General features: G+C 63.3%; 56 protein-coding genes and 1 tRNA gene (2 of these 57 cut by a window edge). 24 read left to right on the top strand and 33 right to left on the bottom strand.

The window, feature by feature from the left end; genetic code table 11:
* Positions 1 to 3,765 carry the 5' portion of a glutamate synthase large subunit gene (gene gltB / locus ACQ5ID_RS07250; RefSeq protein ID WP_429911785.1) on the bottom strand. It extends 750 nt beyond the left edge of the window, so the window shows 3,765 of its 4,515 coding nt (coding positions 1-3,765); it begins with the start codon at positions 3,763 to 3,765; the stop codon falls past the left edge of the window.
* Complete coding sequence (locus ACQ5ID_RS07245; protein ID WP_429911784.1) at positions 3,762 to 5,198, bottom strand: NAD(P)-dependent oxidoreductase; 1,437 nt, start codon at positions 5,196 to 5,198, stop codon at positions 3,762 to 3,764. Before ACQ5ID_RS07245 ends, gltB begins: the two co-directional genes overlap by 4 nt.
* 234 nt (positions 5,199 to 5,432) lie before the next feature.
* On the opposite strand from ACQ5ID_RS07245, the gene ACQ5ID_RS07240 reads away from it, so the two are divergent.
* From ACQ5ID_RS07240 to ACQ5ID_RS07215, 6 genes are all read left to right on the top strand, one after another.
* Positions 5,433 to 5,633 (top strand): (2Fe-2S)-binding protein, encoded by a 201-nt coding sequence (locus ACQ5ID_RS07240; RefSeq protein ID WP_429911783.1) that lies wholly within the window; start codon positions 5,433 to 5,435, stop codon positions 5,631 to 5,633.
* 121 nt (positions 5,634 to 5,754) lie between these two features.
* Positions 5,755 to 6,231, top strand: a complete 477-nt coding sequence (gene bfr, locus ACQ5ID_RS07235) for a bacterioferritin (RefSeq protein WP_429911782.1) — start codon at positions 5,755 to 5,757, stop codon at positions 6,229 to 6,231.
* A 146-nt stretch (positions 6,232 to 6,377) separates the two neighbouring features.
* The gene (locus ACQ5ID_RS07230) at positions 6,378 to 7,256 is read left to right on the top strand and encodes a hypothetical protein (RefSeq protein ID WP_429911781.1); all 879 of its coding nucleotides are present in this window, start codon (positions 6,378 to 6,380) and stop codon (positions 7,254 to 7,256) included.
* On the top strand, positions 7,253 to 8,002 hold the full coding sequence (locus ACQ5ID_RS07225; protein ID WP_429911780.1) for a ZrgA family zinc uptake protein: 750 nt from the start codon (positions 7,253 to 7,255) through the stop codon (positions 8,000 to 8,002). Before ACQ5ID_RS07230 ends, ACQ5ID_RS07225 begins: the two co-directional genes overlap by 4 nt.
* Before the next feature lie 66 nt (positions 8,003 to 8,068).
* Complete coding sequence (locus ACQ5ID_RS07220; RefSeq protein ID WP_429911779.1) at positions 8,069 to 8,593, top strand: DUF3299 domain-containing protein; 525 nt, start codon at positions 8,069 to 8,071, stop codon at positions 8,591 to 8,593.
* Between the two features lie 317 nt (positions 8,594 to 8,910).
* Positions 8,911 to 9,474: an acyloxyacyl hydrolase gene (locus ACQ5ID_RS07215; RefSeq protein ID WP_429911778.1), complete on the top strand. Its 564-nt coding sequence runs from the start codon at positions 8,911 to 8,913 to the stop codon at positions 9,472 to 9,474.
* Positions 9,475 to 9,494: 20 nt separating this feature from the next.
* Here the strand turns inward: ACQ5ID_RS07215 and ACQ5ID_RS07210 are convergent, their stop codons facing one another.
* Entirely contained in the window at positions 9,495 to 10,070 is a 576-nt protein-coding gene (locus tag ACQ5ID_RS07210; protein ID WP_429911777.1) for a hypothetical protein, read from the bottom strand.
* A 124-nt stretch (positions 10,071 to 10,194) separates the two neighbouring features.
* Between ACQ5ID_RS07210 and ACQ5ID_RS07205 the strand changes: the two genes are divergently transcribed.
* Entirely contained in the window at positions 10,195 to 11,484 is a 1,290-nt protein-coding gene (locus ACQ5ID_RS07205) for an adenylosuccinate synthase (RefSeq protein WP_429911776.1), read from the top strand.
* Between the two features lie 151 nt (positions 11,485 to 11,635).
* On the opposite strand, the gene ACQ5ID_RS07200 is transcribed toward ACQ5ID_RS07205, so the two are convergent.
* From ACQ5ID_RS07200 to ACQ5ID_RS07140, 13 genes are all read right to left on the bottom strand, one after another.
* The gene (locus ACQ5ID_RS07200; protein WP_429911775.1) at positions 11,636 to 12,790 is read right to left on the bottom strand and encodes an FAD-dependent oxidoreductase; all 1,155 of its coding nucleotides are present in this window, start codon (positions 12,788 to 12,790) and stop codon (positions 11,636 to 11,638) included.
* 58 nt (positions 12,791 to 12,848) lie between these two features.
* On the bottom strand, positions 12,849 to 13,931 hold the full coding sequence (locus ACQ5ID_RS07195) for a glycerophosphodiester phosphodiesterase family protein (protein WP_429911774.1): 1,083 nt from the start codon (positions 13,929 to 13,931) through the stop codon (positions 12,849 to 12,851).
* A gap of 156 nt (positions 13,932 to 14,087) precedes the next feature.
* Positions 14,088 to 14,471, bottom strand: coding sequence for a 50S ribosomal protein L19 (rplS, locus tag ACQ5ID_RS07190; protein ID WP_188450651.1), 384 nt, complete (start codon positions 14,469 to 14,471; stop codon positions 14,088 to 14,090).
* Complete coding sequence (gene trmD / locus ACQ5ID_RS07185) at positions 14,468 to 15,172, bottom strand: tRNA (guanosine(37)-N1)-methyltransferase TrmD (RefSeq protein ID WP_429911773.1); 705 nt, start codon at positions 15,170 to 15,172, stop codon at positions 14,468 to 14,470. The genes rplS and trmD overlap by 4 nt, the downstream gene beginning before the upstream one ends.
* Before the next feature lie 43 nt (positions 15,173 to 15,215).
* The gene (locus ACQ5ID_RS07180) at positions 15,216 to 15,968 is read right to left on the bottom strand and encodes a hypothetical protein (RefSeq protein WP_429911772.1); all 753 of its coding nucleotides are present in this window, start codon (positions 15,966 to 15,968) and stop codon (positions 15,216 to 15,218) included.
* A gap of 7 nt (positions 15,969 to 15,975) precedes the next feature.
* Positions 15,976 to 16,617, bottom strand: a complete 642-nt coding sequence (locus ACQ5ID_RS07175; RefSeq protein WP_429911771.1) for a hypothetical protein — start codon at positions 16,615 to 16,617, stop codon at positions 15,976 to 15,978.
* A gap of 9 nt (positions 16,618 to 16,626) precedes the next feature.
* Entirely contained in the window at positions 16,627 to 17,268 is a 642-nt protein-coding gene (locus tag ACQ5ID_RS07170) for a hypothetical protein (RefSeq protein ID WP_429911770.1), read from the bottom strand.
* A 78-nt stretch (positions 17,269 to 17,346) separates the two neighbouring features.
* Entirely contained in the window at positions 17,347 to 17,871 is a 525-nt protein-coding gene (rimM, locus tag ACQ5ID_RS07165) for a ribosome maturation factor RimM (protein ID WP_429911769.1), read from the bottom strand.
* A 138-nt stretch (positions 17,872 to 18,009) separates the two neighbouring features.
* Entirely contained in the window at positions 18,010 to 18,495 is a 486-nt protein-coding gene (gene rpsP, locus ACQ5ID_RS07160) for a 30S ribosomal protein S16 (protein ID WP_429911768.1), read from the bottom strand.
* 28 nt (positions 18,496 to 18,523) lie between these two features.
* Positions 18,524 to 20,041 (bottom strand): signal recognition particle protein, encoded by a 1,518-nt coding sequence (gene ffh / locus ACQ5ID_RS07155; protein ID WP_429911767.1) that lies wholly within the window; start codon positions 20,039 to 20,041, stop codon positions 18,524 to 18,526.
* A gap of 217 nt (positions 20,042 to 20,258) precedes the next feature.
* Entirely contained in the window at positions 20,259 to 21,671 is a 1,413-nt protein-coding gene (locus tag ACQ5ID_RS07150) for a M20/M25/M40 family metallo-hydrolase (protein WP_429911766.1), read from the bottom strand.
* 90 nt (positions 21,672 to 21,761) lie between these two features.
* Positions 21,762 to 22,553 (bottom strand): endonuclease, encoded by a 792-nt coding sequence (locus ACQ5ID_RS07145; RefSeq protein ID WP_429911765.1) that lies wholly within the window; start codon positions 22,551 to 22,553, stop codon positions 21,762 to 21,764.
* On the bottom strand, positions 22,546 to 23,889 hold the full coding sequence (locus ACQ5ID_RS07140; RefSeq protein ID WP_429911764.1) for a DNA cytosine methyltransferase: 1,344 nt from the start codon (positions 23,887 to 23,889) through the stop codon (positions 22,546 to 22,548). The genes ACQ5ID_RS07145 and ACQ5ID_RS07140 overlap by 8 nt, the downstream gene beginning before the upstream one ends.
* A gap of 310 nt (positions 23,890 to 24,199) precedes the next feature.
* On the opposite strand from ACQ5ID_RS07140, the gene gshB reads away from it, so the two are divergent.
* Together gshB and ACQ5ID_RS07130 are read left to right on the top strand one after the other, a co-directional pair.
* Entirely contained in the window at positions 24,200 to 25,156 is a 957-nt protein-coding gene (gene gshB / locus ACQ5ID_RS07135; protein WP_429911763.1) for a glutathione synthase, read from the top strand.
* Complete coding sequence (locus ACQ5ID_RS07130; protein WP_429911762.1) at positions 25,153 to 25,902, top strand: hypothetical protein; 750 nt, start codon at positions 25,153 to 25,155, stop codon at positions 25,900 to 25,902. Before gshB ends, ACQ5ID_RS07130 begins: the two co-directional genes overlap by 4 nt.
* Before the next feature lie 117 nt (positions 25,903 to 26,019).
* On the opposite strand, the gene ACQ5ID_RS07125 is transcribed toward ACQ5ID_RS07130, so the two are convergent.
* The 7 genes from ACQ5ID_RS07125 to ACQ5ID_RS07095 form a co-directional block, all read right to left on the bottom strand.
* Positions 26,020 to 27,459: a hypothetical protein gene (locus ACQ5ID_RS07125; RefSeq protein WP_429911761.1), complete on the bottom strand. Its 1,440-nt coding sequence runs from the start codon at positions 27,457 to 27,459 to the stop codon at positions 26,020 to 26,022.
* On the bottom strand, positions 27,456 to 27,899 hold the full coding sequence (locus tag ACQ5ID_RS07120) for a TadE/TadG family type IV pilus assembly protein (protein ID WP_429911760.1): 444 nt from the start codon (positions 27,897 to 27,899) through the stop codon (positions 27,456 to 27,458). The genes ACQ5ID_RS07125 and ACQ5ID_RS07120 overlap by 4 nt, the downstream gene beginning before the upstream one ends.
* An 89-nt stretch (positions 27,900 to 27,988) precedes the next feature.
* Entirely contained in the window at positions 27,989 to 28,306 is a 318-nt protein-coding gene (locus tag ACQ5ID_RS07115; protein ID WP_429911759.1) for a hypothetical protein, read from the bottom strand.
* Positions 28,307 to 28,366: 60 nt separating this feature from the next.
* Entirely contained in the window at positions 28,367 to 29,680 is a 1,314-nt protein-coding gene (locus tag ACQ5ID_RS07110; RefSeq protein WP_429911758.1) for a dicarboxylate/amino acid:cation symporter, read from the bottom strand.
* A 98-nt stretch (positions 29,681 to 29,778) separates the two neighbouring features.
* Positions 29,779 to 30,099: a hypothetical protein gene (locus tag ACQ5ID_RS07105; RefSeq protein WP_429911757.1), complete on the bottom strand. Its 321-nt coding sequence runs from the start codon at positions 30,097 to 30,099 to the stop codon at positions 29,779 to 29,781.
* Between the two features lie 211 nt (positions 30,100 to 30,310).
* Positions 30,311 to 30,844: a carboxymuconolactone decarboxylase family protein gene (locus ACQ5ID_RS07100; protein ID WP_429911756.1), complete on the bottom strand. Its 534-nt coding sequence runs from the start codon at positions 30,842 to 30,844 to the stop codon at positions 30,311 to 30,313.
* A 98-nt stretch (positions 30,845 to 30,942) separates the two neighbouring features.
* Positions 30,943 to 31,497: a peroxiredoxin gene (locus ACQ5ID_RS07095; RefSeq protein WP_429911755.1), complete on the bottom strand. Its 555-nt coding sequence runs from the start codon at positions 31,495 to 31,497 to the stop codon at positions 30,943 to 30,945.
* 132 nt (positions 31,498 to 31,629) lie between these two features.
* Between ACQ5ID_RS07095 and ACQ5ID_RS07090 the strand changes: the two genes are divergently transcribed.
* Positions 31,630 to 32,568 (top strand): hydrogen peroxide-inducible genes activator, encoded by a 939-nt coding sequence (locus ACQ5ID_RS07090; RefSeq protein WP_429911754.1) that lies wholly within the window; start codon positions 31,630 to 31,632, stop codon positions 32,566 to 32,568.
* Positions 32,569 to 32,638: 70 nt separating this feature from the next.
* Positions 32,639 to 33,448 (top strand): undecaprenyl-diphosphate phosphatase, encoded by an 810-nt coding sequence (locus ACQ5ID_RS07085; protein ID WP_429911753.1) that lies wholly within the window; start codon positions 32,639 to 32,641, stop codon positions 33,446 to 33,448.
* Positions 33,449 to 33,458: 10 nt separating this feature from the next.
* On the opposite strand, the gene ACQ5ID_RS07080 is transcribed toward ACQ5ID_RS07085, so the two are convergent.
* A complete protein-coding gene (locus ACQ5ID_RS07080; protein ID WP_429911752.1) occupies positions 33,459 to 34,421 on the bottom strand; it encodes a complex I NDUFA9 subunit family protein in 963 nt (320 codons plus the stop codon).
* 174 nt (positions 34,422 to 34,595) lie between these two features.
* Between ACQ5ID_RS07080 and ACQ5ID_RS07075 the strand changes: the two genes are divergently transcribed.
* Positions 34,596 to 34,682: transfer RNA gene (locus ACQ5ID_RS07075), tRNA-Leu, on the top strand.
* 87 nt (positions 34,683 to 34,769) lie between these two features.
* Here ACQ5ID_RS07075 and ACQ5ID_RS07070 read toward each other — a convergent pair.
* On the bottom strand, positions 34,770 to 35,159 hold the full coding sequence (locus ACQ5ID_RS07070) for a hypothetical protein (RefSeq protein ID WP_429911751.1): 390 nt from the start codon (positions 35,157 to 35,159) through the stop codon (positions 34,770 to 34,772).
* Between the two features lie 131 nt (positions 35,160 to 35,290).
* Positions 35,291 to 35,986 carry a hypothetical protein gene (locus tag ACQ5ID_RS07065; RefSeq protein WP_429911750.1) on the bottom strand — a complete coding sequence of 232 codons (696 nt, stop codon included), beginning with the start codon at positions 35,984 to 35,986 and terminating at the stop codon, positions 35,291 to 35,293.
* Positions 35,987 to 36,138: 152 nt separating this feature from the next.
* Between ACQ5ID_RS07065 and ACQ5ID_RS07060 the strand changes: the two genes are divergently transcribed.
* The 7 genes from ACQ5ID_RS07060 (at position 36,139) to ptsN (ending at position 41,888) form a co-directional block, all read left to right on the top strand.
* Positions 36,139 to 36,753: a ribonuclease D gene (locus ACQ5ID_RS07060; protein WP_429911749.1), complete on the top strand. Its 615-nt coding sequence runs from the start codon at positions 36,139 to 36,141 to the stop codon at positions 36,751 to 36,753.
* A 93-nt stretch (positions 36,754 to 36,846) separates the two neighbouring features.
* A complete protein-coding gene (gene lptC, locus ACQ5ID_RS07055; RefSeq protein ID WP_429911748.1) occupies positions 36,847 to 37,518 on the top strand; it encodes an LPS export ABC transporter periplasmic protein LptC in 672 nt (223 codons plus the stop codon).
* A complete protein-coding gene (locus ACQ5ID_RS07050; RefSeq protein WP_429911747.1) occupies positions 37,515 to 38,099 on the top strand; it encodes an LptA/OstA family protein in 585 nt (194 codons plus the stop codon). Before lptC ends, ACQ5ID_RS07050 begins: the two co-directional genes overlap by 4 nt.
* A gap of 179 nt (positions 38,100 to 38,278) precedes the next feature.
* Entirely contained in the window at positions 38,279 to 39,019 is a 741-nt protein-coding gene (lptB, locus tag ACQ5ID_RS07045; RefSeq protein ID WP_429911746.1) for an LPS export ABC transporter ATP-binding protein, read from the top strand.
* An 11-nt stretch (positions 39,020 to 39,030) separates the two neighbouring features.
* On the top strand, positions 39,031 to 40,530 hold the full coding sequence (rpoN, locus tag ACQ5ID_RS07040) for an RNA polymerase factor sigma-54 (RefSeq protein ID WP_429911745.1): 1,500 nt from the start codon (positions 39,031 to 39,033) through the stop codon (positions 40,528 to 40,530).
* 226 nt (positions 40,531 to 40,756) lie between these two features.
* Positions 40,757 to 41,383, top strand: coding sequence for a ribosome hibernation-promoting factor, HPF/YfiA family (gene hpf, locus ACQ5ID_RS07035; RefSeq protein ID WP_429911744.1), 627 nt, complete (start codon positions 40,757 to 40,759; stop codon positions 41,381 to 41,383).
* A 40-nt stretch (positions 41,384 to 41,423) separates the two neighbouring features.
* Positions 41,424 to 41,888, top strand: coding sequence for a PTS IIA-like nitrogen regulatory protein PtsN (ptsN, locus tag ACQ5ID_RS07030; protein ID WP_127568832.1), 465 nt, complete (start codon positions 41,424 to 41,426; stop codon positions 41,886 to 41,888).
* A gap of 5 nt (positions 41,889 to 41,893) precedes the next feature.
* Here ptsN and ACQ5ID_RS07025 read toward each other — a convergent pair whose 3' ends face one another.
* A complete protein-coding gene (locus ACQ5ID_RS07025; RefSeq protein WP_429911743.1) occupies positions 41,894 to 42,760 on the bottom strand; it encodes an isoaspartyl peptidase/L-asparaginase family protein in 867 nt (288 codons plus the stop codon).
* Positions 42,761 to 42,916: 156 nt separating this feature from the next.
* On the opposite strand from ACQ5ID_RS07025, the gene ACQ5ID_RS07020 reads away from it, so the two are divergent.
* Positions 42,917 to 43,690: an SDR family NAD(P)-dependent oxidoreductase gene (locus ACQ5ID_RS07020; protein WP_371393275.1), complete on the top strand. Its 774-nt coding sequence runs from the start codon at positions 42,917 to 42,919 to the stop codon at positions 43,688 to 43,690.
* A 373-nt stretch (positions 43,691 to 44,063) separates the two neighbouring features.
* A complete protein-coding gene (locus ACQ5ID_RS07015; RefSeq protein ID WP_429911742.1) occupies positions 44,064 to 46,295 on the top strand; it encodes a TonB-dependent receptor family protein in 2,232 nt (743 codons plus the stop codon).
* A gap of 72 nt (positions 46,296 to 46,367) precedes the next feature.
* Here ACQ5ID_RS07015 and ACQ5ID_RS07010 read toward each other — a convergent pair whose 3' ends face one another.
* From ACQ5ID_RS07010 to ACQ5ID_RS06995, 4 genes are all read right to left on the bottom strand, one after another.
* Positions 46,368 to 46,898 carry a CC0125/CC1285 family lipoprotein gene (locus ACQ5ID_RS07010; protein WP_429911741.1) on the bottom strand — a complete coding sequence of 177 codons (531 nt, stop codon included), beginning with the start codon at positions 46,896 to 46,898 and terminating at the stop codon, positions 46,368 to 46,370.
* Between the two features lie 97 nt (positions 46,899 to 46,995).
* A complete protein-coding gene (locus ACQ5ID_RS07005; RefSeq protein WP_429911740.1) occupies positions 46,996 to 47,613 on the bottom strand; it encodes an HAD family hydrolase in 618 nt (205 codons plus the stop codon).
* Between the two features lie 18 nt (positions 47,614 to 47,631).
* Positions 47,632 to 47,757 (bottom strand): type B 50S ribosomal protein L36, encoded by a 126-nt coding sequence (ykgO, locus tag ACQ5ID_RS07000; RefSeq protein WP_036511313.1) that lies wholly within the window; start codon positions 47,755 to 47,757, stop codon positions 47,632 to 47,634.
* A gap of 123 nt (positions 47,758 to 47,880) precedes the next feature.
* Positions 47,881 to 48,987, bottom strand: coding sequence for a TadE/TadG family type IV pilus assembly protein (locus ACQ5ID_RS06995; RefSeq protein WP_429911739.1), 1,107 nt, complete (start codon positions 48,985 to 48,987; stop codon positions 47,881 to 47,883).
* Positions 48,988 to 49,246: 259 nt separating this feature from the next.
* Between ACQ5ID_RS06995 and ACQ5ID_RS06990 the strand changes: the two genes are divergently transcribed.
* A complete protein-coding gene (locus tag ACQ5ID_RS06990) occupies positions 49,247 to 50,494 on the top strand; it encodes a lytic murein transglycosylase (protein WP_429911738.1) in 1,248 nt (415 codons plus the stop codon).
* A 120-nt stretch (positions 50,495 to 50,614) separates the two neighbouring features.
* Here the strand turns inward: ACQ5ID_RS06990 and ACQ5ID_RS06985 are convergent, their stop codons facing one another.
* On the bottom strand, positions 50,615 to 51,895 hold the full coding sequence (locus ACQ5ID_RS06985) for an MFS transporter (protein WP_429911737.1): 1,281 nt from the start codon (positions 51,893 to 51,895) through the stop codon (positions 50,615 to 50,617).
* 19 nt (positions 51,896 to 51,914) lie between these two features.
* A complete protein-coding gene (locus ACQ5ID_RS06980; protein WP_429911736.1) occupies positions 51,915 to 53,258 on the bottom strand; it encodes a hypothetical protein in 1,344 nt (447 codons plus the stop codon).
* Positions 53,259 to 53,491: 233 nt separating this feature from the next.
* On the opposite strand from ACQ5ID_RS06980, the gene motA reads away from it, so the two are divergent.
* Positions 53,492 to 54,358, top strand: coding sequence for a flagellar motor stator protein MotA (gene motA, locus ACQ5ID_RS06975; protein ID WP_429911735.1), 867 nt, complete (start codon positions 53,492 to 53,494; stop codon positions 54,356 to 54,358).
* Between the two features lie 122 nt (positions 54,359 to 54,480).
* On the top strand, positions 54,481 to 54,878 hold the 5' portion of the coding sequence (mnmD, locus tag ACQ5ID_RS06970; RefSeq protein WP_429911734.1) for a tRNA (5-methylaminomethyl-2-thiouridine)(34)-methyltransferase MnmD. The gene runs 1,399 nt beyond the window's last position; 398 of the gene's 1,797 nt are visible here — the first part of the coding sequence; the start codon lies at positions 54,481 to 54,483; the stop codon falls past the right edge of the window.

The following is a 54,878-nucleotide window of genomic DNA, read 5'->3' as shown; positions in this document are numbered from 1 at the left end:
CCGCGAGAAGACGGCGCTGGCGTCTTTGAGGATCTGCTCATCGAGGCTCGGCGCGACGGCATTGCGCTGGGTACGCGTGGAGCGCGGCGGGCGGGCATGGGGATCCACGCGCACCAGCAGCGGGTTGAGGTCAAGGTCATCGAGATGCTCCGCGCCGCGGCTGACCTGATCGAGCAGGTCGGCCCGCCCGATCACGTCTTCGATGGAGTTCGCGCCAAGGCGGGCGAGGATTTCACGCGCGTCGCGGGCGATAAACGTCATCAGGTTGACGACATGGTCGGCAAGGCCGGTAAAGCGCTTCCTCAGCTCATCATCCTGGGTACACACGCCGACCGGGCAGGTATTGGAGTGGCACTGGCGCACCATCAGGCAGCCGAGCGCGACGAGGCTGGTCGTACCGATGCCGAACTCTTCCGCGCCCAGCATGGCGGCGATCACCACATCGCGCCCGGTGCGGATGCCGCCATCGGCGCGCAGGGTGACGCGCTCGCGCAGGCCGTTGAGCGAGAGCACCTGATGGGCTTCAGAGAGGCCGAGCTCCAGCGGCGCGCCAGCAAACTTGATCGAGGTCTGCGGGCTTGCACCCGTGCCGCCGACATTGCCGGAGATGAGGATCACATCGGCATGCGCCTTGGCGACGCCTGCGGCCACCGCGCCGACACCGGCCGCGCTGACGAGCTTTACCGCCACGCGGGCATCCGGGTTGATCTGCTTCAAGTCATAGATGAGCTGGGCCAGATCCTCGATGGAGTAGATATCGTGGTGCGGCGGGGGCGAGATCAGCGTCGTGCCGGGAATGGCGTGGCGCATTTTCGCGATAAACTCCGTCACCTTGAAGCCGGGCAACTGGCCGCCCTCGCCGGGCTTTGCCCCTTGCGCGACCTTGATCTCTATCTCGCGGCATTCATTGAGGTATTGCGCGGTGACGCCGAACCGGCCTGACGCGATCTGCTTCACAGCGGAGTTCATATTATCGCCATTCGGCAGAGGCTTGTAGCGGGCCGGGTCTTCCCCGCCCTCGCCGGAGACCGATTTGGCGCCTATGCGGTTCATGGCAACGTTCAGCGCACCATGGGCTTCAGGCGAGAGCGCGCCAAGGCTCATGCCGGGCGTGACAAAGCGCTGGCGTATCTCGTTGACGCTCTCGCAGGCTGAAATGTCTATCGAGGGACCAAGCGCGCGCATATCCAGAAGATCACGCAGCTGGATGGGCGGCTTGGCCGCCTGCAGCTCCACGAACTGGCGGAAGGAGGCGTAATCCTCGTTGCGGACGGCCTTTTGCAGGGCGGTGACGCTTTTCGCTTCGACCGCGTGCACCTCGCCGGAGCTACGCTGGCGGTAGAAGCCGCCGACGGGCAGGCGCACTGCGCCTTCGGCGTCCCACGCCCAGCGGTGCAGCTCGGCGAGCTTCTGTTCAAGGCCGGAAAGGCCGACGCCCGAGATGCGGCTGGTCACCCCGCCCAGATATTCCGAGGCCACGGCGCGCGAGAGGCCCAGAACCTCGAAATTGCACCCGCCGCGATAGGAGGAGATGACCGCAATCCCCATCTTGGAGAGGATTTTCATCAGGCCTGCATCAAGCGCCTTCTTCATCTGGAAGGCGCGCTTTTCCGGTGTCAGCTGGCCGAGGCCGCGCAGCGTGCGTGTCACCACCGTCTCAAAGGCGACATAGGGGTTCACGGTAGTTGCGCCGAGGCCGATCAGCACCGCGCAGGCATGGGCGTCCATCGCATCGGCGGCGCGTACATTCAGCGAGACATGGGTGCGAAGCCCCTCGCGCGTCAGGTGCGTGTGGGCCGCGCCCACCGCCAGCGCCATCGGCACCGCGCAGCGCTCCGGCCCCAGAGCCTCATCGGTGAGGATGAGGTGCTGTGCCTTGCCGTCCCGCACGGCGCTGGCTGCATCGGCACGGATACGGTCCAGCGCATCGCGAAGCCCTGTGCCGTCGCCGGAAGCGTCTTCAAGCGCGAAGGTACAATCGATTTCGGCCACGCCCTCGCCCAGCACGCCGCGCAGGCGCTGATACATGCCATTGGTGAGGATCGGGCTGTCCAGCACGAACACATCGGTCTGGGTCTCGTCGCTGGCGAGGATGTTTCCGAGATTCTTGAATCTCGTTTTCAGGCTCATCACCCGGCCTTCGCGCAGCGGGTCGATGGGCGGATTGGTCACTTGCGAGAAATTCTGCCGGAAATAGTGATAGACAGGCCGGTAGCGCGTGGAGAGCACGGCGAGCGGACTGTCATCGCCCATACTGCCGATGGCTTCCTTGCCGTCCTCGGCCATGGGCGCAAGGATGATCTCGATATCTTCAAGGGTAAGCCCGGCTGCGGCCTGACGGCGCGCGCGCATCGCCTCGTCCCACAGGACCGGTTCCGGGCCGGGGCCGACCTCCGCCTCGATATCGCGGATATTGGACAGCCATTCGTCATAGGGGTGCTTGGCGGCCAGATGGTCGAGTATCTCATTGGCGTCGTAGAAGCGCCCGGCATCGAGATCGACGGCCACCATGCGTCCCGGCTCGATGGAGCCGCGCCGCGCCACGCGTGACTGGGGCAGGGGCGTCATGCCGGTTTCAGACCCGACCACCAGCAGATCGTCATGGGTGCGCAGCCAGCGCAAGGGCCGCAGGCCATTGCGGTCCAGCCCCGCCACCGCCCAGCGCCCGTCACAGGCGGCGAGCGCTGCCGGGCCGTCCCACGGCTCCATCACCGAATTGCAGTGCTCGTAGAGACCGCGCCAGCGGGCCGGCATGATATCGGCCTTTTTCGACCAGGCCTCGGGGATGAGGAGGGCCTTGGCCATGGGCGCGGTGCGCCCGGCGCGCACCAGCACCTCGAACACCTGATCGAGGGCGGCGGAGTCTGACGAGCCTGCCTGGATAACGGGTTTGACCACATCTTCGGCGTCGGCAAAGGCTTTGGACGCCATGAGAATCTCATGGCTTTTCATCCAGTTCACATTGCCTTTGAGCGTATTGATCTCGCCATTATGGGCGAGCATGCGGAAAGGCTGGGCGAGACGCCATTCGGGGAAGGTGTTGGTCGAATAGCGCTGGTGGAAGATGGCGAAGGAGGAGACGAAGCGCTCGTCCTTCAGGTCCGGGTAGAAGCGGTCAATGGCTTCGGCCAGGAACATGCCCTTGTAGATGATGTCGCGCGTGGAGAGCGAGGCGATATAGAAGCCCGGCAAATTCTCCTCGCGGGCGCGCTTCTCGATACGGCGGCGCACGATATAGAGCTGGCGGTCGAGGATATGGGCCTTCTTGCCGCGCGGATCATCAAACAGGATCTGTTCGATGGCGGGCCGGGTAGCGTTGGCCTTTTCGCCCAGGCAGGACGGGTCAATCGGCGTCTGGCGCCAGCCATAGAGCCGGAAGCCCGCACGCAGGATTTCAGTCTCGACAATCGTGCGTCCGCGCTCCTGCGCGGCAAAATCGGTGCGCGGCAGGAAGATCATGCCCACGGCGACCGGGCCTTCGCCCGGCACATGGCCGGTGCGCGCCACCTGCTCCTTGAAGAAATCCTGCGGCACGCCGACACGCACGCCCGCCCCGTCACCGGTCTTGCCATCGGCATCGACCGCGCCGCGATGCCAGACGGCTTTAAGCGACTTGATCGCCAGCTCCACCACTTCGCGGCGCGGCTGGCCGTCAATGGCGGCGATAAGGCCAACGCCGCACGCATCGCGTTCAGAAGCCGGGTCATAGCTGCCCGCCTCGATCAGGCGCTGGCGGCCTTGCAGGTATTGCGTGATCTCGCTCATTCGGCAGGCTCCAGCTCGCGCGTCTGCTCTTCGGCGACACGCGCCATCAGATCGGCATGGATGGTGGCGGCGGCGTCCTGGCCATCCTTTATGGCCCAGACCACCAGAGACGCGCCGCGCACAATGTCGCCGCCCGCATAGACGCCGGGGATGCTGGTGCGGCAGCGTTCGGTCACGCGCACCGTGCCGCGCGGGGTCAGTACAGGGCCACCCCCGCCGCAGGCCGTATCCATGTCTTCGGCTTCATAGCCGAGCGCCGCGATGACCAGATCACCGTCCATGTCGGTTTCGGTGCCTTCCAGCACGACCGGCTGGCGGCGGCCATCCGCGTCGGGCGCGCCCAGCCCCATGCGTTGCACACGCACGCCCGACAGCGTGGTGGCGTCGCCTTTGAGCGCCAGCGGCGCGGAAAGCCATTCAAATACCACGCCCTCTTCTTCGGCGTGGGCGACCTCGCGGATGGAGCCGGGCATGTTCTCCCGGTCGCGCCGGTAGAGACAGGTGACACTAGACGCGCCCTGACGGATCGCCGTGCGCACACAATCCATCGCGGTATCCCCGCCGCCAATGACGACCACCTTGCGGCCTTTGGCTTGCAGGCGGGCTTCATCGGCAATCGTCTCGCCAAATCCGCGCCGGTTGGAGGCGATGAGATAGTCCAGCGCCGGGATCAGGCCCTCACTGCCAGAGCCGGGGCAGGTGAGCGCGCGCGCCTTGTAGGTGCCGATGGCGAGGAACACCGCGTCATGGCGCTCGCGCAGCTCATCAAGGCTCACATCTTTGCCAAGCTCGGTATTGAGCTGAAACGCCACGCCGCTCTGTTCGAGGCGCTGCGTGCGCCGTTCCACGACCGTTTTGTCCAGCTTGAAATTGGGAATGCCATAGACCAGTAGCCCGCCCGCCCGGTCATGGCGGTCATAGATGGTGACGGAATGGCCCTGCTCACGCAGGCGCTCTGCCGCGGCAAGGCCCGCCGGGCCAGCCCCGACAACGCCGACGCTGAAGCCGGTTTCGCGCTTCACCCGGATGGGCTTTATCCAGCCCTCTTTCCACGCGGTCTCGGTGATATGGGTTTCCACCGCCCCGATAGTGACCGCGCCATGGCCGGACTGCTCGATCACGCACGACCCCTCGCACAGACGGTCCTGCGGGCAGATGCGGCCGCAAATCTCCGGCATGGTGGAGGTGGCACTGGAGCGCTCCCACGCCTCTTCCATGCGCCCTTCCGCCGCCAGCATCAGCCAGTCTGGAATATCGTTATGCAGCGGGCAGCCCGACTGGCAGAAGGGCACACCGCACTGGGAGCAGCGCGCGGCCTGATCGGCTCCGGCCTTCGGGTTGAAGGGGGCGTAAATCTCACCGAAATCGCCGCGCCGCTCCTTGGCGGGGCGCTTGGCAGGGTAGCTCTGGTCCAGCTCTGTGAAACGGAGCATGGCGCTCTCCTTCTCGGCGAGAAACTAGTGAAGTCGGCTGCACGGCGCGCGTCAAACAGGCCCTCGCTTTGTCCGTACAAGTGCTGCATTGCAACATGAAGATGACACTTCCGCAAGCGCAGAGAATGAAGCGTCTGAACGACGTAATTGACAATCATTCGCAGGTGTGAGACATGCAAATGCGAATGCGTCGCGATAAGGGCGCGTTCTCCAGCATTAAAGGTCCGCCCGCCCATGTATGTGTGCATCTGCAACGCCCTAAAATGCTCGCAGTTCCGCGATGCCGCCAAAGGCGGCGCGCAGGACGTGACCAGCGCGTTCAAGGCGTGCGGGGCCAAGCCGCGCTGCGGGCGCTGCTTTGAAGAGGCGGCCAGCCTGATCGAGCAATCGCTCGCGCCGATGGCGCCGATGCCGCACGCCATCGCCGCCGAATAGGCTCCGCTGCAAACGCCTCTTAGAAACAAAAGCAAACAAAATCAGGGGCTTGGGCTTTCGCCTCCGCTCTCCATCCTGTAGTCTGTGCGCAAATCAGGCAAACCGGCAGGAGGCGAGGGCCATGAAAGGCGATAGCGGCGTTATCGAGCATCTCAACAAGGCGCTCAAACTGGAGCTGACCACGGTCAACCAGTATTTCCTGCATGCCCGCATGTTCAAGAACTGGGGCTTCAACAAAATCGCCAAGATCGAGTACGAGGAATCCATCGACGAGATGAAGCATGCCGATATGCTCATCGACCGTATCCTCTTCCTCGAGGGCCTGCCCAATGTGCAGGATCTGGGCAAGGTGATGATCGGCGAGACGCTCAAAGAATGTCTGGAGCTCGATCTCAAGGCCGAGCTGAAAGCCCACCCGATCTACAAGGACGCCATCGCCTATTGCGAGGACGTGCGTGATTATGGCTCACGCGACCTGCTCGAAGTGATCCTGAAATCGGAAGAAGAGCATATCGATTTCCTCGAAACCCAGCTCGAACTCATTGGCCGCATCGGCGAGGACCGCTATATGCAGTCCATGATGGGTGATCAGGAGTAGGCTCCCGCTCTGCCCACACCTTTTTCACCCGCCCCGCCTTGCCAGCGCGGCGCTGAACCGCTAAATCCAGACCTTGTTACAGAATAACGTTACGGCAGCGCGCCCGATGGCGCTGATACTGCCGGTCTGGAGCCGTTTTGGACTCGGTGACGCTCACCTTCGTATTTGCCCTGCTGGCCGCAGGCGTGGTCCTGATCACGCTTGCCGGCATGCGTGTGGCTGCCGGGTTTACGCGCGCCCATTCGCCGCTGCTGGCCGCGTTTTCCGCTGGTCTTCTTCTGACGATTGCCGTCCTTCACCTGATCCCGGAATCGCTGGCGGGTTCCCCGATTGCGGTGTGGATGATCGGGGCCGGTCTGGTGATGGGCCTGGTCTTGCGCCGGGCTGCGGGCCTGTTTGCGCCGGACCGGGAGGCCGCTGCCGCGCTCGCGCCCGTGCTGGCGATTGCCTTGCACGCCGCTTTTGACGGGCTGACCTACACGATCGCCTTTGCCTCGGATTCCTTTTCCGGCCTGGCTGCCGGTGCGGGCCTGCTTCTGCACAAACCGGCTGATGCGGCCGTATGCTTCATCCTTCTGCAGCGCGCCGGGTTAAGCGATGGCCGCGCCGCGCTCTGGTCCTTCCTGGCTGCGGGTGTTTCCACGCTTGTCTTTGCCGGTGCCACTGCGCCGTTTGCAGGCGCATTGTCGCCCGCGCTGGTGGCCGGATTGCTGGGCCTTGCTGCCGGGGTGCTGATCCATGTGGCCGCCGCCCATCTTCTGGTCCATGCCCGCACAGGCGGGCTTCGCCGCGCCGTTCCGATGGTGGTGCTGGGCATCGTTGCTGCCACCGGCCTGACGGCGGCGCACAGGGCCGGACACGATCACCATCATCATCACGCCCACGACCACGATCACGCCCATGATGACGCGCTGGTCATTTCCGCTGCGCCGCATTTTGGCCCCGTAGGCGGTCCAGCCTCGGCGCGGAACAGCGATGGGTACACAAACGTTCATCGTGTGAGCCAATCAGGAGAGCAGCCATGAAACGCCTCGCCCTTGCCACGCTTCTTGCCGGTACCGCCCTGACCGCCCCTTCCCTTGCGCAGGAACATGAGCACCGCCACGCCGGGACACATGTTCACGGGCTTGCCGAGCTGGCCGTAGCGCTCAATCCGGACGGTACGCTGGTCACGGAGCTGGAAAGCCCGCTCTATAATCTGATCGGCTTTGAACGCGCGCCGCGTAACGCGGACGAGTATGCGCTGGTGGCGGCTGCGATTGCGGCGCTTGAGGGTGATGTCCGCCCGGCCTTCAATGCCGAGGCCGGATGCAGCCTCACCGAAACACTGCTTGAAGGTTTCCCGCCTGCCGAAGCCCATTCCGGTGATCACGACCATGACCATGAGCATATGGACCATGATGGCGAGGAGCCGCATGACCATGACCACGATCATCACGGGCATGACCATGATGAGGCGGATCACGATCACGATCACGACCACGACCACGCTCACGATCATTACGGCGATCACAGCGAAGCCGAAACACCGCCGCATGACCATGGGCATGGCCACAGCCACAGCCATGGTGACGACGAACGGCGCTATTCTGACGGCTTTGTGACCTGGACCTATGCGTGCTCTGCGCCCACCCGGCTTACCCGTGTGGATACCCGCGCGATGTTTGACGGATTTGACCGTCTTGAGCGCGTGAACATTCAGTTTTTCGACGGCACGCGCAGCGCGTCAGAAACGCTCACCGCATCCTCGGCCACGCTCTCCATCCGCTAATCTACGTTATATTATAACGTGTAAGCCGTGCTTGCCGGGGGCGGAGTGTGTGCACACATTCCGCCCATGGTGTTACGCGCTCTTCTGATCTGCCTCTTTTTTGCCGCCAGCCTGCTGGTGGGCGTCGCCCGTGCCGGTGATGGCGATGCTGCGCGGTCCATTGTCTGGGCCGACCTGCTGCCCGAAGGCGAGGGCGAGCGGCTGGCCCGTCTGCAGCAGATGCAGGCGATAGAGATGGGGTTTGACCATTTCGGCGCCGAGCAGTTTCCCCAGATCATGAGCTTTGCCGCGGTCGAGGAGCTGGACGGCCAGCGCGTCCGGCTTGGCGGCTATATTCTGCCGTTTGACTATTTTTCCGGCGGACGGGTGACCCGCTTCCTGCTGGTTCCCTATGTAGGCGCGTGCATCCACGTGCCGCCGCCCCCGCCCAACCAGCTGGTCTATGTGGAAACATCCGAGCCGGTGGAGGTTGCCGGGCTGTGGGATCCGATCTACGCCGAAGGGGTGATCCGCGTGCAGCGCCAGGACACGGATCTGGCCGCTGTGGCCTATACGCTGGAGCTCGATGCGATAATTCCCTACCGGCCCTAGGCTGAATGTCGATACGGGCCAAGCCTGCCGTTCCGCCGCGCAATTGCCCCATTAACGCACATTAACCGCCTTTCTTGGCCGCTAGTCATGACTGGCTGGAGATGCCGACTCCGGCGAGGCGCACCCTCGTGAGCACCAATCTTGCGAAGCGTGTGCCGGGATCCGCCCGGATGTCCCAGCGCGGCACACAAATCGCACTGAGGGGGGCGATGGAGCGCCGGCGCGGCGCCGTGGCGGGTCCCACCTTGCGTCCAACAGGCCGCTTTTCCTTCCTTGCATTCCGCCATATGGTGAACCCGTTCAACCGGGGGATTCCCATGCGCACGTCGTTAATTGCTGGCCTTCTGGCCTTGTCTTTCTCCGCTGGTATGGCGCAAGCCCAGATCAGCGAAATCCGGCTGGGCGTCGTCGCCCATGATCTGGCCCGCAGCATCGAGGACGGGGTGCAGATAACCGGGCAGGTCGTGTTTGACAGCCCGGACTTCCTGTCACCGGTCTGGTCGCCGCGCCCCTATCTCTATGGCTCGTTCAATTCGGCCGGGAACACCAATCTGGGCGCGGCGGGCTTCCTGTGGACCGGGCATTTTTCAGAGAACTGGTCGGTGGATGGCGGTTTTGGTGTCGCCTATCACGACGGTGTGCGTGACGTATCGCAATTGCCGCCCAATGATCCCGATCGTATCCGCCTGGCCAGCTCGCGCGCCCTGCTGGGCTCGCGCTTGCTCTTCCACACCCAGCTGGGACTGGACTATGCGGTGACGCCAAACGTCGCTGTGGGCGTGTATTACGAGCACTTCTCCAACGGCCAGATCCTCGGCCAGGGCCGCAATCAGGGCCTTGATGAGGTTGGCGCGCGTATCAGCTGGCGCTTCGGGCGGTAGGGCCTTTATGAGGACAGGCCCTAGCTGCCGAACGCGTCCTCGCCAAGCTCCGGACCCGTCGCGTTCATGGCGGGTTCCGGCCCGTTGGGGTCTTCCTCGGGGCGGACATAGGTATAGGCCCGCAAAATGCTCCATGGCTGGCCGCTGCCATAGCGGATTTCCTGTTTGTGGATCATCGTGCCGTCATCGCGCGCCGCCCAGCGTGCGCGTACCGGCATCTCGCGCCCATCAGCCTCGGTGAGCAGGCCCTCCATGGCCAGCACGCCGTCCGCGCCAAGCGGGCCGGACATTTCCACGCTGGCATCATCCATGGTCGCGCGCTCGATCCACAGACCGTCCTGGCTGTTGAGGCCGAGATTGCGGTGCGGGCTGAACATCTCGCCCTGAACCGCCAGCTCCACCGCGCCGCAGCCATCCCCGTCGAGCACGAAATAGCGCTGGCCGGCAAAGCTGCCGTCCCATGCATAGGCGTTCCAGCTGCCGTTCACGAAAGCAAGCTCTTCCAGCTGGCTGGTATCGCATTGCGCGCTGGCCGCCGAGGCAAGCAATGCAACGCCCGCCAGTGCCGGGCTGATGGTCTGGATACGGAACTTCATGTCTCTCTCCCATTTATCGCCTGCAGGCAGGCAAACCTGATTCAGGGTCAGCGGCCAACCGGGCTTGCCCCGGTGCCAAGGGGCGTTTAAGCCGTCATTCCGCATATCAAGCGGAGTTTCTCTCATGGCCAATGTAGTCGTCGTCGGCGCCCAGTGGGGTGACGAGGGCAAGGGCAAGATTGTCGACTGGCTGTCCCTCAGGGCAGATGTGGTGGCGCGCTTTCAGGGCGGGCATAATGCCGGTCACACGCTGGTCGTGGACGGGGTGGTCTACAAGCTGTCGCTGATGCCCTCCGGTGTCGTGCGCGGCAAGCTCTCGCTTCTGGGCAATGGTGTTGTCATCGATCCTTGGGCTTTCCTGGCCGAGGTGGAGAAGGTGCGCGCGCAGGGCGTCGCGATTACGCCTGATCTGGTAAAGATCGCCGAGACGGCTGCCCTCATCCTGCCCGTTCACCGCGAGCTTGATGGCTTCCGCGAAACCCTGGACGACGGCATGAAGATCGGCACCACGCGCCGCGGCATCGGCCCTGCCTATGAGGACAAGGTCGGCCGCCGGGCCGTGCGCGTGATTGATCTGGCTGACGAAAAGGGGCTGCGCGCCCGTGTGGCCGACCTCTTGCACCATCACAACGCGCTGCGCCGTGGCTATGGCGAGGCGGAATACTGTGCTGACGAGCTGGTGGCCTCATTGCTGGAGATCGCGCCGAAAATCCTGCCCTATGCCGCGCCGGTCTGGCGGCTGCTGGATGAGGCCATCGCTGAGGACAAGAAAGTCCTCTTTGAAGGCGCCCAGGGTGCCTTCCTTGATGTGGATCACGGCACCTATCCTTTCGTCACCAGCTCCAACACGGTTTCAGGCCAGGCCGCAGCCGGTACAGGCGTTGGCCCCGGCAAGACCGGCTATGTGCTGGGCATCGTGAAGGCCTACACCACGCGCGTGGGCGAAGGCCCGTTCCCGACCGAGCTGACTGACGAGACCGGCCGCCTGATCGGAGAGAAGGGCCATGAGTTTGGCACCGTCACCTCCCGCCAGCGCCGCTGCGGCTGGTTTGACGCCGTGCTGGTGCGCCAGTCTGCCAAGATTAACGGGCTGAACGGCATCGTGCTGACCAAGCTGGATGTGCTGGACGGATTTGAAACGCTTAAAGTCTGCACCGGGTATGAGCTGGACGGGAAAATCATTGACCGCCTGCCCGCCTCTACCGCCGATCAGGCGCGCGTCACGCCCGTCTATGAGGAAATGGAAGGGTGGAGCGGCTCGACCAAAGGCGCGCGCTCCTGGGCTGATCTGCCAGCCGAGGCGGTGAAATATGTGCGCCGTATCGAGGAGCTGATCCAAACTCCCGTCGCCATGGTCTCTACCAGCCCGGAGCGCGAGGACGTGATCCTGATGCAGGACCCGTTCAGGGGGTGAGCGCCGGTCCGCGGAATAGACGCTTTCCTCCCCCGTTTACGGGGGAGGTGTCAGCGTAGCTGACGGAGGGGGGAAGCTTTTCTTTTCAAAATCCGCCCCTCGGCCCTTCGGGCCACTCCCCCCGTAAACGGAGGGAGAAAGGCGACAATACCTACTCCCCCACCCGCTCAATTCCCGCAACCCGCCGGGCGATGCGCGCATGGCCATCCAGCTGGCGGGCGGTTTCATCGGCTGAGGGGTGGGTGTCGGCCAGATCGAGGTCTGTCGTGCCGCCGAGCACGACCGAGCTGCGGCGCGGGAACATGTAGAGTATCCCGCCCTCCCACGCGCTATAGGCGTAATCGAGCTCCGGCTGCGGCAGCAGCATGGTCAGCTGGCCTGCCATGGGCCGTAGCTTGTCATCCCCGAAGAGATCGCGCGCACCCAGCCCCGTGCAGTTGACGATCACCCGCTCGGAGAGGCGTGCCACGTCTGATGGCGTTTCAAAGTGCGCCGTGACGATGCGCCCGCCTGCGTTTTCAAAATCGGCCATCAGGGCGCGCAAATATATGTCCGGATCGATCATCAGCACGTGGTTTTCAATCACGCTTGGATAGCCGAACCAGCGATCGGGGTCGGTATGGCGGATGAGGCCGGGATAGAGATGGTCGAGCGGCTGCGGCTCGCGCGGGCCGTCTGGCGTGCGCAGTGAGAAATCATACTGGCGCAGCCAGTACACGCCGTAGCGCGGATCTTGTGCGTAGTGCTGGAAGGCGCGCTGGCTGACCCGCGCGGCATCCACGAAGCGCGCCACAAAGGCTTCGTCTACGGCGTGGCGGCGATAGAGGCTGGACGGCCCCCAGACCGCGCCTGCGATATTCGAGGTGGTGTGGGGCGGCAGGCTTTGCGCATAGATGGTCACATCCATGCCCCGGCGGCGCAGCAGAAGCGCGGTCGTCAGCCCGATCACCCCGCAGCCCAGCACGGCGACAGAACGCTCGGACGTGGCCTCGAGAAGCGCGCGCTCGGCCTCGGCGGCTGTGCCCCAGCTCATCGTCACGCCCGCGCCGCCATGGCCGTAATGGTGAACAAGCGTCTTGCGCCGGTCAAAGCGCTCGGCACGCACCACATAGCCCGCCTCGCGGAAGGGACGCAGTCCCACCACCTGACGGATGATCCGGCGCGGCGAGATGTCTGCGGGGATGAAGTTTGGCGGCTGGTCCAGCGAGGGCGTGCGTGCGCCTGCACGGCCCGCAGAGACCAGAGGCGCGGCGGCAAGGCCAAGCCCTGCACCAGACAGGAGTTTCAGGGCAGAGCGGCGGTCCATGGGCTGGCCTCACGAGGATGTCGAAGACGCCAAACCTGCCCGCAGAGCGATGAAAAATCTATTCAGCGTTCAGCATTTCCTCGCGGATGCGCACCGCCGTATCAGGAAAGTCGGTGAACACGCCGTCCACGCCCAGCGCGAACAGGGCGCGCAGCTCGTCATCGGTATCGCCGTCGGCGAGCAAGGAAGGCCGGTCATCGCGGTGCGTCCAGGTGTGGACCACCAGACCCAGCGCATGGGCGTGTTCGAGATAGCCGGTGCTGGAGCCGTCAGGGTTCAGCAGCAGGCCCTTATAGGGGCCGATGGCATCGGCAAATTCGGCCACCTGCTCAAGGCTGTAGCCATTCATGTTGCCGCCTTCCTCATCACCATAGTGCAGCATGGCCAGCGGCAGCGGCGTCATCGGGCGCAGGCGTTCGAGAAACGGCGCATCGAAGGACTGGATGATGACCAGCGAGTCTTCGGTGTTGAGCCCGCGCGCTTCCAGCTCCGCGATGAGGATGGGAGCCGGATCAAGCCCCATGGCGGTGTGTTCAGCCGGCAGCTTGATCTCCGGCTCGACCGGGATTTCACACCGGCAGCGCGCCTCCATCCCTTCCACCATGTCGAGGAAGTCGCCAAAGGTCATGACAGGGAAGCGGTCATTATGCTCCTGCGGGCGGTCGGGGAAGACCTGCCGGGCGTTGAGCGATTGCAGCTCCTGCGCGGTGAAGTCCATCACCCACCAGTCTTCATGGCCCATCAGCTCGCGGCGGCGGTCGGCAAACTCGGGCCGGTCGGCGACGTCGGTGGAGGTGGAGAGGTAGGGGTCGTGACGCACGATCAGCACGCCATCGCGCGAGACCATCAGGTCGGGTTCGAGAATGTCCGCGCCCTGCTCATTGGCGAGCTGGAAGGCGGGCAGGGTATGTTCGGGGAAATATCCGCTGGCACCCCGGTGCGCGACGATGGCGGGCAACTCACCCGTCAGGGTGGGGAAGGTGCCGATCTCGCTGGCATCCTCGGCCAGTTGCCCTGAAATCGCGTCAGGCGCGCCCTGGGGCGGGGGCATGTCCCCGGCGGGCGTCTCGTCTGCCGGATTGCAGGCTGCGAGCGCTACGAGCAGGGCAGGCAGGAGAAGACTGGTGCGCAGGAATGACATGAGGGCCCCCAAGGCTGAATCCGCTTCGGCCGGAAGACTAGCCGGTCTGGCGCGCCAGTGGCAGTGACAAATCCATGACGGCGGCGCGGGGTGCAAACACGAAAAACGCCCACCGTTGCCGATGGGCGTTCTTGCATTCCGGCGATGCGGAAACGATTAGTCGCGGCTCTCGATACCGTGGCCCGAGGTGCGCTCGGCGATACGCGCGGACTTACCACGGCGGTCGCGCAGATAGTAGAGCTTGGCGCGGCGCACATGGCCCTTGCGCTTCACTTCGATACTTTCCACCAGCGGGGAGTAGAGCGGGAATACGCGCTCGACACCTTCGCCAAACGAGATCTTGCGTACGGTGAAGCTCTCATTGAGCCCGCCGCCTGAGCGCGCGATGCAGACGCCTTCAAAGCGCTGGACGCGCTCGCGCTCGCCTTCGCGGATGCGCACGCCGACGATCAGCGTGTCACCGGCGGAAAATTCCGGGAGCACTTTCTCGCCAAGAACGCGCGCGGCTTCTTCCTGCTCGAGCTTCTGAATGAGGTTCATCTCGTCTCTCCATCCCGCCGCTGATATCTCTCCCAGAGATCCGGCCGGCGGTCCTTCGTTGCCTGTTCTGCCTGCTCGCGCCGCCAGTGAGCGACCTTTCCATGGTCGCCGCCCAGCAGCACTTCGGGGATCTCCTGCCCCTCCCACACCCGCGGGCGGGTGTATTGGGGATATTCGAGGAGATCACCCTCGAAACTCTCGTCTTCGGTCGAGGCCATCTTGCCCAGCACGCCGGGGATCAGCCGCACGCACGCCTCGATGAGGTATTGCGCGGGTATCTCTCCACCGGCAAGGACGGCATCGCCGACGCTTACCTCTTCCATGCCGCGCGCCTCGATGACCCTCTGGTCGAAGCCTTCAAAGCGCCCGCATACCAAAATCACGCCCGGCCCTTCCGCCCACTCCCGGACCATGGTCTGAGAGAGCGGTTTGCCGCGCGGTGTGAGGCAGATCAGCGGGCGCGCCTTACGCTCCACACTGTCCACCGCCTCCGCAATCACATCCGGGCGCAGCACCATGCCAGGGCCGCCGCCAGCGGGGGTGTCATCAACGGAGGCGTGCTTATGACGGGAAAATGCGCGGATGTCCACCGTCTCTAGCGCCCATTTGCCCTCTTTGAGCGCAGTGCCGATCAGCGACACGCCCAGCGCGCCAGGAAAGGCTTCCGGATAGAGGGTGAGAACGGTGGCGGTGAAGGTCATGGGAGGGGGTGTATGCGCCAGCAGGCGCGATGGGGCAAGGGGGCTAGTTGTAGGAGTGGATGCCTGTCTCGAACACCACGTTCCAGCCATCACCGGCGCGTTCAAGCGTTACCCACGTCCAACCACCCCAATGGGCGGCCATACCTGCTGGCAGTATCCGGCCGTCACGCAGCCGTGCGGCATACCTTGTATGGCGGGACGCCAGTATCAGCGCGTGTTGTCCATCACGGGAAATCGCCGGCCGGGATACGGCGAAGGTATACTGATAACTGGCAGTTCCCGGCGGCAGTGAAGCCGGTTCGGAGAACGCGTCGACAATCGCCACGCCATCGAGCTCGCAGCTTATAGGGCGCATGTCCGCTGCGCTTTCGGCAAACGTCTCGGCTAGGCCCTCAGCCAGCGGCCCTGCGGGCTGCTCAATATTAGGCCGGTAGCGGTCCAGAAACGCCCCGGCCCGGCTTGCCGCAAGCTCCGGGTCCGCCGCCGCTTCGGTCACCCGCCTCTCGCGCTCAGCAAGGATGACGGGCAGGTCTGCCGAGTCCAGCACGGTGTCTGGCGAATGCGGATTGTTCCAGGGATCGAAAGGCGCTGCCTGTAACTCGACGCGGCGCACCACCGCAAGCTCGACGCACTCGTCGGAAGGCTCATCAAACTCGTCGCCGAAACACACCTGCTCTGCGGTCTGCGAGCTGCCTCGCAGATGGTGCGCGATGACGGCGTCGATCACGCTACACGCCAGCTCATCGCCCGGATCGACCGCGAGGAGCTGTAGCCCGGTCAGGAGTGCTGCCCACATGGCGCAGCTACCCGCCGTCGCACAAGTTGGGAAGGACAGACGGATCGGGCGGCGGCGCGGGCTGCTCGAGCCGCCTTCCCGGCATTACTATGACCGTGGCGTGGGCTGACACCTGTTCATCCAGACAGTACCGGACATCGACAGGCGCGAACCGATAGCGTCCGGCAGTTTCGCGCATGGCGCCGGTGAGCAGACGGATGACGAAGGTGCTGTTGTGATTACTGATGCACTGCACGTCAGGCGCGGGGTCAACGCCGTTTGCCGCAGGACGCAGAGCGAGCGCGCACAGCATGTGACGGGCACCATTTTCAACGGCGCGGGGAGGGAAGGCCGGGACGCCTCTGACAAGAACCTGACCGAGCGACGGTCTCCATGCACCGCCCTGCCCGCGCTCCATCAGTAGTGTATCGGCTGTTTCGTAATAGGTCCGATTGCCCCGGTTGGTGACGCGCTGATGCGGCAATGGCAAATCCACCCTGGCAATCGCGGCTTCGGCGGCAGATTGTATGGCGGCGGCATCCGCGTGATCTGCCGGGCACTCAACGGTGAAACCAGTTGGCCCCTGATCGCGGATATCGTCCCCCAGCGCCGTCAGAGCGCAAGTAACAGGCTGGGAAGCGGTCAGAGCGATTGCCAGTATCAGGATCATCGTGGCCGCCTATCCCGCTTCGCAGAGGTTTGGCAGCAAGTCCGGATCGGGAGCGGGAGGCGCTTCCTCCTGCTCGCCGGTGGCCCGGTCCAGCTGGGTGGCGGCAATCTCGAAGCGCCTGTCGTCGCAGTAGGAGGCGTTAACAGGCGCAAAGCGCCAGAGAGGCGCCAGTTGCATCATTGCTGCGGTTTGCTGGCGTACGACCGTATCTATTGCGGGGTTGCTGATACACGCTGTATTCGGCTGCGGATCCGCCCCGTTGGCACCGGGCGTAAATCCGATCGCGCAGAGCATGCTGACCGATCCTCGCGCGGTGGTCCGCCCGGACAGTACAGGCGCTGCCTGCACCAGTGCCTGCGCGGGGGCAGGCTGCCACGAGCCGCCCTCCATCTGCATTCGCATCTGGCGGGCTGCCCGGAGCATGGGCGGTGGATTTCCGCCCTGACGGCGCAGGCGTGGCAATGGCAGATCCATCGCGGCAATCGCGGCTTCGGCGGCAGACTGGATGGCGGCCGCATCTTCGTGATCTGCCGGGCAGGCCACAGTGAAGCCGGTGGGTCCGTGTTGCGGGATGTCATGGCCTTGCGGGGTGAGGTCGCACACCACCGATTCGGATATCAGCGCCAAGGCACTTGCCAGTATCAGGATCATTGCGCAGCCCCCTTGCAACTTGCGGGGGAAGGTTAAGCGGGCAAAAGTCAGAGGCGCAAGCGCAAAGCGGGCGTGCTGCTAGTTCTCCACCCCCTCATCGCCCGCATCGATTGTCTCGGGCGGGTTGATGACGAGGCGGGAATTGGCGAGTTCCACCACCGGCACCGCCTCGCGGGTGAAGGGGATGAAGAGCGCGCCTTCGAGGGTGGTGAGCTCGAGTATCTCGCCGGCACCGAAATCATGCACGGCCTTCACCTGGCCAGCGGGAGAGCCGTCCAGATGCTCGGCCGAGAGGCCGATCAGGTCGGTATAGTAGAACTCGTCCTCGTCCGGTTCTGGCAGGGCGGAGCGGGGCACATGAAGGAGCGTGCCCTTCATCGCCATGATCTGCTCGCGGGTGATGGGCTCTTTAAACGAGACGATCACCGCTTCACCACCCGATGAGCGGGCCGATTTCGGCGTGAGGATCGCCTTGCCGTCCTTGTCGAGGAACGGGCCGTAAGAGGCGACATTGGCCGCATCGCCAAAGGCGCGCAGCTTCGCCTCGCCCCTCACCCCATGGGCGCCCACAATGGCGGCAATGACGATGAGGGGGGTGGTCATGGGATCATCATCTCATCTCGTCATTCCGGAAGCCCTTCGGATGAAGGGCTGTCCGGAATCCAGTCGATCTGCTTGTGCCGGCAGATGCCAGCAGCTGCTGGATTCCCGCCTGCGCGGGAATGACGACGTTGAGGCTGATTAAGCCTTTTCTTCTTCAGCCGGGGCTTCCTCGGCAGCGGCCTCTTCGGCCGGGGCCTCGGCGGCAGCTTCTTCAGCGGCCGGCTCTTCGGCAGGAGCCTCTTCAGCAGCCGGAGCGGCCTTGGCTTCGGCTTCAGCGGCCTTGCGGGCTTCTTCCTTCTCGGCGCGCTCGGCGGCACGCTCCTTGGCGGCCTGGCCCGGCTCGGCCTTCTTCGGGTTATTGCCCGCTTTCCACTCATAGAGGCCTTCAGCGGCGAGGAAGCGCGCGACGCGGTCGGTCGGCTTGGCGCCTTTCTTGATCCAGGCGGCGGCTTTCTCGGCGTCGAAGGTCACGCGCTCGGCGTGGTCTTTGGGCAGCATCGGGTTGTAGGAGCCGATACGCTCGATGAAGCGGCCATCGCGCGGATCGCGGCTGTCAGCCACGACGATGCGATAGTAGGGGCGTTTCTTGGCACCCGCGCGGGCGAGACGGATTTTCACGGCCATGTTCGTAGTCCTTTTGGTGTTGAAACGATTATTTCTTCTTCGGGAAGCCGGGCGGCAGGCCATCAGGCCCCAAAGGTGCGCCAGTGCCCGGCAGGCCCGGCAAACCACTTAATCCCGCAGGGGATTTTCCTTTCAGGAGGTCATCGGCAGCCGGTCCGAGACCGCCGCCGCCCAGACCGCCCATGCCAGCACCCATTCCGGGGGGCATGCGCCCGCCCGGCATGCCGGGAAGGCCCTTGCCCTTGCCGGCGCGCTTCATCATGTCGGCCATCTGGATATGCATTTTCAAAAGCCGGTTCACCTCCGGCACGCCGACGCCAGCGCCCGCAGCAATGCGCTTTTTCCGGCTGGCTTTGAGCAGGTCCGGCTTGGCGCGTTCCTGCGGCGTCATGGAGAGGATGATGGCTTCCTGGCGTTTGAGCGCCTTGTCATCAAACCCGCTGGCGGCGGCCTGCGCCTTCATCTGCTTGTTCATGCCGGGCAGGAGACCCATAATGCCGCCAAGCCCGCCCATTTTCTGCAGCTGGACCAATTGGTCACGCAGATCATTGAGGTCGAACTTGCCCTTGGCCATCTTTTTGGCGAGGGCTTCGGCCTTGTCATGGTCAATCTCGGCTGCGGCCTTTTCCACCAGCGAGACGATGTCGCCGCGCCCGAGGATACGGCCCGCAAGCCGCTTGGCGTCAAACGCATCAAGGCCATCGATCTTTTCTGACGTGCCGAGGAATTTGATCGGCAGGCCGGTGACCCAGCGCATGGAGAGGGCCGCGCCGCCGCGCCCGTCACCATCCATGCGGGTGAGGACAAGACCGGTCAGTTTCAGCCGCTCATTGAAGCGCCGCGCGGTCTCCACCGCGTCCTGACCGGTCAGCGCATCGGCGACCAGCAGGATCTCGCGCGGCCGGGTTTCGGAGGCGATTTTCGCCGCCTCGCCCATCATTTCCTCGTCCAGCGTGGTGCGCCCTGCGGTATCGAGGATGACGACGTCAAAGCCCTGCAGGCGGGCCGCGCTCATGGCCCGGCGCGCAATCTCGACGGCTGTCTGGCCCGCGACGATGGGCAGGCTCGGCACACCGGCCTTTTCGGCCATCTGGGCCAGCTGCTCCATGGCAGCCGGGCGGCGCGTGTCCAGAGAGGCGACGAGCACCTTTTTCTTCTCGCGCTCGGCAATGCGCTTGGCGATCTTGGCGGTGGTGGTGGTTTTACCGGAACCCTGCAGGCCCGCCATCAGGATGGCAACCGGCGGCTCGCCTTCGAGCTGCAGGCGTTCAGGCTCGCCCTCACCGCCGAGCAACTCCACAAGCCCGTCATGGACGATCTTGATGACCTGCTGGCCCGGAGCGACCGAGCGGATGACAGCTTCGCCAACCGCCTTCTCGCGCACCTTGGAGACGAAATCCTTCACCGCAGGCAGGGCGACATCGGCTTCCAGCAGGGCCACGCGGATTTCGCGCAGTGCCGCGTCCACGTCCTTTTCAGACAGCGCGCCCCGGCCGGTGATCCGGTCGAATACGCCTGACAGTCTTTCGCTCAGCGCGTCGAACATGTGCTGCCTAAACCCTTGGTCTGCATACCGCGCAAACGCAAAACCACCCCGCCGGGCGAGCCTTCGCCGGGCAGGGCACCTTCCCAGCCTCCGGGAGTTGTTCCGCCCCGTCGATGCGGGATGCGGCTCCGTGTGCTGGCAAGGCAAGCGGTTAGTGCGCTTGCTTATGAGCGCGTGGCATTACGCGCGGAGAGGCTGAGAGTCAAGGAAAGAGGGGCTACCCCGCCAGACGATCCAGTATCCGCGCCCAGGAGCGTATGCCCTTGCGGAAGCTTTCCAGCTCATACTTCTCGTTCGGGCTGTGGATATTGTCGTCCTCAAGGCCGAAGCCGGCGAGGATGGTATCCATCCCCAGATGCCGCTTGAAATCGCCCACAATGGGGATGGAGCCGCCGCAGCCCATCAGGGCGGGCTCGGTCTGCCATTCATCGCGCAGCGCCTCCACGCATGCCTGCAGGGCCGGATTGGTGACGTCCACCGAGAGGGCTGGCGCGCCGGTATCGCGGCGCAGGAACACGGCTTCGCAGTCTGCGGGCAGGCGGCTGGTCACATGGGCTTCAAACGCCTTCCAGACCTTGTCCGGGTCCTGCCCCGGCACCAGGCGGAAGGAGATTTTCGCGCTGGCCTGCGCCGGGATCACGGTCTTGAAGCCCTCGCCGGTATAGCCGCCAATAATGCCGTTGATTTCAGCCGTAGGCCGCGTCCAGATCTGCTCCAGCACCATGCGGCCCTGTTCGCCTGCAGGTACGGAGAGGCCGATATCGCCAAGGAAGCGCTCCTCAGAGAAATTCAGGTCTTTCCATTGTGCCAGCACGCTCGCAGGCACGTCTTCCACGCCGTCATAGAAGCCGGAAAGCGTCACCCGGCCCGTCTCGTCATGGAGGCCCCCAAGAATCTGGGTGAGCAGAGTGATCGGGTTACGCGCCGCGCCGCCATAGAGCCCGGAATGCAAATCGCGGCTCGCCGCTTTCAGGGTCACTTCGCCTGCCGTCATGCCGCGAAGGCTCGCCGTGATGGCGGGCGTCTTGCGGTCCCACATATTGGTGTCGCAGACGAGCGCGAAATCGGCCCTGATCTCCTGTCCGTGCTCGGTCAGCCAGGCCTCAAGGCTCGGGGAGCCGCTTTCCTCCTCGCCCTCAAAGAAGATCGTCACCTTGCAGGGCAGGGTGCCCGTCTCTTCCTTCCAGGCGCGGCAGGCCTCTATGAAGGTGCGCAGCTGGCCCTTGTCATCGGCTGCGCCGCGCGCGCGGATGTACTGGCTGCCATCGGCTCTGGTCTTGATCTCCGGCTCGAACGGGTCGGCCTCCCAGAGGTTCAAGGGATCAACCGGCTGCACATCGTAATGGCCGTAGAACAGCACGTGGGGCGCGTCGGCTGTGGCCCCCTCATGGTGGGCCACGACAAAGGGATGGCCAATCGCCGGCGCGACGCGGGCGTCAAAGCCGAGGGTGCTCAGTTCATCGGCGAGGCTCTGCGCGGCCTTGAGGCACTCTGCCTTGTAGGCCGGATCGGTGGAGATGGACTTGATGCGAAGGAGCTGGTCATAGCGCCCCAGCGCCGCCTCAAACCCCGCCTCCTGACGGGCCAGAACCGCGTCCAGCGTGCTGGATGATTTTGTGTGTCTGTCCATGGCGGTCTCTCCGGTGGCGTAAGGGGTAAAGAGTATGGGGCCTTATCTACGCCTGAGGGGAGGGGGGAGCAAGGATGGGGGGCTAGCGCGTTATGGTCGATAGTTCCGAAGTGCGTCCTGATCGAGGCTGGAAGCAGGAACCAGCCGGTAGTGCCGTTCATCGACCACTTTGATCTCATCCCCAGCTAGCGTCAGTTCAAAAAGAGCAACAATCCCGTCCAACATGAATTGCGCAGCAATTGCGCGGCAGCGGAGCCCGGGAAATTTTTCTTCTACAAATCGGACATCTTGGGTGGTTTGAACGACGCCAATCTGGTCTTTGCCACTTTTAGCCTGAACCGGAATAACGTAGTGGCAGCCTCGTTTATCGAGCCCGATGTACAGCTCGTCTATTTCTATCTGACCAATGTCTTTAACGGTCGTGCGCAGGTGATTTTGCAGACTGTACGTGGTCAGCCCCAAGAAAATGTCTATTAGGCGATTGTATCTAACAATCGCGAGAAGAGCCTGCTCATCGTCGAGCGCATACGCTCGAATCATCTCTGGTGTGGCGTCGGGGATATCAATTTTGATCAGTTCAGGTCTTGGTACGATGCGCGTCTCTTTTACCAATCGGAATCGGTAACGGCTTCGACCGGCGCCTTCAATGATCCACTCTTGCCCGCTGGGCTGAGTAGCCAAGATCGTTCGTGGCAGATTTCGGCGATAGCGGAACGAGTACGGCACATCGCCGATGTTCTTAACGGACTTGAAGCCTAGGGCACCTGCCGCTTCTTCAAGTTCCTCCCGTGCGAACTCAAAATCCAAAACACCTTTTACGTAGTGTCTGAAAAATATCTGCTCGATGAGCTGCTCGTACCTATTCGATTTACGCTTAGCCATTCGCAGCTCTCTGTAAGTCGAAGCGTTCTCTCTCTATATCTACCTGCTTCCGCTTCTTCGCGCCACTGCTGGTAGTCCTTCGATTAGAAGGCGCTTTGACGCCAAAGTACGCTGCTGCTTCGCTAATGCTCATCCTGAGCAGCGCTTCGTCGCCTAGATGCAGAGCGTCTACCGGAGCCTGAACCTCAAACCCCAAAGCGAAACGGACCCGTTCTGCAACTGCATAAGCAAGGGGTGGAGGGACTGCATTCCCTATCTGCCGGGCGCCGTGCCACTTAGTCACGTTAAACCTGAACCAATCAGGAAACCCATGAAGACGGGCCATTTCACGGACGGTAATGCATCGGGGATGTTCGTAATGGATCGGCCTCGGGCTGGTAAAGGCACCTCGTGCCCCATCAGTTCCGGCTCTCAGGGTGTTTGAAACGCCAGTGCGGGCTAGCTTGAAGAACCGACTTATCGGTTCAACGGTGCCTTCAGCGGTTTCCAGAAATCGCCGCCGCGAAATCTCCGTGTGCGAGGTTCGTGCGCTGGATGTCATCACGGCTTGATCCCATATTCGACGTCGGCCGAGACGCCAGGAATCGTTCGAAAGGCACCGCATGTGCGCCGCGTATTCGCTAGGATCATCGCGCATAGGCACGCGAACCGCATCGTCTGAGACCAACTCGGCGAGTTCGTCGGCGTTAGGCAGATCGTTCAAGGCGTCGTAAGATGTTGGCCCGAAGCCAAGATCGGGGAAGGTCTTTCTTTTTCCGGCGATATTTGTGACTGGAGCCGGGTATTCTGGAAGCACTTCTCCTTTTTTTACACCGATCAAAATAAGTCGCTCTCGGCTCTGCGGCGTGCCGTAGTGCGCCGCATTCAGAACCTTCCATGGCGTAACGACGCAATAGCCAGCAGCTTCGAACTCGGCCACAACTTCGGAGAGGAAACCTTTGTGTTTTCCGACTGTTAGCCCTTTTACATTCTCGAATACAAAGCTCCGAGCATCGAGTTCTGCTACAATCCGCACGAAATCCTTCACTAAGCGGTTTCGTGGATCATCGACTGCCCGATGGCCGATTAGAGAAAATCCCTGACATGGGGCGCCGCCGAATACGCAATCAACTCGGCTGCTGCCTATCCCGGCTGCCGCCCGAATATGAGCGCCGGAGATATTTTGCACTGAATGAGGAATGATTGCCGTTTCAGGGAAATTGAATTTGTGAGCCGCGCAATGAACGGGGTCGATCTCAACGGCGGCAGCAATATCAAACCCTGCTTGTTCAAAGCCTAGGCTCAAGCCGCCCACGCCAGCAAAAAGATCGATGCCGATGGGTCTGCGGTTTGTCACGTGCCTTCTCCCAAAGTTCGGGCTTGGACGTTAATGAGCCGAGTCGCTCTGATTGATCGAGTTATTTGCGCCATCAGCCAAGCTGTTCAGCTGTGATGCGCAGCTAATCCTCAACGCCCCGGCCATGCTTGGTTGACTTCAAAATGATTACCAATGCGAGCATGGTTGATGAAATCGCCTTCTAGTGCCCTTGACCGGCTGGGTCAAGGAAATGTTCTTGTATTGTTCTAAAAGTTCCACCTTCCCATTTCTCCCCTCATCCCCTACCTCTAGCGCCTGATCCGCCCGCCAAAGCTGAAAGCGCTATCCCATGCTGAAAATTGCCTTCCAGATGGACCCGATCACGGGCGTCAATGTGAATGCGGATTCCACCTTCGATATTGCGCTGGAGGCGTATTCCCGCGGCCATGAGATCTGGGTCTATGAGCCCAAGGACATGGCCATGGAGGATGGCAAGGTGCGCGCGCGGGCGCGCAAGGTGCGCGAGCTGAAGCGCGTGCAGGGCGAGCATGTGGCGCTCGATGAGGCGGTGGTTCTGGACCTTGCGGGCGTCGACGTGATCTTCCTGCGCCAGGACCCGCCCTTTGACATGGCCTATATCACGAGCACCCACATGCTGGAGGCGCTGCAGCCCGGCGTGCTGGTGGTCAATGACCCGGCAGAGGTGCGCAACGCCCCTGAAAAGCTGTTCGTCACGCGCTTTGAGGGGCTGATGCCGCCCACCCTCATCTCGTCTTCGCTCGCCGATATTCGCGCCTTCTTCGAGGCGCACGGGCGCGACATCGTGGTCAAGCCCCTGTTCGGCAATGGCGGGGCGGGCGTGTTCCGCATCCGCGATTCTGCCGAGAACCTCGCCTCCCTGCTGGAACTCTTTGCGCAGGTGAGCCGCGAGCCGCTGATGGCGCAAGCCTTCGTTCCCGATGTGAGGAATGGCGACAAGCGCGTGATCCTCGTGGATGGCGAGCCTGCGGGCGCGATCAACCGCGTACCCGCCGAGGGCGAGGTGCGCGCCAACATGCATGTCGGCGGCAAGGCGGTGAAATCCGATCTGACGGCGCGCGATCATGAAATCTGCCGGATCATCGGCCCGGAACTCAAAGCGCGCGGCCTCGTCTTTGTCGGGATCGATGTGATCGGGGATTATCTGACCGAGATCAATGTCACCTCGCCCACCGGCGTGCAGGAGCTGCGCCGCTTCTCCGGCATCGATGTCAGCAAGATGCTGATCGACTGGGTGGAGGCAAAGCGGGGCGGCGCGGACCAGTGATCGATCCGCTGCACCTGAAAATGCAATGGGCGCTCTCCTATCCGTTCACGCGGCCGGAGGGTAATTTCCTGTTCGTCGATGGCCGCACGCTCGATATCCGCTCGACCAAAGGCCCGATCAGCGGCTGGCAGGTTGTTGATGGCGGCCATACCCGCTCCCTCGCAGACGTGGTGGGGGCGGAGCGGGCGGCGCGGCTGGATGAGGGCGCGTATCATCCGGTGGTGGCGGTGGGCTCCAACGCCGCGCCGGTGCAGCTTCAAAGGAAGTTCGCGAGATACATCGATGACGTGGTGATCCCTGTCATTGCGGTCCGCCTGCCCGGCCATGTCATCTGCTGGGCCAACCGCATCGCGGTCTATGGCTCGGTGCCGGCCACCCTCGCCGAGGAGCCGGGTGCCAGCGTCTCGGCCTGGGCGACGCTGCTCAGCCCCCGCGATTACGCGCTGATGAACGCCACCGAGGATCTGGGCGTCGTTTATGAGGCCGTGCCGGTGGCCGTGGAAGGCGCGCCGGAGGCAGTCCACGGATCGTTCGAGGCTTATCGCTGCCTCACCGGGCATTTCAATGTGCGCGTCAGTGCGTTTGCCGCAACGAACTCGAATATGCCGCAGGGCAATCAGTGGACCGCGCAGGAGCTGGCCATCTCCCGCCTCGGCCTCGAAACGCCGGTCGACCGGTTTGTGGCCGAGACGGTCAGTGATGCGGCGCTCGCGGCGCAGCGGGATCGGGATTTGAGTGGGGGGTAAGTGTTTTCCCTCGTCCTTCGAGACACTCGCTTCGCTCGCCCTCAGGATGAGGGAAAACCCCTAAAGCCCTCATGCTGAGGAGCACGCAGTGCGTCTCGAAGCACGAGGGCTTTGGTATCACCCCACCAGAAAGGGCCGGCCGCAGCGCACATCGCGCAGGTAAAGCTCTGACTCGGCGATTGTGAGGCCGAGATCAGTCAGCAGCGTATCGACCACGCCGAGCGAGCTGTTGAGCGCGCCCGATAGCGGCAGGCCGAGGCCCAGCAGGTTCACCTGTGCGCCCAGGCCCGAACGGATGATTTCGGGCCGTCCGCTCTCCACATGCTCGCGCGTCAGCACCGCCTCCACCTCACGCCCGGAGGAGAGATCAACTCTCAGAAGCGAGCCCAAGAGGCCGAGCGCGCCGCTGATGCGCGCCTTGGCGGGTGAGGTGGTGACAGCAAAGCGCGCCTCTGCCCGTCCGTCGGGATGGCAGGTGAGCGAGACAAGGCGCGCGCTGGCGGTGGCGTCCTCTATCTGGACGGTGAGGCGGCCAAGCCCTGCGCCGACACTGACATCAAGGCCAAGCTGGCGGGTATGGGCCTGCGCCCCCTCCAGCCCCGCGCCATAGACAGAGGCGGATTGCGGCGGCTGGCCGATGCCCAGATCGATGCTGGCCAGCGGGGCGTTGATCGTAACACCCACCTGCCGCCCGCCCTGCGCAGCTAGCGCACTGGCCATCACCAGATCAGCCAGGCCGATATCGGCGCCGCCGGCGAGGCCAGCGCGGGTCATACCGGGATCAAGGTTGAGGATATCGCCAATGCGCACTTGCCGGGCCGCATGGGAGGACTGGCGGGCAAGCACGTCCAGAATGGCGGGCGCGTCAGAGCCCATGGTCTGCACAGCCGCCGTGAGGGCGTCGCCCAGCCTGACCTGGCTATCGAGCAGGGTTTCATAGCTCGCCGCCATCAGGCCGGTCTCCAGCCTGAGCGCGTCCAGAAAGCCCGGAACCGAGATGCGCGCATCGGCGAGCGCCCGGTAATCCATCACCGTGATGGCACCTGAATAGCCCGTCAGCGCGGCCAGCACCGCGCCGGAATACCCGCCCTCCAGGCGGACAAGGCGCGAGGCGATGGCAAAGCTGACCATGTCCTGCCGGGCGGCGGTGGCTTCAGCGCGGGCGCGCCATGGGCGGTCACTGGAGCGCATGCGCGAAGTGTTGGCCGAGCGCAGTTCCACATGGGCGGCGTTATAGGGCGCGATACCGGCGCGGAAGCGGTCGGCGGGCGCGCGCTCCGGGTCGCTCTGGTAAAGGCCCGGCTCTACCAGAATATCGAAATTGCCCGGATCGAACCCCTGATCGGACAGGACCGCGCGGGCGCGGGTGAGCGAATAGTCAGAATCCCTCACCGCGATCAGGGCAATGAGGTCGGCCGTCGCCTGCAGCTCGCGCTTGTGCAGATGGTCAAAAACCTGAGTGAGGGTCAGCGCCAGCAACAGCGCGCCTGCGGCAATGCCGCTGGCCATGAGCGGGGCTGCCGCGCCGGATGTGTCTTTCAGGAAGCGCATCATCATGCCAGCCCCCCGTCACGGATGATCTGGCGATAGGTCACCTGATCGGTGGGCAGGGGCAAAAGGCCCCGGAACACATAGGCCGGATGCGCGCTGGCATCATAGCGCACCACGATCTCGGTGAAGCCCGCGCGCGGTATTTCCACCGCCACGCTGGCGCGGTCGGGATCAAGCAGGAAATAGCGCGGCAGGGTGTCGGCGACATGGCGCTCGACGATTGCCACGCGTTCATCCGCCGAGAGGCCCGCGATGGATGAGCGCGCGGCTTCAGCGGTCAATTGCTGCAGGCTGATATGAGTGGAAAACAAAAGCCCGTAGGCGATGGTGCCTGCCAGCAGCAGGATCATCAGCGGGGCCAGAAGCGCAAACTCCACCGCCGAGACGGCGCGGGTATCGCGCAGGAATGTGCCGCCCTTCGAGGCAGCCACAAGCAGGATTCGCATCACGCACCTCCTTATTGCAGGGGCATCACAATGCAACCTGCAGACGTAGGGATACGCGAAACGGATTAATGCAACTTATACGAGAGTGGTTAATCTGCCCGGGTAGGGTTCAGGCGCGTAGCAAGCGCGCCCAGCCGCCAGACGATCCACGCGGCAGCCCAGACATTGCCCAGCACTGGCAGGGGCAGGATGAAGGCCAGGGCGACCAGCTTGTTGCGTTCAAACAGCCAGATGATGACGGCCAGAAAGACAAAGCCGAGATACAGATCGATGAGGGCCACTACGCCCCACGGATCGGCGATCATATCGGAAAAGCTGGCGCCGATACTGGCGCTCTGCGAGGCCCATAAAATGCTGGCCAGCAGGGCAATGCCGCCCAAGGCCAGAAAAACGCGAAGCAGGGTCATGGCTGGCTCCGTTACCGGTGGGGTTGTCCCTCACCGATACGAAGCCCGGCCCGCGCCGGTTCAGCTGTTTGCGTTGTCCGGCGTAGTTTGCGCCGGCATGGGCTTGTCGGCCGGAGCGCGGAAACGCTCCTCGTCCAGCTCGCCCTCCCACTTGGCCACGGCCACGGAGACAGCCGCGTCGCCGGTGACGTTCAGCGCGGTGCGCGCCATGTCCATGACCCGGTCAACCGGCAGGATGAAGCCGACAATGATGGCAATCTGCTCTGGCGGCACGTTGAACGTGCTCAGCACGATGGCCAGCAGGAACAGGCCCGCGCTGGGGATGCCGGCCGCCCCGATGGAGGCAATGGCGGCGGTAAAGGCGATCATGAAGTAATGGGTCAGCGTCAAATCATAGCCAAAGGCCTGCGCCGTGAAGAGGGCGAGAATGCCGAGATAAAGCGATGTGCCGTCCATATTGATCGTCGCGCCGAGCGGCAGAACGGAACCGGCCACGGAGCGCTTCACGCCCAGATTATCGACCACATTGGTGATGGTGACAGGCAGGGTCGCCGAGGAGGAGGCGGTGGAGTAGGCGACGGCCTGCGCATCGACAATGCCGCGCAGGAAGTTCAGAAGCGGCAGTCGCAGGACGAATTTTATCAGTCCGCCATAGACCAGAATGGCATGGGCAAAGAGACCCAGATAGACGGTGAGAATGAGAAGCCCGATGGAAGCAAACGCCTGCAGGCCCTGGCTGACCGTGGTGTAGGCGACGAGCGCAAACACACCGAACGGGGCCACTTCCATCACCATATGGGTGACTTTCAGCACGACATCGGAGGCCGAGTTGAACAGATCGCCCACCGGCTTGCCCGCCTTGCCGGCCAGAAGAATGCCGATACCCAGCAGGACGGCAAAGAAGATCACGGCCAGCACATCGCCATCGGCCAGCGCGGCAACGGGGTTATCCGGCACGATGGAGAGGAGGCGGCTGGCGAGCCCTTCAGCCTCGGTGGAGACCGGTACGGCGTCCGCCCCGCCCAGATCCGCGCCCGCGCCGGGGCGGAAGAGAAGCCCGAATATGATGCCGATAATGTTGGCAAAGAAGGTGGTGGCAAAATAGAGCGCCAGCGTCTTGCCGCCGATAGGGCCGAGGCGCTTGGGATCACCCAGCGCATAGACGCCCGCCACCAGCGTGGTGAGGATCAGCGGCACGATGAGCATGCGGATAAGGCGGATGAAGAGATCGCCGACCGGGCGGATATAGCTCTCGATGAGATTGGTGGCTGCCTCTGCGCCCATCATCTGGGACATCAGCGCGCCAAAACCGATACCAAGCACCAGAGCGCCCAGCACGCGCTTCCACAATGCCGTTCCAAACCACCAGCTCATAGACGCCTGCCCCGCTTCTGCCGAATGGCATGCAGCCTAAGCGCCGTTCGCGCAGCGTCAATCAGGCGATGCGGCGGAAAATGCGGGAAAAACCGGCTTTACTGGCGTGTTTCGCGGCGGCGCGTCAGGGTGTCGAAGCCCTTGATGAACGCGATGCGCGCCATCAGGAAAGCCCAGATCGAACCGATCAGCAGAAGCAGCACACCATGGGCCTCAGCCGCCCACAGGCGCGAGATGAGGACAATGGCCAGCGCGAAGATCATGTGGCGTGCGATATGGCGCCAGGTCAGGTCCCGGTAACGGGCCGCGCGGTGGATCGTGCGCGCCGAAAACCAGCGCCAGGCCGCATTGGCCCGCCCGGCATCACGCCGGTCACGCTTGGGGACGGTCTGCCCGATATGTTGGATAGTATCAGCCATAAGATCAGGATACGGAACTTATTGGCGTTCGTCAACTTTAATCAAATTGCTGATTTTTCATCGATTAAGCTCCTTTGCGACGATTTTGCGACTGTCATAGTTTTTAACAAAGTATGAGAGGTGGAGTGAACGCAAACGAAAACCCCGCCACGGACGGGCCGTAGCGGGGCTATAAAAGCGCCGTGTGAGGAGAGCGCTGACGGCGCGAGAATTACGCCGCAGCGGCGGTTTCGGCCTCGATCACGCTGGCGGCGGCATTGACCACGGAGGCTATGCGCACGGCGGTCTGGATCTGGTCGGCACTGATACCATGCTTCTTCAGCTCGGCCTCATGCGCGTCGATGCACATGCCGCAGCCATTAATGGCGGAGACGGCCAGCGACCACAGCTCGAAATCAGCCTTGTCCACGCCCGGATTGGCGATGACATTCATGCGGAGGCGTGCGGGCAGGGTCTTGTAGTCCTTTGCCGAAGCCAGATGCACGAAGCGGTAATAGACATTGTTCATGCCCATCACGGCGGCGGCGGCCTTGGCGGCGTTCACCGCTTCGGGTGAAAGCTTGCCGTCGACTTCACCGGCAATGGCGCGGATCAGCGCCGCATTGCCCGTGGCCCAGGCCGAGGCGAGGAAGCAGCCATATTTCTTCTGGTCATCCAGCGCGGTCTCGCGTGCCAGCGAGGAGAGGTTCAGCCGGATATCCTTGGCGTAATCGGGCATGTGGTCTTTGAGGCTCTCAAGGCTCATGGGGAGGCTCCGTAATCCGTGTCTTGCAGATATGAAAACGGGCCGCGCCGGGAGGAGTGACGCGGCCCGTTGTTCACGGCTTGAAGGGGTAAAACCCTTTAGGCCGCTTTCAGCGTCTCGCCGCCGACCGCGCGGTTGCACGGGCACAGCTCGTCGGTCTGCAGCGCGTCGAGCACGCGCAGCGTGTCTTCCGGGTTGCGGCCGACATTGAGGTTGGTCGCGTAGACGTGCTGGATCGTGTTCTCATCGTCCACGATGAAGGTGTAGCGGTAGGCGACGCCTTCGGGCGAACGGATGCCCAGCTGGTCGACCAGAGAGCCGGTCGTGTCGGCAAACTGCCACTGGTTCAGCTTGTTCAGATCGGCATGCTCGCGGCGCCAGGCCAGCTTGCAGAACTCATTGTCCGTCGAGCCGGTCAGGACCACGGCGTCACGGTCGGCAAACTCGTCATTGAGCTTGGCAAAGGCGACAATCTCGGTCGGGCACACGAAGGTGAAATCCTTCGGGTAGAAGACGATGATCTTCCACTTGCCGGGGAAGCTGGCCTGGGTCAGCGTTTCGAACGCGGACTCGCCATTTTCCTCGTGATGGTTGAAGCCCAGCTTCACACCGGTGATTTCAAATTCGGGAAGTTTCTGGCCGATACCCAGCATGTTCGTCTCCTGTCTGACTTGATATGATTGGCAACGCCGCATTGCGGTGTTTGCTGCTGCAGCAAGTGCTATGCTGCGCTTGCGAAAGCAAATCGATTGTCTCTGGATCAGCGATAGGTTATCTCGATAGCCATGAGCGCGAATCTTCCCACATTGCGGCAGCTGCAGTTTCTTATCGTGCTGGCCGAGCACGGCAATTTCAGCCGCGCCGCCGAGGCAGCTCATGTGACGCAGCCCACCTTGTCAGCGGGTATCAAGGAGCTTGAGTTGAGCCTTGGCACCACGCTGGTGGAGCGCGGCGCACGCGGGGCGAGCCTGACGCCTGCCGGTGAAGCGGCTGCGGCAAGAGCGCGCACCATCCTCACCGAGGCTGAAGACCTTGTGCATGCTGCACGCGCGGCAGGTGAACCGCTGGCCGGGCAGTTCCGTCTTGGCGTCATTCCCACCATTGCGCCCTTCCTCCTGCCGCGCGTGCTGCCAGCCCTGCGGGGCGAATTTGCGCAGCTAGAGCTGTTCCTGCGAGAGGACCTGACCCCGCGCCTTGTCGATGCCCTTAAGGAGCGCCGCCTTGATGCCGCGCTGATTGCACTACCGTATGAGGCGGCGGGCATCGAGACGCGCTCCATCGCGATGGACGAGTTTCTCTTTGCCTGCGCGCCGGACCACAAGCTGGCAGATGCCAGTCCGCTCAGTCCGGCCATGCTGGCCGATGAATCCCTGCTCCTGCTGGAAGACGGTCATTGCCTGCGCGATCATGCGCTCAGCGTGTGTTCAGCCAGCCATTCTGCTGCCGGTCCCGGCTCGGGCCGCGCGGATGCGGCACGGTCGGACTTTGCCGCCACCAGCCTGCACACGCTGGTGCAGATGGTCCGGAGCGGGCTTGGCGCAACGCTGCTGCCGCGTCTGGCGGTCGATGGCGGGGTGGCAGACGGGCTGGGGCTTGTCATCAAGCCGTTTGATCCGCCGGTTGCAGGGCGCGAGATCGGCATGGCCTGGCGGCGCGGCTCTGCGCGTGCGGACGAGGCCGCGAAACTGTCAGAGGCGGTCAAGGCGGCGCTGGTGCCGCGCTAGTCTTCATCACCTCGCAACAAAGCTGTGCGTAGCTGGCGGCGAGTTGTGCCGTCCGGGGAGATTTGACGCCATGAGCCTGATGTTGCTGGTCCTGATCGCGATTGTGCAGGGCCTGACCGAATTTCTGCCCGTCTCCTCCTCCGCGCACCTGATCCTTGCCCCTCTGGCCTTCGGAGTAGAGCCGCAAAGCGTGCTCATCGATGTGATGGCGCATATTGGCTCGCTGCTGGCGGTCTTTGTCTATTTCAGGAAGGAAATCGGCGAGGTGATCGTGGGCGTGCTGGCCTGGTTTACCGGTCAGATGACGCCCGGCGGACGGCTGGCGCTGCTGGTGGTGATCGCCACCCCGCCGGTGATGGTAGCAGGCGCGGTGCTCTATTTTACCGGCTGGATGGATCTGGTGCGTTCGCCTGCCGTGATCGCGGCCGCCACGCTGGTCTTCGCCCTGCCGCTCTGGCTGGCTGACAGATATGGCCCGCGCGTGAAAACCGTGGAGACGCTCACCTACAAGGATGCTGCAATGATCGGTCTTGCGCAGGCGGTGGCAATGATCCCCGGCTCCAGCCGTTCGGGCCTGATGATGACGGCAGCGCGCATGCTGGGGGCGGAGCGCTCGGCGGCCGCGCGCTTTGCCATGCTCTCCAGTATTCCCGTCATCGCCGCTTTCGGCCTGCAATCAGGTATCGATCTGGCGCGCGGCGAAGATCCAGGCGCCAGCCTCACCGACGGGCTGATCGCGGTCGGGCTGTCCTTTGCGGCGAGCCTTGTGGCCATCCACCTGCTTTTGAAGCTGGTTGACCGGTTCGGCTTTTTACCGTTCGTGATCTACCGCATCGCGCTGGCATGCGCGATTCTGGCGGTGATTATCTGGGTGGTGTGAGGGGGAAACCCTACTGCGCAGCCGCGAACTGCCCGCCGCGGCGGAAGCGATAAAGATAGCCCGGCACAACCGATTCCACCGAGGCCGGGCTGATGCCCAGATCAGACAGGCCCGGCACGCCGTCTGCTACGACATTGTCGGTTTTCAGCAGCGTCACCTGATCGCGCGTCAGCACGGTGGGTACGAAGGGCAGGGCACCTGCAATCTCACCGGCAAACCCGATACCGTAAGCGGCGAGCCAGGGCAGCGGCACCAGGAAGCGCGGGCGCTGGATGGTCGCCAGCATGTATTCCATCAATTGCTTGAAGCTGTAGCTGGCCGGGCCGCCAAGCTCGTAAATGCGTCCCTGCGCGGCCGGGCTTTCCAGCGCGGCCAGCACTGCCGCGCCGACATCCCCGGCCCAGACCGGCTGAAACCGCGTCTTGCCGCCGCCGATCAGCGGCAGGGCAGGCGTATAGAGCGCCATCTGGGCAAAGCGGTTGAAGAAGCTGTCCTCGGCCCCGAACACGATGGACGGGCGCAGAATGGTGGCGGTGGGGATCGCGTCCATTACCGCCTTTTCGCCAGCGGCCTTGGTCTGCGCATAGGCCGACTTGCTGTCCGCGTCCGCGCCGATGGCCGAAATCTGCACAAAGCGGGTAATGCCTGCCACTTTGGCAGCCTCGGCAATGTTGCGCGCGCCTTGTGCCTGCACCGAGCGGAAAGTCTGGCGGCCAGACTGCGCCAGAATACCGGTCAGGTTGATGACCGCGCTCGCGCCTTCAACCGCGCGCTCGATCGAAGCCTTGTTGCGTACATTGGCCTGGACCAGCTGTATCTGGCCGACCGACCCCATGGGTTTGAGGTCAATGGCTGTGTGGGGCAGGCGCGTGGCGACGCGCACCCGGTAACCGGCCCGGACCAGCGCACGCACAGCATAGCGCCCGATAAAGCCCGATCCGCCAAACACCGTGATCATTTCATCGCGCAGCATGTTGGTCTCTCCCGGCGAGCCTTGAAAATGTGTCTGCGGGCGTCTGTTCCCGCGAACGCATGCGTGTTGGTAGCGGATAGACCAAATTTGCGGCCCGTTGGCAACGCCGCACAAGGCGCGTTGACAGCGCCCGCGCCCGCATTTATCACCGCGCCTCCGACGCCCCAGAATTATGCCCAGGTGGCGGAATTGGTAGACGCGCTGGCTTCAGGTGCCAGTTCCCGAAAGGGAGTGGAAGTTCGAGTCTTCTCCTGGGCACCATCTGGTTTCACGGATGGCAACACACAAAAACACAAAAACGGCCCCGAGCGGGGCCGTTTTGCGTTTGGGGCTGTCCGGCCGCGCGCGTTAGCGCCGCAAAAGCCAGGCGCGGGCTTCCATCTCGCAGGCAAAGGGTTGCAGCTTGACGGCGAAGGCACGCGCGGTGCTTTCCATGATCATGTAGGGCCGGGTGCGCTCGCCCTGGGAGACATGGGCGCAGCGGCGCGGCGACAGCTCTTCCATGATATGTTCGATGGCCGCCACCAGATCGGGGATCTCGTAGGCGACTGAGCTGTCCTTGCTCTCGATCAGCACGCCATCGACGCGCTTGTCCTGCCCGGCGGCAGCGAGCCGCTCTGCGGCGCGGTGCAATACATCACCTGTCAGTTCGCCGCGCAGGCGCAGGGTGAGAATGCCGTGGATGTCGGTTTCGATGTGGACCTGGTCCACATCGGGTGTGTTGTTGTCGAGCGGCATGGGGGAGGCGGCCTTATGGCTCTGCTGGCAGATCAGTTATGTCGGGATAGGCATGACTAGCCGCAGATTGTTGCCAAATCATGGCGCACCTTGCGCATGGCCGCCTTGCAGATATGCAAGGGTGGAAGACCCTAGAACCGGTAGCGCAGATTGAGCGCGACCAGCGGGAAGGAATCGTACTTGTCCAGATCGCGCCGTGCACGCTCCACCTGCAAGTCCAGATCAGCCAGGAAGGCCGGATCATCGGCCAGAAGCCCCGTCACCTCATAGCTGATGCTGGGCGTGCCCTGCCGGTAGACGCCAGCCTCCAGCGACACCTCGACCGGCCCGTTCCAGGGGCGGCCGGCCAGGCCCGCGCCGGCAAACCAGGCATTGGGCGCAAACTGGGCCTCGCCTGTCAGACGTCCGACTTCGGCTGCCGGATAGATATTGTCGCCGATCTGGTAATCGTTGGCGGGCTGGGCGTTGTAAACGGCCTTGTTGAAATTGTACCGGACACCGGCGGTCAGAAAGAAAACCCGCCGGAAGGGGAAAAAGTCGATCCCCGCGCCAACGCTCGCCAGACGCAGTGAAAAATCGCTGGCGATATCGGCAACTGTCTGGTCGTCGGAATAGACAAGACCTGCTGCGTGAGCGCGCACCTGCAGATAGTCATTGATCCGGTAGCCGCCTTCCAGCCCGACGCCGAGCGTGCCGGCGCGGACGCCAACGAAGGCACGCCGGTCAGCATCTGTGGATGCGCTGAAAGCTCCCGAACCGCCGAACGCAGGATCGCCCTGCATGCTTGCCGCGCCGAGCGCGGCGGCGAATGTAGCGGATATGAACATGATCATCTCAGGCTAGCGGCGGCTTGGCGCTGATTCAACCTGCCGGTGTTCAAATTGGTTCCCCCGGGCGCAGACCGTTGATTGACGCCGGGTGCGTGCACGGCCCATAGGAAGGGCTACACGCGCTGAGCCAAGAAGGGGTTATCACGTCCATGACCATCCATTTCCACAAGGCCGACCTTCCCGCCGGGCTGGATCTGGGCAAGCGTGTCGCCATCGACACCGAAACGCTTGGCCTGTCGCTGGTACGCGACCCGCTATGCCTGGTGCAGCTGTCTGCAGGCGACGGGGATGCGCATGTCGTCCAGCTGGACCGTGCCTCCTACGATTGCCCGAATCTGAAAGCGCTGCTGGCCGATGAAGGCGTGGAGAAAATCCTGCATTTTGCCCGTTTCGACGTGGCGATGATCGCGCGCGATCTGGGTGTCACGCTGCGGCCGGTGTTCTGCACCAAGATCGCCTCCAAGCTGGCGCGCACCTATACCGACCGCCACGGGCTGAAGGATGTGGCGCGCGAGATTGCGGGCGTGGAGCTGTCCAAGCAGCAGCAAAGCTCCGACTGGGGTGCAGGCGATATCAGCGAGGCGCAACTGAAGTATGCCGCCGACGATGTGCTTTACCTGCACCAGATCCGCGACGGGCTGGAAACCATGCTGATCCGTGAGGGGCGCCTGGAGATGGCAAAGGCCTGTTTCAGCTTCCTGCCGACGCGGGCGGCGCTGGATCTGGCCGGGTGGGCGGAAGCCGATATTTTCGCTCACAGCTAGGGCGCCGTTGCGGCCAGACGGTGCGAGCTGCCTTGAAAAGGCCGTGGCAAGGGTCCACAAAGCCTTGCGGGGACAGATTTTCAGGCGTTCAGGATGCATTCGCTGACATTTGCTGCAGCAGAGCCATCGGCAAGCCGGGCCGTCGCGGCCGCACGGCTGCGCGCGCGTGTCGTGCGCAATGCGCGCATTGTGCTGGTTGTGCTGATCGGTGCGCTGGCCGCCAATCTGGTGGTGCAATCTGTATTGGCGGGCAATCGTGAACCGGCCAGCCGGCCTGCAATGACCGGAGACGGGGAGCGCATCATCAATCCGCGCTTTACCGGACGCGATGCTCACGGGCGCCCCTATGTGCTCACGGCGGATTCGGCGGTGCGCCGGATGGTGGGGCTGGGCAATCTGACCGATCTGGAAAATCCGCGCATCGACTACATGCTGCTGTTTGGCGGGTCGCGCCGTCCTGATGCGTCGGAAGTGCTGTCGCGCCTGGGTGTCTATGATGATGCCACGCGCACCTTGCGCATGACCGATACGGTGCGCTTTTCCACCCATTCAGGCTATGAGTTTCGCACTGAAGGCGCCTCGATAGATCTGGACGAAGGCGTGGTATACGGCGAGGAACCGGTACAGGGGCGCGCACCCTGGGGCGGTGTGCAGGCTTACGGGTTTGAGCTGCATGAGGATGGCCGGCGTTTGCGCTTTACCGGAGGCGTGGTGACGCGCTTTTATGTCGGTGACGGCGCGCCTGCGCCCGAGGAGGAAGAATGAGGCTCTTGATTGCCGTTACCGCGCTGGCCTCGGCCATGGCTGCTGCCGGCGTGCTGTCCGCTGCGGCCCTGGCCCGGCAGGAGGTTCCCGATTTTCTGGATATCAGTTCTGATGATCAGGAAATCCTCGATCAGCAGGACCGCGTCCGCTTTATCGGCAATGTAAACGCGGTGCGCGGGGATACGCGCCTGCGCGCTGACGAGGCCGAGGCGACACTGGCCCGCAACCCGGAGACCGGGCAGCGCCGCATCGAGCGTATTACGGCGCGCGGCGATGTCTTCTATGTCACGCCCACCGAGACCGCGCGTGGTGACCGGGGCGTCTACACGGTGTCAGACGAAATTGTCGTGCTGACCGGCGCAGTGGTGCTGACACAAGGATGCAATGTCTCGACCGGTCAGGAGCTGCGCATAAACATGCAGACGGGCGTATCGCGCCTGACGGGCGGCAATGGCCGGGTGCGCAGCCTGTTCTTCTCCCAGGATGGAGACCGTCCGGCCGATAGCGAAAACTGCCCGGCTCCGCCGGTTCCCGGTCCTGCGCCGCGCGGCTATAGCGCCGAGTTCCCGGCGGCGAACTAAGCCTTCTGGCCACACAGGTCTGCGGGCCGGTTGTGCGCGCGGCTGCGCTTTGGCAGCCATCCGGTCTTGTCAGGAGGGTGCGAGCCCTTGCAAGGATGGGGCCAGTTGCGTGCGCTTCACCAAATATTAGGTCTGTGCCCGTAACCCTGACTATCGGGATTTTGAGGGTGGTGCCGGGAATGACCATGCCAGACAGCAGCGCTGAGGGCCTCCATGTCGATTCGATCGGCAAGGCGTTCGGCAGGCGTGTCGTGGTCAAATCGGTGTCGCTCAATGTTCATCGCGGCGAGGTCGTCGGGCTTCTCGGTCCGAACGGCGCGGGCAAGACCACCTGCTTTTACATGATTACCGGGCTTATCCCGGCCGATCACGGGCGGATCGTGCTGGATGGAGAGGACATAACGGCCTTTCCGATGTTTCAGCGCGCCCGTCTGGGTATCGGGTATCTGCCGCAGGAAGCCTCCATCTTCCGGGGCATGAGCGTGCATGAAAACGTGACCGCGACCGCCGAGATTGCCGAGAAGGACAGGTCTGCCTGCAAGAAGCTGGTCGATGATCTGCTTGAGGAGCTGGGCGTCGATCATTTGCGTGACAGCCCTGCCATGGCGCTGTCCGGCGGTGAGCGGCGGCGGGTGGAGATTGCGCGCGCGCTGGCGACCCGGCCAGGCTTCATCCTGCTTGATGAGCCGTTTGCGGGTATTGATCCGCTGGCCATTGCCGATATCCGCGATCTGATCCTGTTTCTCAAACAGCGCGGTATCGGCATTCTCATTACCGATCACAATGTACGCGAGACGTTGCAGATCACGGACCGCGCCGCGATCATCCATGACGGGGAAGTACTGTTCGAGGGCAAGCCGGACGCTGTCCGGGCCGATCCTTCAGTGCGCCGTGTCTATCTCGGCGACAGCTTCCAGTAGGGCGGGGACAGATGGGCAAGCTTGGACAAAGGCTGGAGGCAAGGCAGGGGCAGGGTCTGGTGATGACCCCGCAGCTCCAGCAGGCCATCAAGCTGCTGCAGCTGAACAATATCGAGCTGGCCGAGTTCGTTGAGGAAGAGCTGGAGCGCAATCCGCTGCTGGAGCGTGATGAGCGCCCGGAACCGGGCGGTGAGGATGAGCGCGCGCCCGCCGAGGCCGCCGCTGATCCGCATGGCGAGCTTAGCTTTGATGCGCCGTCCTCTGCCGCCGATGAGGCGCTCGATGCTGACCGGGAGGCGATGTATGCCGACAGTGCGCCGGACATGGCAGGCGCGCGCGATACGGGCGGCGCAGTGGACTGGTCGCGCGCCGGAAAGGGCGGCGGCGGGTTTGACGGCGAGGATTTTGACGCGGCCGCCCATACCAGCCGGGACAAGACCCTGCGCGAGCATCTGCATGACCAGCTGGCCGATCTGGCGCTGACCAGCGCTGACCGCATGATCGCGGCCCATCTGATCGATCTGGCCGATGATGATGGCTATATGCGCGCCGATCTGGCCGAAACGGCCGAGCGGCTGGGTGTCACCGTGTCCGAGGTTGAGGCCCTGCTGGCGCGCCTGCAGGAGTTTGAGCCGGCTGGCGTTATGGCGCGCGGGCTGCAGGAATGCCTGGCGATACAGCTGGCCGAACGTGACCGGCTGGACCCCGCCATGGCGGCGCTCGTGGATAACTTGCCCTTGCTGGCCAAGCATGATTATGCGGGCCTGCGCGGGCTTTGCGAGGTCGATCAGGAAGACCTTGAAGACATGATCGCCGAGCTGAAGCGCCTCACGCCAAAGCCCGGCCTCGCCTTTGGCTCCGACAGCACGCGCGCGGTGGAACCCGATGTCTATGTGCGTGAGCGCCCGGATGGCAGCTGGGCGGTGGAGCTCAATACCGACACGCTGCCGCGCGTGCTGATGAATAACCGCTATGCGGCCCAGATTGCCGGCAGCGCCCGCTCGGCGGAGGAAAAGACCTTCATCACCGAATGCACGCAAAACGCGTCCTGGCTGGTTAAAAGCCTCGATCAGCGTGCGCGCACCATCCTGAAAGTGGCCAGCGAGATTGTCCGCCAGCAGGACGCCTTTCTGGCCAAGGGCGTGGCCTGGCTGCGGCCCTTGAACCTGAAGACGGTGGCCGATGCGGTCGGCATGCATGAAAGTACGGTCAGCCGTGTGACCTCGAACAAGTATGTGGCCACGCCGCGCGGCCTGTTCGAGCTGAAATATTTCTTTACCTCTTCCATCGCGTCTGCCGATGGCGGGGAGGCGTATTCGGCCGAGGCGGTGCGCTACCGGATCAAGGCCATGATCCAGGCCGAAACCGTCAACGAGATCATGAGCGATGATGCCATTGTCGACCGGCTTCTGGCCGATGGTATCGAGATCGCCCGGCGCACCGTGGCCAAATACCGCGAGGCGATGAATATCCCCTCCTCGGTGCAGCGCCGCCGGATGATGAAGCGTTAAATTCCCAATCCTGATCGCGCATGCACCCTAGGATATTGGTAACCGCAAACCTGTCCGTTGCGTCATTAACCAGTTATCTGCATTGACGCCCCCGCCCGGCTTGCTACCGTCACTGTGTCCGGTAGGAAACCGGGCATTCGGCCACGCGTTGTTTCAAGCGCCAGGGGCCTTTTTGAAAAAAGGCTCCTGCAGCCAGCGCAACGCGCCAGCAGCAGATGGAGCTGACATGCACATCCAGTTTGTTTCCAAAGGTATCGACGTTTCCCCCGCCCTTCGCGAACGTATCGAGGGCAAGGTTGAGGAAGGCACGGCGAAGTATTTCAGCCGTCCGGGCGAGGCGTTTGTCACCGCCGCCAAGGAAGGGTTCGGGTTCCGCGTGGAGTGCGCCCTGCACCTGCCGTCGGGTGCCTTTCTGCAGGCCACGGGCGAAGGGGCCGATGCCTATGCCGCTGCGGAAGTTGCGGTCGAACATCTGGAAAAACGTCTGCGCCGCTACAAGCGCCGTCTGAAGGATCACCACGCCGAAAACAAGATGGAGCTGCCTGCCGAGGAAACGCCGATTGTCGTCTTCAGGGGCAATGGGCGTGCCGTGACGCTCGACGAGGACGATGGCGATCTTGATGATGGCGGTGCTACCGGTGGCAGCGAGCCGGTGATTGTCGCGGAGTCTGTTGGCGAGCTGCGCACACTCACCGTCTCCATGGCCGTCCACGAGATGGATGTGCTCGATACGCCCTTCATGCTGTTCAGGAATGCGGCAAGCGGATCGCTCAATGTGGTCTACAGGCGCCCTGATGGTCATGTGGGGTGGATTGATCCGGCTCGAGAGGCTAAAGACGGCGCCGTTCGCTGAACGGGGGCTTTTTCGCCCCGCCGACAAGCAAAGGCGTGACATGGCATTGTCAGACCTGATTCCGCCCGGAGGGGCGGTGGCAGACCTGCCCGGTACCAGCCGCAAGCAGGTGCTCCAGTCATTGTGTGATCTGGCGCAGCGCACGCTGCATGTGCCCGCGCGCAAGGTGCTGGACGCTGTGATGGAACGCGAGAAGCTCGGCTCGACGGGTGTGGGTGATGGTGTTGCCATTCCCCATGCGCGGACCGGCGATGTGGACCGGGTGTGCGGTGTGTTTGCGCGCCTGAAAACCCCGGTCGATTTCGATGCCATGGATGGCCGTCACGCCGATCTGGTCTTTCTGCTGCTGGCACCGGAAGATTCCGGGGCGGAGCATCTTAAAGCGCTTGCCCGCGTGGCGCGCATGTTCCGGCGCGAGGATGTCCGCACCGCGCTGCGTGCTGCGCCGGATTCAGCGGCCGTGAACGCCATACTGTCGGGCATGGCCCATACCGACGCGGCGTAAGTGCGCTAGCGCGTCATGCCCGCTTCGATCCGCCCATCGGCGTGAAGAATCGCGTGCTTCATGCCTTGCGAGTTGTACTGCGCGCTGACATGGCCTTTTGAATCGACCGCGATGATCCCGCCATCGCCGCCCAGCTCCGCGATATCGTCCAGCACGCCCTTGACCGCCTCATCGAGATCTGAGCCGAGATAACGCATGCGCGCCGAGACATCGGCAGCGGCATTGGCGCGCATGAAAAACTCGCCCTGGCCAGTGCAGGAGACGGCCACGCGTGCATCGGCCCAGGTGCCAGACCCGATGATGGGCGTATCGCCCACCCGGCCCCAGCGCTTGCGCAGCGTGCCGCCGGTGGAGGTTGCTCCGCACAGGATCCCGTGCGCGTCCAGCACCACACAGCCTACCGTTCCGGTTGCGATCTCGCGGCCATCGGGCACGGCGGCGGGCTGGTAGTAGTTTTCCGGATCGGTGATCTCTTCAATGGCGTGCGCACGCGCGATTTCGGCAGCGCCAGCGCCCGCGATCAGTACATGGGGCGTCGCCTCCATGACCACGCGCGCGGCTGTAATGGGCGAGATGAAGCCCTCCAGCGCGGCGACAGCGCCTGCCTTGCGTGACGGGCCTTCCATGATGGAGGCGTCCAGCTCGTAGCGTCCGGCCGTGTTCGGCGATGCGCCGCGCCCGGCCACGTAGAGGGCGCTTTCTTCCATCGCCCGCACCATTTTCACGGCGATATCGACCGCCTGCCCGCCTGCGCCTAGTAGCGCCTTGCCCTCTTCGGCCAGTTCGCGCAGATGGGCGACTTCGCGTTCATAGGAACGCTCGGCGAGCACACCGGCTCCGCCATGCAGGACGAGGGCGGTCGGGGAGGTCATGGGCGTAGCTCCATCTGGAGGGAAATGACGAGGTGAGGCTCATAGCATCCCCGCGCTTCCCTCAGAAGCGCCAAGGCGCTATTTCGTCTGGGAAGGCGTGGTGCATCTGCACATCGCTCATGCAGCAACAAAACCAATCCAACGGGGAGAGAGTTCATGCAGTTCAAGGGCGCAAGCGCGGTTATCACGGGCGGAGCATCGGGTCTGGGCGAGGGTACGGCCCGGCGTCTGGCCGCCGAAGGGTGCAAGGTCGCGATCTTCGATCTCAATGCCGAGCGCGGCGAAGCACTGGCCAAAGAGCTGGGCGGCGTGTTCGCGCAAGTCAATGTCGCCGATGTGGACAGCGTGAAGGCCGGCTTTGAAAAGGCGCGCGCGGCCAATGGCCAGGAGCGCATCCTTGTGAACTGCGCCGGTATTGGCTGGGCTGAGAAGACCGCCCGCCGTTCTTCCTCCGGCGATATTGTCGGCCACCAGCTCGACAAGTTCGCGCTCGTCATCAACATCAACCTCATCGGCTCGTTCAATTGCGCCGTGCTGGCCGCTGAAGGCATGCTCACCCTTGATCCTGATGCGTCGGGTCGCGGCGTGATCGTCAATACGGCCTCGGTGGCTGCGCAGGACGGCCAGATCGGCCAGGTGGCCTATTCCGCCTCCAAGGGCGGCATTTACGGCATGACGCTGCCCATGGCGCGTGACCTGGCCCGCGAAGGCATCCGGGTGAACACCATCCTGCCCGGCTTCTTCGAAACGCCGATCTACCAGCAGATGCCGCCTGAGGTGAAAGTGAACCTCGCGAGCCACCTTCAATTCCCGCAGCGCTTTGGCACACCGGCTGAGTACGCCGATCTCGTCGCCTTTATGGTCGGCAATGACTATATCAACGCCGAATGCGTGCGCCTTGATGCCGGTGCGCGCATGCCCCCGAAATAGGGCGCTTTCTGAACACCGGGGTCCCCGCCCCCGAGCGGGGACCCATTTTAGTTTCCGCAACGCATCCGCGTTGCGATGTTCCGCGAACCCCCGCCTGCGCGGGGGCAGGCAGTCGCGGGCGCGCAGTCGCGCTTGCGGCCCCTGACGGGGCCGTCCTGGCTCCCCGGCGCGTAGCGCCGCGCAGATTTGCAGAGCACGAAAAGAAAGAACTGGGTTCCGGCTTTCGCCGGAATGACGAGGGTGAAGCGCGGGCATATGGGCGCGGCGCACCCCTAACTGCAATTCATTCTCAAAAGCTATTGGCAGCGCCCCGCGCGTCCTGTAGGTGAGACTTATTCTCAGTTACATTCTCGTCAGGGACGACGCCACAACCATGCGCACGCTTCTTCTCGCCAGCACAGCCGTGCTGGCTCTTGCCGCCAATGCCGCTGCTGAAAATTCCAGCGAGGCCGACCTCAATGTCGAGACCATCACGATTATCGGCCTGAAGGGCGATGCGCGCGATGTCGCCGGTTCGGCCACCTTGCTGCCCAGCGAAGTGCTGCAGGTGCAGGATTATACCGATATCAGCCGCGTGCTGCGCCAGGTGTCGGGCGTAAATATCCAGGAAGAAGACGGTTATGGCCTGCGCCCCAATATCGGCCTGCGCGGCACTGGCCTCGACCGTTCGGCGAATATCGTGCTGATGGAAGATGGCATTCTGGCTGCGCCTGCGCCCTATTCGGCTGCAGCGGCGTATTATTCTCCCTATGTCGGCCGCATGGCGGGTGTGGAGATCGTCAAGGGCGCGGCCGGGGTGCGCTATGGCCCCCGCACGCAAGGCGGTTCGGTCAATTTCCTCTCCACGCCGGTGCCGGAAAGCTGGTCGGGGCGTCTCGCCATCACGGCCGGTGAAGAAGAGGCGCGCCGCATCCATGCCTATGCCGGTGGCATGACCGAAGTCGCTCAAGGCGTGCGCCTGGGCGGCCTTGTTGAGGCCTATACCGACAGCGCGGATGGCTTCAAGACCATCGATTTCAATGAAGACCGCTCCACGGGCTTCGATCTGACAGACTTTGGCGCCCGCCTGCGCGCCGAATTTGATGGCGTGGGCGTCACCCATGCTGTGGAGCTGCGCTACCAGACCTCGGACGAGACATCCGACGAGACCTATATGGGCCTCACGGATGCCGATTTCGCGGCCAACCCCTATCGCCGCTATGCCGCCAGCGCCAATGACCAGATCAATGTCGACCAGTCGCGCTGGGTGCTGCGCTATGACGCGGCCTTTGATAATGGCCTTGCCTTCACGGCGCTGGGCTATCGCAACGAGGTGGCGCGCAACTGGTTCAAGGTGGAAGGCGTCAATGCCGGTGCGGGCCGCCGCTCGCTTGGCGCAGTGCTCTCCGATCCGGTCACCTATTCGGCGGAATACGCCATCCTGACCGGTCAGCCGGGCCTGGTCTCCATCGATGGCGCGGTCATCAGCCGCAATAATAACCGCTCCTACGTGGCCGAAGGCGTGCAGGCCGAGCTGGCGGGCGATGCTGCCCTGCTGGGTGCGAACCATCGCTGGCGGGTAGGCGTGCGTGCGCACCGCGATAGCGAAGACCGGTTCCAGAACGAAGTCTTCTACCGCATGGACAATTCGCAGCTGGTGCAAACCGGCGCGCAAGCGCCCGGCCAGCATGATAACCGTGTCAGTGAAGCCGAAGCGCTGGCGATCTTCGTACAGGACGAGATCAGCTTTGGCGCGTTCACCCTGGTGCCGGGCGTGCGTTATGAGCGCATTGAAGGCACGCAGACGCGATGGGCAGCGACTGACCAGACCCGCACCGGCGCGACAACGGTTACCGGCAGCACGACAGACGTGTTCATTCCGGGGCTGGGCGTGCGTTATCAGCTCAATGACGCGGTGACGCTTTTTGGCGGCGTGCATCGCGGCTTCTCGCCATCCTCACCGTCCTCCAACAGTGATCCGGAGGACGCTGTGAACTGGGAGGCGGGCGTGCGCTGGACGGGTGGATCTGCCTTTGTGGAGGCGATTGGCTTCTTCAACGACTATTCCAACCTGATCGGCACCTGCACGGCCTCCACCGGCGGCGGCTGCACGATCGGCGCGCAGTTTGACGGCGGTGACGTGGATGTCATGGGGCTTGAGCTGTCTGGCGGGTTCGATCTCGCGGCACTTGCCGGATGGAGCGGCGTGTCGGTGCCGGTACGTGGTGCCTACACCTGGACGGATGCCGAATTCCAGACCGCATTCGCGTCCGGCTATAGCCCATGGGGCAATGTGCAGGCAGGCGACAAGCTGCCCTATCTGCCCGAGCATCAATGGTTCGCTTCAATCGGGCTGGAGCAGGGCCGGTTCGGCAGCCAGCTGGCTGTGACGTGGAATGGCGAGCGGCGCACGGTGGCCGGGCAGGGCAGTATTCCTGCGGCCGCGTTCCTCGACTCCTATGCGGTGGCTGATCTGGCCGTCTGGTATGATCTGAGCGATGCGCTGCGCGCGCGCGTGCAGGTCAGAAACCTCACCGACGAGGTCTATGCAGCCTCGCGCAGCCCGGCGGGTCTTCGCCCCGGTGCGCCGCGTGCGGTGCTGTTCGGCCTGTCGGCGAATTTCTAGGCTCCACAGGTCAAGCTGACAAAAGAAAAGCCCCGGACGTTGCCGTCCGGGGTTTTTTGCTTTGCAGATCAGTTATTGCTGCGCGGGCGGGCGTACCAGCGGACCGAGATTACGGATCACGTCGGCGGCGTCAAAGGCGTCGGGGCTGTCGGGCGTTGTACCCCGGCCCAGTTGGATTTCCGCCATCGCCTCATAGCGGGTGACCTCACGCAGATTGATGTCGTCCCAGAACGGATCGCGCCAGCCATACCAGCCATGACGCGGGTGGTAATAGCGGTAGAACACGTCAAACCGGCTGCGATAGGCCGGGCCGGTTGTACCGGTTATGCGGCGCTCTGCTTCCGTGTCGCGCCGGATCAGGCGGAAATAGTCATAGCCCTGCTCGCGGGTCAGTTCAGCGGCCCGGTAGAGCAGGAAGGTTTCCACCGATTGCCGGTCGGTCAGCGAGTTGCCGGAAAACCCGACCATGAACCGGTTCTGCTCGATCTGCTGCTCAGAATAGCCAAACCCGCCTTGTGTCGCGGCGCGCTGGTAGGGGGTGGATTCAGCGCAAGCGGCCAGTATGGCGGCGCTGGCAACAAATCCGGCGATGAGGCGCTTCATGGCACTATCTCCCAATAGGATTTCGTCCCTGCCTGATAACCTAGTATGGGGCGCAATCGTTCCGCGGCAAATCAAATCTGCATGACACGGTGTGTGGTTAGCCGGCCAGCGGCAACAGGCCCAGCCGGTCCAGCTCTACCCGGAGGGCGGGGGCACCGGTGAAATGGTGGACAGCAAAGCCGGCTTTCGCACCGGCCTCGATATTGTCCAGCCGGTCATCAATGAAGAGTGTTTCGTGCGGCGGTGTGCCTATGCGCGATATGGCAAGGGCGTAGATCGCCGGATCGGGCTTTACCAGCCCCTCCTGACCGGAGATCAGGGCGGTCTCGAACAGGGTGAAGGCCGGGTAGAGCGCCAGCACGTCGGGCCATTTTTCCGCTGGCATGTTGGAGAGCGCATATTGCGGCACGCCGCGCGCATGGAGCGCCTCGATGAGCCCCTCCATACCTTCCACATAACCGTTGAACATGGCGTTCCAGCCCGTGTCCCAGGCTTCGATGAGCGTGGCCTTGTCCGGGTGCCGGGCAATCAGCGCTTCACGGTTCCCCGCCATGGAGACACCGCGATCGTGCGCCTCATGCCAGTCCATGGTGCATATGCGCGAAAGAAAATCCCGGCGCGCATCAGCGTCCGGGATCAATCGGCGATAGAGATAATCTGGATCCCAGTCGGCCAGTGTACGCCCCAGATCCCACAGGATGGCGCGCACAGCCATGAGCCGACGCGGCCCGTGCTAGCCGGCGCGGGCCTTGAAGCGCGGGTCGGTCTTGTTGATCACGTAGACGCGGCCACGGCGGCGCACCACCTGGCAATCGCGGTGCCGGGCTTTCAGGGAGCGGATGGAGCTGCGCACTTTCATGGTCTTGTCTCGTACCTGGAGCGGGGTCTGAGCGCCCGCATATTCAAGGGAGCGCAGGTGTTACAGTCCGCCCCGGCTCAAGTCAACCGGGGCGTCGCGCCACTTGCACAGAAACGCTTGAGTCTACTCGATCAGCCGCACATAGCGTTCGCGGGTGGTGTCCAGTTGCGGACACTCCATGATGATGCGGATATCGTCATAATCGCGGTCGGTCCAGCCCATCTGGGTCCAGTTGGCCGTGCCACCGGGCAGGCCGGGCGGACGGTCTTCCCAGCCGTAATACATGTAGCGGCCGGGGCTGCAGCCCTGCTCGGCGCGCTGCGGCGTGCGGTTGGTGCCTGTCGGGATGACACCGCCCTCGCTGACCGGCTTGCACTCATCCAGGCTGTCGCACAGCACGGTTTCCAGAATGTCGTATTGCAGCCCGTTATGGATTTCCTGCCCGTTCACATGCGCCGTGTCGGTGAAATAGCGGTGGCGGCACGGATTGGGAAAGTCGGCCGTCGGCGTGTGCTGGCACCAGTGGTGGTCGTTACTCGGATTATGATCGATGCGTTCCGGATTGGTGCGCGAGAAGCGCAGATTATAGAGCTCAAAGCTGATCGTCTCGCCTTCCTCGCAACGCGGCCACTGATACTGGTTGGGCCAGCGGGTGAGAAAGTTGATCCCGTTATTGTCCTGCACAGGCGTGCGCTGCGTGCGCCGTTGCGCGGGCGTCTTGTTGGCATTGGGATCGGGGTCATAGCAATAGACATAGATGCGGTTGTAGTCGCCCGCGTCCGGGTCGAGCCAGCTCAGTTCCGGCGGCTCATACTGCAGCATGGGCTGGTGGAGGCGCGCGGTGGAATGGACCGAAACGCGCACGCTGTCGCCGATGCCGGGCAGGGCGTGGATCAGGACGGTGGATACGCGCGCACTGGCGTCGACGCGGAAATCCAGCCCGTTCCACACGCCATCGACCTGCAGGGCCGTCATGCCCGATCCGCCAAAGCTTGCCATCAGGCGGTCGTTCATGCCGCTGATCTGGGCTGCGAAATTCTGCTCGGGTCCGCCGACGGCGGCATTGAGCGCGGTCGCGTCGGCCTCGGCCTGCAGCGAGGTGCGCACATTGATGAGGCGCGCGGTGTCGACCGACACCCCGGCCACCCCCATGACGGGAACCAGTGACAGTGCAAAGATCATCGCGATATTGCCGGCGCGGTCCTTGAAGAAGCCTGACAGCTGTTTCATGTCCAATTGCCCTTGCCCGAACCGGCACACTTGCCGGTTCACCCCGATCTGACATGCAGATTTCATGCCTGAATCTGGCGCGGAATTTAGCAGGCAAGGCTTAATGAGGCGTAAGAAAAGATAATTAATTTAGTGTGTTAGCGTAAATCTCCTGCTAACCATATCCGCCAGCGCGTTCATCGCGCATTGATCTTCTGCGTGTTAACAGGAAGACTTGCCATCTCGCGGAAATGGCCAGCTACGCGGTGAGGACCCTTACATGCTGACTAACCATCGTTATTTCCGCCGCGCAGCCGCCATTGGCGGCGTGTGGCTGGCGGGGCTTGTACTTGTGGCCAGCCCTGCAGGCGCGGCGCTGGCGCAGGATATTCCCTTTACGGCGTGGCGCGACGGGTTTGCGTCCGATTTGCGCAGCGAAGGTGTCCGCCCTGACATCGTGTCCTCGATGCTGGACGGACTGGAGCCTGATCCGACCGTGATCGATCGCGACCAGTCCCAACCCGAATTTGTCCGCCCGATCTGGCAGTATCTCGATGGCGCGGTGTCTGAAACGCGCGTGGCCAACGGACGCCGGGCGTCGGCGCGTATCGCCGAGACGCTGCAGGCGGTGGAAGAACGTTTCGAGGTCGATCAGCATATTCTCACCGGCATCTGGGGTCTGGAGAGCGCCTATGGCGAGATCCAGGGCAATTTTGATATTGTCCGCTCGCTGGCTACGCTCGCCTGGGAGGGCCGCAGGCGCGGGTTTGCCGAGGCCCAGCTGCGCGCCATCGCCCAGATGATCGAGCGCGGCTATGCGACCCGCGCCGAGCTTGTCGGCTCGTGGGCGGGCGGCATGGGCCAGACCCAGTTCATCCCGGCGACCTATATGGAGCGCGCGGTCGACTTCAATGGCGACGGGCGGCGCGATATCTGGCGCAATGAAGGCGATGCGCTGGGCAGCGCAGCCAATCTGCTGGCGCGCGCGGGCTGGGAATACCGCCAGCCGGTGTTTACCGAGGTGCGCCTGCCGGAGGGCTTCAGTTTTGCGGACTGGAATGAGCGCCAGCGCCGTCAGGTTTCCCAATGGGCCGGGCTGGGCATTGCGCCGGCATCGGGCGACTGGTCGGCCGATGATCTCAACCGGTCGGCGCGGCTGGTGATCCCTGCCGGGGCCAATGCGCCTGCCTTCCTCGTCTACCGCAATTTCGAGGCGCTGCTGCGCTATAACAACTCGACTGCCTACGCTCTGGGTGTGGCCTATCTAGCACGCGCGTTCGAGCATGGCGATGCGGGCATGGCGACGGGCTGGCCGGTGGACAATCCGCCGATTAACCGCACCCAGTCACGCGAGCTGCAGGAAGCGCTCGCCCGGCTGGGTCATGATCCGGGCGGGCTGGACGGGGTGGTCGGCCCCAATACGCGCCGCGCCATCCGCGCCTTCCAGAGCGCCAACGGATTTGAACCGGACGGCTATGCGGGGCTGGCGCTCTATAATGCGGTGATGGCGGCGGACAGGGCGCGTTAGACGCTCCCTCGTGCTTCGAGACGCTTCGCTTCGCTCGCCCTCAGCATGAGGGAGCGCTGGTCCTTTCCCCTCATCCTGAGGAGGCCGCAAGGCCGTCTCGAAGGAGAGGGGAAACCTGCCTCACACCACCCCGCCTTCATCCCCGTCTTGCTCGACAGGCTGGATGGCCACGCGTACGCGCGGGTGGAAGAAGGCGACGCCCAGCGCCACGACAGACAGCAGGACATTGAGCATGAAGGGCGCGGTCGGGCCGACGGCCTGATAGAGCCAGAGACCGGACAAAGGCGCGATCAGGAAGCCGAGGCCGGCGGTCGCCGCCGTTACGCCTGCCGCGCGGCCCTGTTCTTCAGGGCTGACGGCAAGGCTGGCTCCGCCGGTGAAGCCGGAGCGGGCAAAGCCAAAGCCCAGCGAGTTGAGCAAAAAGCCGAGCACGATAGAGGCATAGCCGCCGGAAAAGATCAGCTCGATCTGGCCTGCCAGCGTCAGCCCCGCCCCGATCAGCATGAGCATGCGCGGGGACACTTTCAGCGCCGGGATGGCCACCAGCTGGGCAAAGATCAGAGCTGCTGCGCCCGCGGTCAGGGCAACGCCGGCGAGTTGCAAGCCGGCGGTCGTGTCCAGCTCCAGCCGGTCGATGATGAAAAAGCCGATGGCCTGCAGGCTGGCGGCCTGCACCAGCCAGCTGGCGCAGCCGTAGAGCACGAAGGCCCGTACCCGCCCGTCGGCGGCAAACGCAAACTGGGCAAGCGGGTTGAGCGGGCGGTGGCCACGTTCCCTTGGCGGTGTGTTCTCCGGCAGGGTCAGGCGGACAATCACCGCGCACGCGCCGACCAGCAGCGCGATCAGCACCATGAAGGGCACCATGCCGATGCGTTCTGAGAAGGCGGCCGCCAGAGCCGGGCCGATCATCCCGCCGAGCGCAAAGGCGGCCGTCATGCTGGCCAGCGCCTGTGTGCGTTCGGCAGGCGCTGTGCGGTCTGCGACATAGGCTTGCGCCGCCGGGCCGGTAGCCGAGCCGAACGCGCCAAAGAGCGCGCGCGCCAGCGCCATGGCCAGTACGGCGATCAGAGGCGGCAGAAAACCGCTCTGGCCCGCCCAGGCGCCAGCAGCAAGGATCAGTGTGGAGGCGGCGTAGGTGGCCAGCCCGAAAATGACCAGCGGGCGGCGGCCATACTGGTCTGACAATCCGCCCCAGACCGGGCTCATGGTCAGATACATCAGGGCGGAGAGGGTGTAGATCGCGCCGACATAAATCTCGGCAATGCCGATATCGCGCGCCAGAGGCGGCAGGATGGCAAACAGCATGGAATTGCCGACACCCACCATCATCAGGCAGACAAAGAGCAGGCCGAAAGCGGCCCGCCTGTCTTTTCGCGTGCTGGTTTGCGGTTCATCGCGCATGGCGCGAGGTATGAACCGGCTAGTCAGCCTCGTCCATTGGTGCACTGCTCACAGCGCAGGGCAGATAGCCCTCAATCTCCCCGTTACGGACCGATAGCGCCCAGCTACGGCCGATGACGACAAGTTGGTTGTCATCGCGCAGGACTGTCCCCATTGGCATTGACGGGAAGGTGATCCAGCGTTCGAGCCGGTAGAGGTGATGGTCATACGGCTCTCCGCCGGCGACGATCCGGTCGATGGTGCCGTCGCCGAGCATGAACAAGCCATCATAGCCTGAGGCGACCATGATGTTATCGGCATGGTCGAGGAATATGTCAGCCACGTGCATGCGGTTCGTCAGTCTATGACTGCCGACCGAGAGGGAACCGCCCCACTCGCCGAAATTGGTCCCGTGAACGTGAACCCAGTTATGAACAAGGCCATGTTGCCAGTTTTGCCCGGTATACTCGAACTCCAGATATTCGCTGTCGTCTCCGGTCAGCCAGCGCCAGTCAGTGCACAAGGTGTTCTCGCCAAATATGCGCTCTGCCGGAACGCTAAACGGAGGCCAGCCAGCCATGATCTGAAGCGCGACCGGGGGATCGAGCGGGGCGTCAAGGTGAGGCCGGGTCGCCAGCAGATTAGCGGCGATGGAGCTGATTTCCGGATCGGCGCTCCTCTCAAGACTGCCTTCACGGTGAAAGTGACGCAGCAATCTTGCCCGCCAGCGCATGAGCGGAAGCCAGTGACTTGTCTCAATGGCGTCCAGAGCGGCGGCAATATCATCGCTGACAAGCGACACGTCGCCCGCGATTGCTTGTGTCGCGTAATATCCGAGGAGCCAGTTTTGATGCCAGTATTCGGGTGAGAGCGCGTCTGTCAGCAGCGGAACAAGGCGGGTGTCCGGCGTTTCCAACGCGATCTGCAGGATCAACTGCCTGCCTATGATGTCGGCGCGGTCATAGCTTTCTATGAGGGCGGGTACGATGTCATAGCCCAGCTCCTGCGACCGTTCTCCCAGATACCGCCACTGCACGAGCTGTTCGCTGCAAAACCTCGAACCACGATGGCGTGCGAGTGTGTGTGTGACGGGGGCGGTGCAGAGGGTGACCAGTTCCGGCAACGCGCCGGCGTCGCCGCGCACTGTAAGGGCCAGCAAGGCAGGGTAGTGCAGCTCGACTTCGCCACTGCGCACGAGTTCCCACAGAGCTGGCATGACACTGTGGTCGATCTCCTCGGTGATCCGTATGAACGACTGCACCGCATAAAACCGCTCATCGACAGGATTGGCGCGGTCCAGCGCGAAAGCCAGCCGCTCGGATTCAGGAGCCTCATGGTTGAAGGGGGTAAGGCCAAGCGCGGCGGCAATCAGGAACGTCAGCATGGCCTTTCCCCCGGTTTATTGTGAGCTTGCGGGACAAGGTCCCCGCCATCAAGCATTTCCGCCCCGCGCGCGTCGTAAACGCTCCGCTAACAGCGTGAAAACCGGGTTTTAAGCATCTTCGCGTAGAAACGTCCCGAAACCGGACATGGGCCGGGGGGAAGAGAAGCGGAAAAATCCGCCCTTTCACCCGGTCCGGCCAGAACGGCTCCGGAAGACTGCGGGATGGTGGGTATATGTTTCAGATAATCGGCATTGTCTGCGTGTTCGCGATGGTGTTTGGCGGCTTCGTGCTCGCTGGTGGCCATTTCGATGTTATTCTCAAGGCGCTCCCCTTCGAGATGATGATGATCATGGGCGCGGCCATGGGCGCGTTCTTCATCGGCAATTCGGGCAAGACGGTCAGCAAGACCGCAGGCGACATGTCCAAGCTCTTTTCGGGGCCGAAGTGGAAGCCGCAAGATTATCGCGATCTGCTGGCTCTGTTGTTTGCGCTGACCAAGACGATGAAGACCAAGGGTGTCATCGCGCTGGAGGCCCATATCGAGAAACCGCATGAAAGCGCGCTTTTTTCCAAGTACCCGCGCATCCTGAAGGACCATTTCGCGGTCGATTTCATCTGCGACACGCTGCGCATGATGACGATGAATCTGGAAGACCCCCACCAGGTCGAGGATGCGATGGAAAAGCAGCTGGAAAAGCACCATCACGAGGCGTCTGGCCCGGCCCACGCCCTGCAGAACATGGCTGATGCCCTGCCTGCGCTGGGGATTGTTGCGGCCGTGCTGGGCATTATCAAGACGATGAGCGCCATCACCCAGCCGCCTGAATATCTGGGCGCGATGATCGGTTCGGCGCTGGTCGGCACCTTCCTTGGCGTGTTCCTGTCTTACGGCTTTGTCGGCCCGTTCGCGGTGCGCATGAAGAATGTCTATGACGAGGAAGCGATTTTCTACAAAATCATCCAGAGCGTGCTGGTGGCGCACCTTCACGGCAATGCGGCCCAGATCTCGGTGGAGATTGGCCGGGGCAATGTGCCCTCCAAGATGCAGCCGAGCTTTCTGGAGCTGGAAGACGCGCTGTCCAACATTGGCGCTGAATAGACCCATAAAAAGAATAATCGGGGGAAGCACCTTGAACGGGCCGGGGCATGATGCTCTGGCCCTTTTTGCGTGTGCGGGCCCCGGCCATTGCCCGCCCGCTTCATCGCGTGTAGCGAAAAGCCATGAGCGACAGCCTTGTCAGACCCTTTGCCAGCCTTGACTGGAGCGATCCCGGCACGCCGCGCGCGGCTGGTGGTGATGTCTATTTTTCTGCCCAAGACGGGCTGGCCGAGACGCGGGCCGTGTTCCTGGGCGGCTGCCGGCTTGAGACGCGTTTTGCTGCCGGTGGCACCATCATTATCGGTGAGCTCGGCTTTGGCACGGGGCTGAATTTTCTCGCCGCGTGGCAGCTTTTCGATGAGGTAGCGCCCGCCAGTGCCCGCCTGCATTTCGTCTCGCTGGAAGGCTTTCCCTTAAGTGCTGCCGATGCCCGCCGGGCGCTGTCAGCTTTTGGTGAGCTGCCGGACAAGGCACGCCTTCTGGCAGACCAGTGGCCCTCACCCTTGAAAGGTCCGCACAG

The sequence above is a fragment of the Glycocaulis sp. genome, assembly GCF_050485565.1.
Classification (GTDB): domain Bacteria; phylum Pseudomonadota; class Alphaproteobacteria; order Caulobacterales; family Maricaulaceae; genus Glycocaulis.
The sequence above is the reverse complement of the archived record's forward strand: the minus strand, read 5'-3'. Positions and strand labels throughout refer to the sequence as shown.

Excerpts from the sequence above, each read along its gene's own strand:
- ACQ5ID_RS07110 (WP_429911758.1), bottom strand. The coding sequence starts at position 29,680 with ATGAGCTGGTGGTTTGGAACGGCATTGTGGAAGCGCGTGCTGGGCGCT.
- ACQ5ID_RS07095 (WP_429911755.1), bottom strand. The coding sequence starts at position 31,497 with ATGCTGGGTATCGGCCAGAAACTTCCCGAATTTGAAATCACCGGTGTG.
- ACQ5ID_RS07050 (WP_429911747.1), top strand. The coding sequence starts at position 37,515 with ATGAGGCTCTTGATTGCCGTTACCGCGCTGGCCTCGGCCATGGCTGCT.
- trmD (WP_429911773.1), bottom strand. The coding sequence starts at position 15,172 with ATGACCTTCACCGCCACCGTTCTCACCCTCTATCCGGAAGCCTTTCCT.
- ACQ5ID_RS07025 (WP_429911743.1), bottom strand. The coding sequence starts at position 42,760 with ATGACCTCCCCGACCGCCCTCGTCCTGCATGGCGGAGCCGGTGTGCTC.
- ACQ5ID_RS07225 (WP_429911780.1), top strand. The coding sequence starts at position 7,253 with ATGAAACGCCTCGCCCTTGCCACGCTTCTTGCCGGTACCGCCCTGACC.
- ACQ5ID_RS06995 (WP_429911739.1), bottom strand. The coding sequence starts at position 48,987 with ATGAAACAGCTGTCAGGCTTCTTCAAGGACCGCGCCGGCAATATCGCG.
- ACQ5ID_RS06985 (WP_429911737.1), bottom strand. The coding sequence starts at position 51,895 with ATGCGCGATGAACCGCAAACCAGCACGCGAAAAGACAGGCGGGCCGCT.
- ACQ5ID_RS07010 (WP_429911741.1), bottom strand. The coding sequence starts at position 46,898 with ATGAAGCGCCTCATCGCCGGATTTGTTGCCAGCGCCGCCATACTGGCC.
- lptB (WP_429911746.1), top strand. The coding sequence starts at position 38,279 with ATGACCATGCCAGACAGCAGCGCTGAGGGCCTCCATGTCGATTCGATC.
- ACQ5ID_RS07005 (WP_429911740.1), bottom strand. The coding sequence starts at position 47,613 with ATGGCTGTGCGCGCCATCCTGTGGGATCTGGGGCGTACACTGGCCGAC.
- ACQ5ID_RS07105 (WP_429911757.1), bottom strand. The coding sequence starts at position 30,099 with ATGGCTGATACTATCCAACATATCGGGCAGACCGTCCCCAAGCGTGAC.
- ACQ5ID_RS07180 (WP_429911772.1), bottom strand. The coding sequence starts at position 15,968 with ATGTGGGCAGCACTCCTGACCGGGCTACAGCTCCTCGCGGTCGATCCG.
- ACQ5ID_RS07065 (WP_429911750.1), bottom strand. The coding sequence starts at position 35,986 with ATGTTCATATCCGCTACATTCGCCGCCGCGCTCGGCGCGGCAAGCATG.
- ACQ5ID_RS07015 (WP_429911742.1), top strand. The coding sequence starts at position 44,064 with ATGCGCACGCTTCTTCTCGCCAGCACAGCCGTGCTGGCTCTTGCCGCC.
- ACQ5ID_RS07060 (WP_429911749.1), top strand. The coding sequence starts at position 36,139 with ATGACCATCCATTTCCACAAGGCCGACCTTCCCGCCGGGCTGGATCTG.
- ACQ5ID_RS07090 (WP_429911754.1), top strand. The coding sequence starts at position 31,630 with ATGAGCGCGAATCTTCCCACATTGCGGCAGCTGCAGTTTCTTATCGTG.
- gshB (WP_429911763.1), top strand. The coding sequence starts at position 24,200 with ATGCTGAAAATTGCCTTCCAGATGGACCCGATCACGGGCGTCAATGTG.
- ykgO (WP_036511313.1), bottom strand. The coding sequence starts at position 47,757 with ATGAAAGTGCGCAGCTCCATCCGCTCCCTGAAAGCCCGGCACCGCGAT.
- ACQ5ID_RS07150 (WP_429911766.1), bottom strand. The coding sequence starts at position 21,671 with ATGGACAGACACACAAAATCATCCAGCACGCTGGACGCGGTTCTGGCC.
- ACQ5ID_RS07115 (WP_429911759.1), bottom strand. The coding sequence starts at position 28,306 with ATGACCCTGCTTCGCGTTTTTCTGGCCTTGGGCGGCATTGCCCTGCTG.
- ACQ5ID_RS07240 (WP_429911783.1), top strand. The coding sequence starts at position 5,433 with ATGTATGTGTGCATCTGCAACGCCCTAAAATGCTCGCAGTTCCGCGAT.
- ACQ5ID_RS07245 (WP_429911784.1), bottom strand. The coding sequence starts at position 5,198 with ATGCTCCGTTTCACAGAGCTGGACCAGAGCTACCCTGCCAAGCGCCCC.
- ACQ5ID_RS06990 (WP_429911738.1), top strand. The coding sequence starts at position 49,247 with ATGCTGACTAACCATCGTTATTTCCGCCGCGCAGCCGCCATTGGCGGC.
- ACQ5ID_RS07170 (WP_429911770.1), bottom strand. The coding sequence starts at position 17,268 with ATGATCCTGATACTGGCAAGTGCCTTGGCGCTGATATCCGAATCGGTG.
- ACQ5ID_RS07120 (WP_429911760.1), bottom strand. The coding sequence starts at position 27,899 with ATGCGAATCCTGCTTGTGGCTGCCTCGAAGGGCGGCACATTCCTGCGC.
- ACQ5ID_RS07085 (WP_429911753.1), top strand. The coding sequence starts at position 32,639 with ATGAGCCTGATGTTGCTGGTCCTGATCGCGATTGTGCAGGGCCTGACC.
- ACQ5ID_RS07215 (WP_429911778.1), top strand. The coding sequence starts at position 8,911 with ATGCGCACGTCGTTAATTGCTGGCCTTCTGGCCTTGTCTTTCTCCGCT.
- ACQ5ID_RS07125 (WP_429911761.1), bottom strand. The coding sequence starts at position 27,459 with ATGATGATGCGCTTCCTGAAAGACACATCCGGCGCGGCAGCCCCGCTC.
- ACQ5ID_RS07020 (WP_371393275.1), top strand. The coding sequence starts at position 42,917 with ATGCAGTTCAAGGGCGCAAGCGCGGTTATCACGGGCGGAGCATCGGGT.
- ACQ5ID_RS07195 (WP_429911774.1), bottom strand. The coding sequence starts at position 13,931 with ATGTCATTCCTGCGCACCAGTCTTCTCCTGCCTGCCCTGCTCGTAGCG.
- rpsP (WP_429911768.1), bottom strand. The coding sequence starts at position 18,495 with ATGGCCGTGAAAATCCGTCTCGCCCGCGCGGGTGCCAAGAAACGCCCC.
- ACQ5ID_RS06980 (WP_429911736.1), bottom strand. The coding sequence starts at position 53,258 with ATGCTGACGTTCCTGATTGCCGCCGCGCTTGGCCTTACCCCCTTCAAC.
- ACQ5ID_RS07200 (WP_429911775.1), bottom strand. The coding sequence starts at position 12,790 with ATGGACCGCCGCTCTGCCCTGAAACTCCTGTCTGGTGCAGGGCTTGGC.
- ACQ5ID_RS07070 (WP_429911751.1), bottom strand. The coding sequence starts at position 35,159 with ATGCCGCTCGACAACAACACACCCGATGTGGACCAGGTCCACATCGAA.
- rplS (WP_188450651.1), bottom strand. The coding sequence starts at position 14,471 with ATGAACCTCATTCAGAAGCTCGAGCAGGAAGAAGCCGCGCGCGTTCTT.
- ACQ5ID_RS07145 (WP_429911765.1), bottom strand. The coding sequence starts at position 22,553 with ATGGCTAAGCGTAAATCGAATAGGTACGAGCAGCTCATCGAGCAGATA.
- rpoN (WP_429911745.1), top strand. The coding sequence starts at position 39,031 with ATGGGCAAGCTTGGACAAAGGCTGGAGGCAAGGCAGGGGCAGGGTCTG.
- lptC (WP_429911748.1), top strand. The coding sequence starts at position 36,847 with ATGCATTCGCTGACATTTGCTGCAGCAGAGCCATCGGCAAGCCGGGCC.
- ffh (WP_429911767.1), bottom strand. The coding sequence starts at position 20,041 with ATGTTCGACGCGCTGAGCGAAAGACTGTCAGGCGTATTCGACCGGATC.
- ptsN (WP_127568832.1), top strand. The coding sequence starts at position 41,424 with ATGGCATTGTCAGACCTGATTCCGCCCGGAGGGGCGGTGGCAGACCTG.
- bfr (WP_429911782.1), top strand. The coding sequence starts at position 5,755 with ATGAAAGGCGATAGCGGCGTTATCGAGCATCTCAACAAGGCGCTCAAA.
- rimM (WP_429911769.1), bottom strand. The coding sequence starts at position 17,871 with ATGACCACCCCCCTCATCGTCATTGCCGCCATTGTGGGCGCCCATGGG.
- ACQ5ID_RS07080 (WP_429911752.1), bottom strand. The coding sequence starts at position 34,421 with ATGCTGCGCGATGAAATGATCACGGTGTTTGGCGGATCGGGCTTTATC.
- ACQ5ID_RS07175 (WP_429911771.1), bottom strand. The coding sequence starts at position 16,617 with ATGATCCTGATACTGGCAATCGCTCTGACCGCTTCCCAGCCTGTTACT.
- hpf (WP_429911744.1), top strand. The coding sequence starts at position 40,757 with ATGCACATCCAGTTTGTTTCCAAAGGTATCGACGTTTCCCCCGCCCTT.
- ACQ5ID_RS07220 (WP_429911779.1), top strand. The coding sequence starts at position 8,069 with ATGGTGTTACGCGCTCTTCTGATCTGCCTCTTTTTTGCCGCCAGCCTG.
- ACQ5ID_RS07100 (WP_429911756.1), bottom strand. The coding sequence starts at position 30,844 with ATGAGCCTTGAGAGCCTCAAAGACCACATGCCCGATTACGCCAAGGAT.
- ACQ5ID_RS07205 (WP_429911776.1), top strand. The coding sequence starts at position 10,195 with ATGGCCAATGTAGTCGTCGTCGGCGCCCAGTGGGGTGACGAGGGCAAG.
- ACQ5ID_RS07210 (WP_429911777.1), bottom strand. The coding sequence starts at position 10,070 with ATGAAGTTCCGTATCCAGACCATCAGCCCGGCACTGGCGGGCGTTGCA.
- motA (WP_429911735.1), top strand. The coding sequence starts at position 53,492 with ATGTTTCAGATAATCGGCATTGTCTGCGTGTTCGCGATGGTGTTTGGC.